At 57.7% G+C, this 56,700-nt stretch carries 55 protein-coding genes (1 of these 55 only partly in view); 35 read left to right on the plus strand and 20 right to left on the minus strand.

Going from position 1 to position 56,700, the window contains the following annotated elements; all coding sequences use genetic code 11:
• Positions 1 to 189: 189 nt before the first annotated feature.
• From sucC to VO84_RS10760, 5 genes are all read left to right on the plus strand, one after another.
• Positions 190 to 1,371: an ADP-forming succinate--CoA ligase subunit beta gene (gene sucC, locus VO84_RS10740; protein WP_058187612.1), complete on the plus strand. Its 1,182-nt coding sequence runs from the start codon at positions 190 to 192 to the stop codon at positions 1,369 to 1,371.
• Positions 1,371 to 2,243, plus strand: coding sequence for a succinate--CoA ligase subunit alpha (gene sucD, locus VO84_RS10745; RefSeq protein WP_058187613.1), 873 nt, complete (start codon positions 1,371 to 1,373; stop codon positions 2,241 to 2,243). The genes sucC and sucD overlap by 1 nt, the downstream gene beginning before the upstream one ends.
• A 205-nt stretch (positions 2,244 to 2,448) precedes the next feature.
• Complete coding sequence (locus VO84_RS10750; protein ID WP_058187614.1) at positions 2,449 to 3,639, plus strand: peptidase associated/transthyretin-like domain-containing protein; 1,191 nt, start codon at positions 2,449 to 2,451, stop codon at positions 3,637 to 3,639.
• Positions 3,640 to 3,782: 143 nt separating this feature from the next.
• The gene (locus VO84_RS10755) at positions 3,783 to 4,784 is read left to right on the plus strand and encodes a transaldolase (protein ID WP_058188718.1); all 1,002 of its coding nucleotides are present in this window, start codon (positions 3,783 to 3,785) and stop codon (positions 4,782 to 4,784) included.
• A gap of 282 nt (positions 4,785 to 5,066) precedes the next feature.
• Complete coding sequence (locus VO84_RS10760) at positions 5,067 to 5,633, plus strand: hypothetical protein (protein WP_058187615.1); 567 nt, start codon at positions 5,067 to 5,069, stop codon at positions 5,631 to 5,633.
• 2 nt (positions 5,634 to 5,635) lie between these two features.
• Here VO84_RS10760 and VO84_RS10765 read toward each other — a convergent pair whose 3' ends face one another.
• From VO84_RS10765 to VO84_RS10780, 4 genes are all read right to left on the minus strand, one after another.
• The gene (locus VO84_RS10765; protein WP_058187616.1) at positions 5,636 to 5,914 is read right to left on the minus strand and encodes a type II toxin-antitoxin system RelE/ParE family toxin; all 279 of its coding nucleotides are present in this window, start codon (positions 5,912 to 5,914) and stop codon (positions 5,636 to 5,638) included.
• Positions 5,914 to 6,138, minus strand: coding sequence for a hypothetical protein (locus VO84_RS10770; RefSeq protein ID WP_058187617.1), 225 nt, complete (start codon positions 6,136 to 6,138; stop codon positions 5,914 to 5,916). The genes VO84_RS10765 and VO84_RS10770 overlap by 1 nt, the downstream gene beginning before the upstream one ends.
• An 82-nt stretch (positions 6,139 to 6,220) precedes the next feature.
• The gene (locus VO84_RS10775) at positions 6,221 to 6,601 is read right to left on the minus strand and encodes a VOC family protein (RefSeq protein WP_058187618.1); all 381 of its coding nucleotides are present in this window, start codon (positions 6,599 to 6,601) and stop codon (positions 6,221 to 6,223) included.
• Positions 6,602 to 6,809: 208 nt separating this feature from the next.
• Entirely contained in the window at positions 6,810 to 7,961 is a 1,152-nt protein-coding gene (locus VO84_RS10780) for a right-handed parallel beta-helix repeat-containing protein (RefSeq protein WP_058187619.1), read from the minus strand.
• Positions 7,962 to 8,204: 243 nt separating this feature from the next.
• Between VO84_RS10780 and VO84_RS10785 the strand changes: the two genes are divergently transcribed.
• Together VO84_RS10785 and VO84_RS10790 are read left to right on the plus strand one after the other, a co-directional pair.
• Positions 8,205 to 10,088: an AAA family ATPase gene (locus VO84_RS10785; RefSeq protein WP_058187620.1), complete on the plus strand. Its 1,884-nt coding sequence runs from the start codon at positions 8,205 to 8,207 to the stop codon at positions 10,086 to 10,088.
• 76 nt (positions 10,089 to 10,164) lie between these two features.
• Positions 10,165 to 10,554 (plus strand): hypothetical protein, encoded by a 390-nt coding sequence (locus tag VO84_RS10790; RefSeq protein WP_058187621.1) that lies wholly within the window; start codon positions 10,165 to 10,167, stop codon positions 10,552 to 10,554.
• Positions 10,555 to 10,650: 96 nt separating this feature from the next.
• Here the strand turns inward: VO84_RS10790 and hslU are convergent, their stop codons facing one another.
• The 4 genes from hslU to VO84_RS10810 form a co-directional block, all read right to left on the minus strand.
• Positions 10,651 to 12,156, minus strand: a complete 1,506-nt coding sequence (hslU, locus tag VO84_RS10795) for an ATP-dependent protease ATPase subunit HslU (RefSeq protein WP_058187622.1) — start codon at positions 12,154 to 12,156, stop codon at positions 10,651 to 10,653.
• 25 nt (positions 12,157 to 12,181) lie between these two features.
• Positions 12,182 to 12,598 (minus strand): DUF3052 family protein, encoded by a 417-nt coding sequence (locus tag VO84_RS10800; protein ID WP_058187623.1) that lies wholly within the window; start codon positions 12,596 to 12,598, stop codon positions 12,182 to 12,184.
• A 35-nt stretch (positions 12,599 to 12,633) separates the two neighbouring features.
• On the minus strand, positions 12,634 to 13,197 hold the full coding sequence (gene hslV / locus VO84_RS10805) for an ATP-dependent protease subunit HslV (RefSeq protein WP_082661896.1): 564 nt from the start codon (positions 13,195 to 13,197) through the stop codon (positions 12,634 to 12,636).
• 212 nt (positions 13,198 to 13,409) lie between these two features.
• Positions 13,410 to 15,014 (minus strand): B12-binding domain-containing radical SAM protein, encoded by a 1,605-nt coding sequence (locus VO84_RS10810; RefSeq protein ID WP_082661897.1) that lies wholly within the window; start codon positions 15,012 to 15,014, stop codon positions 13,410 to 13,412.
• Between the two features lie 396 nt (positions 15,015 to 15,410).
• On the opposite strand from VO84_RS10810, the gene VO84_RS10815 reads away from it, so the two are divergent.
• From VO84_RS10815 to VO84_RS10850, 8 genes are all read left to right on the plus strand, one after another.
• A complete protein-coding gene (locus tag VO84_RS10815; protein ID WP_058187624.1) occupies positions 15,411 to 16,862 on the plus strand; it encodes a serine hydrolase in 1,452 nt (483 codons plus the stop codon).
• Between the two features lie 85 nt (positions 16,863 to 16,947).
• Positions 16,948 to 18,039 (plus strand): NADH:flavin oxidoreductase/NADH oxidase, encoded by a 1,092-nt coding sequence (locus VO84_RS10820; protein ID WP_058187625.1) that lies wholly within the window; start codon positions 16,948 to 16,950, stop codon positions 18,037 to 18,039.
• Between the two features lie 118 nt (positions 18,040 to 18,157).
• The gene (locus VO84_RS10825; protein WP_157439826.1) at positions 18,158 to 18,643 is read left to right on the plus strand and encodes a DUF3592 domain-containing protein; all 486 of its coding nucleotides are present in this window, start codon (positions 18,158 to 18,160) and stop codon (positions 18,641 to 18,643) included.
• Between the two features lie 108 nt (positions 18,644 to 18,751).
• On the plus strand, positions 18,752 to 19,720 hold the full coding sequence (locus VO84_RS10830) for a cation diffusion facilitator family transporter (protein WP_058187626.1): 969 nt from the start codon (positions 18,752 to 18,754) through the stop codon (positions 19,718 to 19,720).
• A 33-nt stretch (positions 19,721 to 19,753) separates the two neighbouring features.
• The gene (locus VO84_RS10835) at positions 19,754 to 20,422 is read left to right on the plus strand and encodes a class I SAM-dependent methyltransferase (protein WP_197413982.1); all 669 of its coding nucleotides are present in this window, start codon (positions 19,754 to 19,756) and stop codon (positions 20,420 to 20,422) included.
• Positions 20,423 to 20,432: 10 nt separating this feature from the next.
• Positions 20,433 to 21,608 carry an alanine transaminase gene (alaC, locus tag VO84_RS10840; protein ID WP_058187627.1) on the plus strand — a complete coding sequence of 392 codons (1,176 nt, stop codon included), beginning with the start codon at positions 20,433 to 20,435 and terminating at the stop codon, positions 21,606 to 21,608.
• A 315-nt stretch (positions 21,609 to 21,923) separates the two neighbouring features.
• Positions 21,924 to 22,502 (plus strand): PadR family transcriptional regulator, encoded by a 579-nt coding sequence (locus VO84_RS10845; protein WP_197413983.1) that lies wholly within the window; start codon positions 21,924 to 21,926, stop codon positions 22,500 to 22,502.
• A gap of 5 nt (positions 22,503 to 22,507) precedes the next feature.
• Positions 22,508 to 23,533: a hypothetical protein gene (locus VO84_RS10850; protein WP_157439827.1), complete on the plus strand. Its 1,026-nt coding sequence runs from the start codon at positions 22,508 to 22,510 to the stop codon at positions 23,531 to 23,533.
• Here VO84_RS10850 and VO84_RS10855 read toward each other — a convergent pair.
• Complete coding sequence (locus tag VO84_RS10855; RefSeq protein WP_058187630.1) at positions 23,530 to 24,339, minus strand: YqjF family protein; 810 nt, start codon at positions 24,337 to 24,339, stop codon at positions 23,530 to 23,532. The genes VO84_RS10850 and VO84_RS10855 overlap by 4 nt on opposite strands.
• Positions 24,340 to 24,430: 91 nt before the next feature.
• On the opposite strand from VO84_RS10855, the gene VO84_RS10860 reads away from it, so the two are divergent.
• Positions 24,431 to 25,960 (plus strand): FAD-dependent thymidylate synthase, encoded by a 1,530-nt coding sequence (locus VO84_RS10860; RefSeq protein ID WP_058187631.1) that lies wholly within the window; start codon positions 24,431 to 24,433, stop codon positions 25,958 to 25,960.
• Between the two features lie 37 nt (positions 25,961 to 25,997).
• Here the strand turns inward: VO84_RS10860 and VO84_RS10865 are convergent, their stop codons facing one another.
• From VO84_RS10865 to VO84_RS10875, 3 genes are all read right to left on the minus strand, one after another.
• Positions 25,998 to 26,672 (minus strand): PadR family transcriptional regulator, encoded by a 675-nt coding sequence (locus VO84_RS10865; protein WP_058187632.1) that lies wholly within the window; start codon positions 26,670 to 26,672, stop codon positions 25,998 to 26,000.
• Positions 26,673 to 26,794: 122 nt separating this feature from the next.
• A complete protein-coding gene (locus VO84_RS10870; protein ID WP_058187633.1) occupies positions 26,795 to 27,517 on the minus strand; it encodes a hypothetical protein in 723 nt (240 codons plus the stop codon).
• Positions 27,518 to 27,669: 152 nt separating this feature from the next.
• Positions 27,670 to 29,022: an MFS transporter gene (locus VO84_RS10875; protein WP_058187634.1), complete on the minus strand. Its 1,353-nt coding sequence runs from the start codon at positions 29,020 to 29,022 to the stop codon at positions 27,670 to 27,672.
• A gap of 169 nt (positions 29,023 to 29,191) precedes the next feature.
• Here VO84_RS10875 and ndk point away from each other — a divergent pair, with 169 nt between their 5' ends.
• Both ndk and VO84_RS10885 read left to right on the plus strand, forming a co-directional pair.
• A complete protein-coding gene (gene ndk, locus VO84_RS10880) occupies positions 29,192 to 29,608 on the plus strand; it encodes a nucleoside-diphosphate kinase (protein ID WP_058187635.1) in 417 nt (138 codons plus the stop codon).
• Between the two features lie 61 nt (positions 29,609 to 29,669).
• Positions 29,670 to 30,467, plus strand: a complete 798-nt coding sequence (locus tag VO84_RS10885; RefSeq protein ID WP_058187636.1) for a COG4705 family protein — start codon at positions 29,670 to 29,672, stop codon at positions 30,465 to 30,467.
• A gap of 396 nt (positions 30,468 to 30,863) precedes the next feature.
• Here the strand turns inward: VO84_RS10885 and VO84_RS10890 are convergent, their stop codons facing one another.
• The gene (locus VO84_RS10890; protein ID WP_058187637.1) at positions 30,864 to 31,196 is read right to left on the minus strand and encodes a hypothetical protein; all 333 of its coding nucleotides are present in this window, start codon (positions 31,194 to 31,196) and stop codon (positions 30,864 to 30,866) included.
• 14 nt (positions 31,197 to 31,210) lie between these two features.
• Positions 31,211 to 32,803, minus strand: a complete 1,593-nt coding sequence (locus VO84_RS10895) for a DHA2 family efflux MFS transporter permease subunit (RefSeq protein ID WP_058187638.1) — start codon at positions 32,801 to 32,803, stop codon at positions 31,211 to 31,213.
• A gap of 724 nt (positions 32,804 to 33,527) precedes the next feature.
• On the opposite strand from VO84_RS10895, the gene VO84_RS22820 reads away from it, so the two are divergent.
• The 6 genes from VO84_RS22820 to VO84_RS10925 all read left to right on the plus strand — a co-directional run bounded on the left by VO84_RS22820 (position 33,528) and on the right by VO84_RS10925 (position 40,998).
• Positions 33,528 to 33,671 carry a hypothetical protein gene (locus VO84_RS22820; protein WP_197413984.1) on the plus strand — a complete coding sequence of 48 codons (144 nt, stop codon included), beginning with the start codon at positions 33,528 to 33,530 and terminating at the stop codon, positions 33,669 to 33,671.
• Positions 33,672 to 33,869: 198 nt separating this feature from the next.
• On the plus strand, positions 33,870 to 34,541 hold the full coding sequence (locus tag VO84_RS10905; RefSeq protein ID WP_157439828.1) for a TetR/AcrR family transcriptional regulator: 672 nt from the start codon (positions 33,870 to 33,872) through the stop codon (positions 34,539 to 34,541).
• Between the two features lie 421 nt (positions 34,542 to 34,962).
• Complete coding sequence (locus VO84_RS10910; RefSeq protein WP_058187641.1) at positions 34,963 to 35,307, plus strand: hypothetical protein; 345 nt, start codon at positions 34,963 to 34,965, stop codon at positions 35,305 to 35,307.
• A gap of 96 nt (positions 35,308 to 35,403) precedes the next feature.
• On the plus strand, positions 35,404 to 36,420 hold the full coding sequence (locus VO84_RS10915; protein WP_058187642.1) for a radical SAM protein: 1,017 nt from the start codon (positions 35,404 to 35,406) through the stop codon (positions 36,418 to 36,420).
• Between the two features lie 126 nt (positions 36,421 to 36,546).
• Entirely contained in the window at positions 36,547 to 38,706 is a 2,160-nt protein-coding gene (locus VO84_RS10920; RefSeq protein WP_058187643.1) for a DUF2961 domain-containing protein, read from the plus strand.
• 309 nt (positions 38,707 to 39,015) lie between these two features.
• A complete protein-coding gene (locus tag VO84_RS10925) occupies positions 39,016 to 40,998 on the plus strand; it encodes a glycosyltransferase family 39 protein (RefSeq protein ID WP_058187644.1) in 1,983 nt (660 codons plus the stop codon).
• Between the two features lie 50 nt (positions 40,999 to 41,048).
• Here the strand turns inward: VO84_RS10925 and VO84_RS10930 are convergent, their stop codons facing one another.
• Positions 41,049 to 41,897, minus strand: coding sequence for a hypothetical protein (locus VO84_RS10930; RefSeq protein ID WP_058187645.1), 849 nt, complete (start codon positions 41,895 to 41,897; stop codon positions 41,049 to 41,051).
• 257 nt (positions 41,898 to 42,154) lie between these two features.
• Here VO84_RS10930 and VO84_RS10935 point away from each other — a divergent pair, with 257 nt between their 5' ends.
• The 6 genes from VO84_RS10935 to VO84_RS10960 all read left to right on the plus strand — a co-directional run bounded on the left by VO84_RS10935 (position 42,155) and on the right by VO84_RS10960 (position 48,370).
• Positions 42,155 to 43,558 carry a DUF1254 domain-containing protein gene (locus VO84_RS10935; RefSeq protein ID WP_197413985.1) on the plus strand — a complete coding sequence of 468 codons (1,404 nt, stop codon included), beginning with the start codon at positions 42,155 to 42,157 and terminating at the stop codon, positions 43,556 to 43,558.
• Positions 43,559 to 43,612: 54 nt separating this feature from the next.
• Entirely contained in the window at positions 43,613 to 45,049 is a 1,437-nt protein-coding gene (locus tag VO84_RS10940; protein ID WP_197413986.1) for a DUF1254 domain-containing protein, read from the plus strand.
• Between the two features lie 115 nt (positions 45,050 to 45,164).
• A complete protein-coding gene (locus VO84_RS10945; RefSeq protein ID WP_157439829.1) occupies positions 45,165 to 45,755 on the plus strand; it encodes a Jag family protein in 591 nt (196 codons plus the stop codon).
• Between the two features lie 28 nt (positions 45,756 to 45,783).
• Positions 45,784 to 46,908, plus strand: a complete 1,125-nt coding sequence (locus VO84_RS10950) for a nucleoside hydrolase (RefSeq protein ID WP_058187647.1) — start codon at positions 45,784 to 45,786, stop codon at positions 46,906 to 46,908.
• Between the two features lie 121 nt (positions 46,909 to 47,029).
• Entirely contained in the window at positions 47,030 to 47,863 is an 834-nt protein-coding gene (locus VO84_RS10955; protein WP_058187648.1) for a hypothetical protein, read from the plus strand.
• Positions 47,864 to 47,959: 96 nt separating this feature from the next.
• Positions 47,960 to 48,370 carry a VOC family protein gene (locus tag VO84_RS10960; protein ID WP_197413987.1) on the plus strand — a complete coding sequence of 137 codons (411 nt, stop codon included), beginning with the start codon at positions 47,960 to 47,962 and terminating at the stop codon, positions 48,368 to 48,370.
• Positions 48,371 to 48,437: 67 nt separating this feature from the next.
• On the opposite strand, the gene dnaA is transcribed toward VO84_RS10960, so the two are convergent.
• A complete protein-coding gene (gene dnaA, locus VO84_RS10965; RefSeq protein WP_058187650.1) occupies positions 48,438 to 49,898 on the minus strand; it encodes a chromosomal replication initiator protein DnaA in 1,461 nt (486 codons plus the stop codon).
• 561 nt (positions 49,899 to 50,459) lie between these two features.
• Here dnaA and rpmH point away from each other — a divergent pair.
• The 4 genes from rpmH to yidC all read left to right on the plus strand — a co-directional run bounded on the left by rpmH (position 50,460) and on the right by yidC (position 53,337).
• Complete coding sequence (gene rpmH / locus VO84_RS10970) at positions 50,460 to 50,615, plus strand: 50S ribosomal protein L34 (protein WP_058187651.1); 156 nt, start codon at positions 50,460 to 50,462, stop codon at positions 50,613 to 50,615.
• A 64-nt stretch (positions 50,616 to 50,679) separates the two neighbouring features.
• Positions 50,680 to 51,123: a ribonuclease P protein component gene (rnpA, locus tag VO84_RS10975; protein WP_082661900.1), complete on the plus strand. Its 444-nt coding sequence runs from the start codon at positions 50,680 to 50,682 to the stop codon at positions 51,121 to 51,123.
• Positions 51,120 to 51,380, plus strand: a complete 261-nt coding sequence (gene yidD, locus VO84_RS10980; RefSeq protein WP_058187652.1) for a membrane protein insertion efficiency factor YidD — start codon at positions 51,120 to 51,122, stop codon at positions 51,378 to 51,380. The genes rnpA and yidD overlap by 4 nt, the downstream gene beginning before the upstream one ends.
• Positions 51,381 to 51,426: 46 nt before the next feature.
• Positions 51,427 to 53,337 carry a membrane protein insertase YidC gene (gene yidC / locus VO84_RS10985; protein WP_058187653.1) on the plus strand — a complete coding sequence of 637 codons (1,911 nt, stop codon included), beginning with the start codon at positions 51,427 to 51,429 and terminating at the stop codon, positions 53,335 to 53,337.
• Between the two features lie 55 nt (positions 53,338 to 53,392).
• On the opposite strand, the gene VO84_RS10990 is transcribed toward yidC, so the two are convergent.
• Positions 53,393 to 54,295, minus strand: coding sequence for a TIGR01777 family oxidoreductase (locus VO84_RS10990; protein WP_058187654.1), 903 nt, complete (start codon positions 54,293 to 54,295; stop codon positions 53,393 to 53,395).
• 120 nt (positions 54,296 to 54,415) lie between these two features.
• Here VO84_RS10990 and VO84_RS10995 point away from each other — a divergent pair, with 120 nt between their 5' ends.
• Positions 54,416 to 55,138 (plus strand): helix-turn-helix domain-containing protein, encoded by a 723-nt coding sequence (locus tag VO84_RS10995; protein WP_331458406.1) that lies wholly within the window; start codon positions 54,416 to 54,418, stop codon positions 55,136 to 55,138.
• Here the strand turns inward: VO84_RS10995 and VO84_RS11000 are convergent.
• From VO84_RS11000 to VO84_RS11010, 3 genes are all read right to left on the minus strand, one after another.
• Positions 55,135 to 55,797 carry a 5' nucleotidase, NT5C type gene (locus tag VO84_RS11000; RefSeq protein ID WP_231737884.1) on the minus strand — a complete coding sequence of 221 codons (663 nt, stop codon included), beginning with the start codon at positions 55,795 to 55,797 and terminating at the stop codon, positions 55,135 to 55,137. The two genes, VO84_RS10995 and VO84_RS11000, sit on opposite strands and share 4 nt — an antisense overlap.
• Positions 55,798 to 55,885: 88 nt before the next feature.
• On the minus strand, positions 55,886 to 56,212 hold the full coding sequence (locus tag VO84_RS11005) for a hypothetical protein (RefSeq protein ID WP_058187655.1): 327 nt from the start codon (positions 56,210 to 56,212) through the stop codon (positions 55,886 to 55,888).
• Positions 56,209 to 56,700: the 3' portion of an RNA polymerase sigma factor gene (locus tag VO84_RS11010; RefSeq protein WP_058187656.1), read on the minus strand. The gene runs 72 nt beyond the window's last position; only the last 492 of its 564 coding nucleotides appear in the window; its start codon lies off the right edge, out of view — the gene reads right to left on this strand; the stop codon is at positions 56,209 to 56,211. The genes VO84_RS11005 and VO84_RS11010 overlap by 4 nt, the downstream gene beginning before the upstream one ends.

The raw sequence follows: 56,700 nt of genomic DNA on the forward strand, positions 1-56,700 counted from the left end.
AGGGATTCGCCGTCCTCGGCCAGCGGCTTTAACAGTTCTTTCACAAGGCTCATATCTCTCATTATGGTAACTGGAGCGCCTGTGTGCGCTTCATCACGCCCGCGCGGATTGCCGCTGCTTGGTAGCGGACGATAGTATGACCTTGCCGCTCACACTCTAATCTCAGCGGCAGTGGCGGTTCCCAAAGACATGAAGATTCACGAATATCAGGCGAAGGAAATTCTCGCGAAATATGGCGTGCCCGTACCCAGGGGCGAAGTGGCGAATACGCCGGAAGAGGCTTCTGCGGTGGCGCGGAAGCTGTTTGCCGAAGGCGCAAGCGGCGTGGTGGTGAAGGCGCAGATTCATGCCGGAGGCCGCGGTAAGGGCGGCGGCGTGAAGGTAGCCAGGACCCGCGAAGATGCCGATGAGCATGTGAAGAACATTCTCGGCATGCAGCTGATCACGCACCAGACGGGTCCGCAGGGGCAGAAGGTGCAGCGGCTGCTGGTTGAAGAGACGGCGGCGATTGACCGCGAGCTCTATCTCGGCATTGTGCTGGATCGCGCGGCGGGCAAGCTGACCTTTATGGCGTCGCAGGCCGGCGGCATGGAAATTGAAGAAGTGGCCGCGAAGGATCCGACCGCGATTTATAAGGAAGCGATTGATCCGGCGGTGGGCTTTGGCGCGTGGCAGGCGAGAAAGCTGGCCTTTGCGCTGGGGCTGAAACCGACGCAGATCAACCAGGCCGTGGGCTTCTTTCAGTCGCTCTACAAGGCGTTTATCGAGACGGATTCGTCGCTGCTGGAGATTAACCCCTTCATCACGACGAAAGACGATAAGCTCTTTGCGCTGGACGCGAAGATGAACTTCGACGACAACGCGCTCTTCCGTCATCCGGAGATCAAGGCGCTGCGCGATGTGGCCGAAGAAGATCCGCTGGAAGTGGAAGCGAGCAAGTACGCACTGAATTACATCAAGCTCGATGGCTCAATTGCCTGCATGGTGAACGGCGCGGGCCTGGCCATGGCGACGATGGACATTATTCAGTACGCGGGTGGTAGCCCGGCGAACTTCCTCGATGTAGGCGGCGGTGCCACGCAGGAACAGATTGAGCACGCATTTGAGATCCTGCTTTCCGACGCGAATGTGAAGGCGATCTTCATCAACATCTTCGGCGGCATTCTGCGCGTAGACCGGTTGGCTACGGGCGTAGTGGCAGCGGCGAAGAACCTGAACGTGAAGGTGCCGATTGTGCTGCGGCTTGAAGGAACGAACGTGGAAGAGGGACGGAAGATTCTTCAGGAATCCGGTCTGAACTTCCAGGTGGGCGCAACGATGAAGGATGCTGCGGATCTTGTGGTTGCTGCGGCGAAGGGAGTGGCAGCCTAATGGCAGTCTTAGTTAACAACGATACTCGTCTCATTGTTCAAGGTATTACCGGCAAGGAAGGCACTTTCCACGCCAAGGGCTGCGCCGAGTACGGCACCAAGGTTGTGGGTGGTGTGACGCCGGGTAAGGGCGGATCGACGCATGAGGGCTGGCCAGTCTTTAATACCGTGGCAGACGCGGTGAAGGATACGGGCGCGAATGCGACGATGATTTTTGTGCCGCCGCCATTTGCGGCAGACGCGATTCTCGAAGCCGAGGACGCAGGCATTCCGCTGATCGTGTGCATCACGGAAGGCATTCCGACGCTGGACATGGTGAAGGTGTGGGCCAAGATCAAGCACTCCAAGTCGCGGCTGATCGGGCCCAACTGCCCCGGCGTAATTTCACCGGGCATGGCGAAGATCGGCATCATGCCGGGACGCATTCACAAGCAGGGATCGGTGGGAATCGTGTCGAAGTCAGGCACACTGACCTATGAGGCTGTGCACCAGCTTACGCAGCGGGGTATCGGGCAGTCGACGGCCATTGGCATTGGCGGCGATCCGATTATCGGCACCACGCATATCGATGCGCTCAAGCTGCTGAATGACGATCCGGATACGGAAGCGATCATCATGATTGGCGAGATTGGCGGATCGGCTGAGATCGATGCCGCCGCATGGGTCAAGGCCAACGTGAAGAAGCCTGTGGTGGGCTTCATCGCCGGGCAGACTGCTCCTCCGGGCCGCCGCATGGGCCATGCCGGTGCGATTATCTCCGGCGGCGAAGGCACCGCAGCCAGCAAGATGGAAGCGATGCGCGAGGCCGGGATTCATGTTGTGGTTTCGCCGGCGGAGATGGGCGAGACGCTGGCGAAAGCGATTGGCAAGTAAAGGCGGCTTTTAGCTGTCAGCTAAAAACAAAGGCCCACCGACGAGGTGGGCCTTTGTACTTGACGGTGCCGGGTGTGGGTGCCCCATCCATCGAGCGCACTCTGCTCGATGGGTGGGACAGCACTCCCGCCCGCTCTCCCATTGTCGAGCAGAAAGCTAGGAGCCGGATGCTGACTTATACTTGTGTTCGATTTCGGAGGCGGTGATGAGAGCTGGCCTTACATGCCTCATAGTGCTTGCGCTTTGTTCTGCTCCAGCCTTCGGCCAGCGAGCGGCTGGCGGCGGCACGGTTACGGGACACGTATTCTACGCGGACACCAATGCACCGGCACGGATGGTAACTGTTGCGTTGCAGTCGACGGAGTCCGTGGATGCTCTGCAATCCCAAAAATCCGGGCAGGTAGCCAGCTACACACAGAACGTGCAGACGCTGCTCGATGGAAGCTTCTTGCTCCGGAACGTTGTGCCCGGCACATACTACGTCACCGCTTCGACGCCGGGCTATATCTCTCCGCTGAGCAGGCTGCTACAGGCACGAAATGATCCTGTTGTGGATGATGCAACGAAAGCGAAACTGGCCGCGCTGGTTCCACACGTCACGGTACAGGCCAATGTGCCTGCATCAGTAAACGTGACATTGGAGCGGGGCGCAGCCGTAAGCGGAACCATCCTGTATGACGATGGCAGCCCAGCAAGCGGCTTGCGTGTGAGCCTGCTTGTACGTCGAAAAGATGCATGGGTTGAAGTTCCTTCTGCGTCTAATCAGCAGTGGACAACGGCTGCAGCAACCGATGATCGCGGCAATTACCGCATTACCGGACTTTCGGAGCAGCAGTACATCCTCAAGGTGGATTTACACCTGACAAGCTCATGGCTGATGACAGATGGTCATGGAGGTTCTGGTATATCCAGTCAAGACGTCTATTCCATCCCCGTCTATTCCGGCAACAAATTGCGGACAAAGGATGCCAAGCCGCTTGATCTGAAGCAAGGCGAGGAGCGGACGGACGAGGACATTCAGATTCCGATCAGTCAGCTGCATTCGGTGCGAGGCATCGTTACCGCGGCGAGCGATGGGCATGTCTTAAATGGGGGCCAGGTGTCACTGCTCTATCCAGACGACAAATCGAAGGTGAGTGAAACAACGATTACCAGAGACGCGGAATTTGATTTCACTTTTGTTCCGGAGGGCGATTATCTGCTGCATGTGGATCGAGCTTCTGATGCCGAATACAAGGAGACTCCAAATTCTCCGGGTAGCGTTCCTCCTACGCGTACTGAAAGCCACGCATTGCGAAGCTATGGGACGGCTGAGGTTCCGATTCACGTGAGCAACGATATGACCAATGTCGTGGTGGCCGTGCCGGATCGGCAGAAAGCCACCTCCGGCAATTAGTTTGGGGCTCTTGCGAATGGTATGTAACCTGGTCTTTACTTCCGGCATCCAATCCGGCGTACACTGAAATGGAACGCGCCGGGCGCGGCGTTTTTCCGAATTTAACCCTTTTTGCCGCGCCGGAAGCTCCCTTGGAGGAATTCATGCCACAGAATCTATTGGAACAGTTGCGGAAGTACACCGTGGTGGTTGCTGATACCGGCGATATCGAAGCGATGGAGCAGTTCAAGCCCACGGATGCGACAACGAACCCCTCGCTGATTACCGCTGCCGCGCAGATGCCGCAGTATCAGCCCATTGTGGACGAGGTGCTGAAGCAGGCTCGCGACGAGAAGGGCGAGTCGGCTACGGATACCGATGTTGCCAACCTGGCCTTTCAGCGGCTTGCTGTATCTTTCGGCAAGCGGATTCTGAAGATCGTTCCAGGCCGCGTGTCAACGGAAGTGGACGCACGGCTCTCGTATGACACCGATAAGACGATTGAGCAGGCGCACGCGATCATCAAGCAATACGATGAGGCGGGCATTGGCCGCGATCACGTGCTGATCAAGATTGCATCGACGTGGGAGGGCATTCGCGCTGCTGAGGTGTTGGAGAAGGAAGGCATCCACTGCAACCTGACGCTGCTCTTCGGCATTCACCAGGCTGTGGCCTGCGCTGATGCGGGTGTGACGCTGGTTTCGCCGTTCGTGGGCCGCATTCTGGACTGGTACAAGAAGGACACCGGCAAGGATTATCAGGGCGCCGACGACCCGGGCGTGCAGTCCGTGACGAAGATTTACAACTACTACAAGAAGTTCGGCTACAAGACGCAGGTGATGGGCGCGAGCTTCCGCAACATTGGCGAAATTACGGAGCTGGCGGGCAGCGACCTGCTTACCATCTCGCCGAAGCTGCTGGAAGAGTTGGAAAAGACCGAAGCCGACCTGCCGCGCAAGCTCGATCCGGAAGCGGCGAAGAAGCTCGACATCGAGAAGATTCACATCGACAAGGAGACCTTCGAGAAGATGCATGCCGAGGACCGCATGGCCCACGACAAGCTGAAGGAAGGCATCGAAGGCTTCTCGGCGGCGCTGGTGAACCTGGAGAAGCTACTGGCGGATCGACTTGCCAAGCTGGAGCAGCGGGAACCGGCTTCTGTGTAAGATTGCGCAAAATCGCATGATCGAAGGGCAGCCTTTGCGGCTGCCCTTTTTGTTGGTTCGGAAACGGAATCTGTGCGCAAAGCACTTATCAATACGGTTCCTATTGTCGGGAAACTTCCGGATCTTCTCTTGACCCTGACAACTTTTCCGATATGATCCGTGTCAAATCTCGGTAAACGTGGTGTGAATTTGACGCCACGCAGGAAAGTGGCTGGAAGCCCCGGCTGCTCCCGGTAGGTTTCAAACCGGCGCCTTCGCACCTTTCCGATAGGAGGCGTCGTCATGCGGTCTGAACCGAATCCAGCGTCGCAGTCGGACTCTCGGCAAAACTCTCATCCCCTCACAGCGTTCTTTCAACAGGCGGTCCGCAACAGCTATGAGGGACGGCTTGGCCTGCATGATCCAGAAGTAACGGACTATGTGGCGCGGCTGTTGTGCGACTTTTCGCGCTCCGACAAGCTGTATGAGCTGCGTGATACGTTTGGCCGGCCTGTGGCTGAGCTGGAGCAGATGATGGCTGCGGCCGATCCGGTGCATGGTTCCGCGTCCAGCTTCGATACCGAGCGGCGTGTCCGCAAACATATTGGCGATTACGCGCTCTTTGTGGCGGGCATGTATCCGGAGTCTTCGCGGCAGCACAGGCGCTATCGCGCCAGCTTTCCGGATCTGGTTCATGCGGGCAAGGAGAGCTACTACATTGTGAGCCAGTTCAATCTTTTCGAGTATGAGAAGGAAGCCGCGCTCTTTGGGAGGCTTTCAGATTGGTTCGAGCGCTGCATCCTGGGCCTGACGCTGGTGCGCGAGGAACTGGGCAATCGAAGGAAGATGCTGCCGCCGGCAGTGCAGTAATTTCACGGCCAGTCTTGAGCACCATGGAAGATGCGTGAGATCTCAACCGCATCCTGCTTGACCTGGTAGACGGCGATGTACGGCAAAGGAGTGAAGGTAAGTTCACGCCGCCCTTCCATGCGGCGGCTGGCTCTTCCAAGGTAGGGGAAGTCTTTCAGGCGGGCGCATTCGTGATAGATAGTTTGGGCAACACGGCGAGCCGCTTCGGGACTGTCCCGTTCAATCCATTCGCAGATGCGTTCTAAATCCTCGGCTGCGGGTACAGACCAGCGAACTTGCATCAGGGCTGCAAGAACCGTTCCAGGCGCTGGCCCATCTGCTCGTGGGTTAGATACTCGCCGCGCTTGAGCGCTTCTTCGCCGCGTGTCACCTCGTTAACGAAGCGGTTTTCTTCGTCGAAGTACCGGGCCACAACCTGCCGTACCAATTCGTCCGGCTCACGGCCCTGCTCAGCCGCGGTTTGCGCCAGCTTCGCTTCCTGCTCGGGTGTGAAGTGTACTTCCATGAGACTTAGGGTACGAGAAAACCTTGCGCGCGACAAGGTTACCTCATACCCCGATTCCCATTTTGCCTGATTGGTTTCTGTCTTATTCCGACCAGATTGCTAATACATTTCCCACGCCGTCCGCGAAGTGAAATCTGCGTCCGCCGGGGAAGTCGAAGGTGGGAACGACGATTGTGCCGCCGCCAGCGAGGATGGCGGCTTCGGTGGCAGCGAGATCGGTGGAGTAGATCACGATCAGCGGCGTCGTTGCTGGAGTTGGGGCGCGGGGTTCGGCTTTATAGAAACCGCCATCGAGGCCTGCGGCGCTTGCGCTGAAGCTGGCGTATTCCGGGCCGTAGTCTGTGAAGCTCCAGCCGAAGACGGAGGCGTAAAACTTCTTTGCTGCGGCGATATCCGTTGCGGCGAATTCGATGTAATTGATGGCGTGGTGGCGATTCGCTGGCTGACTACCTGGCTGACTCATGGCGCATTCTCCTTGTGGTTGAAGTGGCGTGATAGAAAAGGCGCACCTTTCCCGATGCGCTTCCGATACGCCTCCATCCACACCCGCTCAGAAGCCGGAGAGTGCAGGTAGAGCCTGCTGGTTCGGGCTGCAGCGCAGGCTTCCGAGGTACGAGAAAAACGTAGCACAGGGGCCACGTACGCGCAATGAAAGCTCTCAGCGCGGGACCTTATCGCGGCACGAGAAGTTTGCCCGGATTATCGCCAACGACTACGCCTTCCTGCTGGCCGCCGAGGTCTAGAAAAAGCTGGCGTAATGCGCCTTCATGGAGCACGTTGTCGCGGAGGATGCAGTTCTCAAGGCCCTGATAGATGATTCCGAAGGATGGAGACCACAGGCCCTTGTTGCCATCGTCGCGACCGGCCCAGATAGTGTTGCCGGTGAAGGTGACGCCCTTTGCGTTCTCGATCAGCACCTGGGCCGAGTCATGCGAATTGGGGTCAGCATTCTTTCCACTGCGCTTGATGAGATTTCCTGTGATATTGATCTGGGCTGGTCCCCAATTTGATTTGTGAATTGCTATGCCGATGGTTCCGGCGCGATCAAAGAAGTTGTTGTTGATCTGATAACCATCGCCGCCAACAATGACGAAGTTTTCTTTTGCGTTCCACTCAATGCGGTTTCCGATGAAGGTGACCGAGGCATTCTCACGCCGCGCGGCAAAGCCTGAGCCCTGGTTGCCGCTGAACCAGTTGTCGAGAATGAAGGCGTCCCATCCGCGCATGTTCATGCCATCGCCGTGGTTGTATGCCAGCTCACAGTGCCGCACGCTGAAGCACCAGACGCAGTCGAGCCTCATTCCGTCGCCGGAGAAGCGCGCGACCTGGCAGCGCTCGATGCGGAAGCCGTCCTCGTGCTCACCCCATTTGGAGCGGTTGGTATAGATGCCGTGAATGCCTGAGCCGAGAAAGCCGCCATCGAGCGCAAGCCCGTCGAGGGTGGCTCCGCGGGCCTCGGTCAGGTTGAGCAGGCAGCTGGAGTCGGTACCGGTGAGCTTGAGTACTGAGCCGCCGCCATTTGAGTAATTCCACGCGGGGATGCCGATCAGCGCTGTGCCGGAGCGGACGTGGAGCTCGCGCGTGAGATAGGTTCCGGGCGGCAAAAAGACGCCGCCGCTCAGAGGCGCTGCTGCATCGAGCGCCTTTTGAAGCGCAAGTGTATTGTCGGTCTTGCCGTCGCCCACTGCGCCAAAGGCATGCGCATCGAGCAAACTGCCTTGAGCGGCTGAAGATTGCGCCTGCAAACTGCCCTGGCTTAACAGAAACGATGCGCCACCGAGCATGGCGGCACGCGCTGCATCCCGCCGGTTGAAATCCTGCATTTAGACCCCCGAAGACTGCACTACAAACTATATCGAAGAGTGCCTCGACCTTTGCCGCAAGATGCTTCGTGTTCGAAATAGAACAATATTGTTCGCAATCGAACACATCTTTTACGCGACCAACTAATTTATTAAGCGTCCAAGATGGAAAATAGAAGAGAAAGACCGGATGCAGCGCGTGCTGCGTATGGCAAGTGAGTTGCTGGGGAGAGTAGGTCGCAATATGCGGAGGGGTGCGGCTCAATGAAGCAATTTGAGTCATTTGGTCTGGATGAGCATAACGAGTGTCTGTGGCAGAACGGCGCACAGATCACACTGCCTCCCAGGGCCTTCGCGGTGCTGCGTTACCTGGTCGAAAATCCGGGGCGGCTGGTCAGCCACGATGAGCTGTTGGATAAGCTCTGGCCGGATACCTATGTGCAACCGCAGATTTTGCGAACCTATGTGCTGGAACTGCGCAAGCTGCTGTGCGACGATGCCCGGCAACCGCGATTCATCCGTTCCCTGCCTAAGCGCGGATACGTCTTTCTTGCAGCAGTGACGGAGAATGGCAATGGCAGGCCCATCATTGCCGCTGCTGTGGGGACGCCGAAGAACGGTGCAGCTGCCGCCGCTGATCATCTGGTTGCCTCGCAACAGCTGGTTGGCCGCGAGAAGGAACTGACCGCGCTGCGCAATTGTGTGGAGCGGCTGATTGGTAAGACGCGGCAGATGGTACTGATCAGCGGGGACGTGGGCATGGGCAAGACCATGCTCATCGACGCGTTTGCAAGCGAGTGCGCGGCTTCCGGGAAAATTGCGGTGGCGCGAGGACAGTGCGTGCAGGGAATTGGCGCGCGCGAGCAGTATTACCCCGTGCTCGAAGCCCTGGCGCATCTGTGCGCCTCAGCGGATGGGGCGCGAGTGTGCAGAGTGCTGGCGAGGGTTGCGCCGGCGTGGCTGCCAGGTTTTGCGCGGGAAGGCGTTGCTCGCAACGAGACAGGGCGCACGGATAATGGGCGCACGTATACAGGAACCGCAAGCGAGCTATGCGCGGCGCTTGAAGAACTGGCTGCTGAAAAGCCTTTGGTCTTGATACTGGAGAACATTCACTGGGCCGACGATGCGACGCTCGACGCGATCTCCGCTTTAGCGCAGAGGCGTATGCCTGCGAAGCTCATGATTGTGGCAACGATTGGTTCGCATGAGACTGGAGCCAGGCATCCCGTTGGGCGCTTGAGGCAGAGTCTGAGTATGCAGCGGCTGTGCACGGAGCTTGCGCTGTCTCCACTGACGAAGGCACATACAGTGGAACTGCTGCGCCGAAAGCTCGGGGAGAGTGCGCTGCCGAGTAGTCTTGACGCATTTGTGCACCAGCATGCAGAAGGCAATCCGCTCTTCGCGCTGGCCATTCTTGACCATCTGATTGCGGAGCGTTTTCTTGTGCGAGCCGGGTCTGGACCGGAGGCACGCTGGGAACTCCGTGCACCACTGGTGCAATCAGAGACCGGCGTTCCCACAGAGCTGGCGCAGATGATGGAAGTGGAGATTGCGCGGTTATCTGCAGCAGAACAACGACTACTGGAAGCGGCAAGCCTGATCAGCGTTGCGTTTCCGGCGTGGGCCGTTGCAGCGGCGCTTGAAGAGGATATTGCTGCAACGGAAGACGCATGCGATGATCTTGCGCGCCGTGTTTCCTTTATTCGCCGCGCGGGGCATGACGAGCTTCCTGACGGAACGCGCTCAGCTTTTTATGTATTTGCACATGGGCTGTATCGCGAGGTGCTTTATCAGAGGCAGCCTGCGGCGCGGCGCGCTCGCCGGCATACGCGCGTGGCAGAACGGCTGAGCAGGATATTTGCCGGACGTGAGTTTGACGTGGCGCATGAAATAACAATGCACTTTGAGGCCGCTGGAGAGTGGCTCCGCGCGATTGAAACTCTGCGTGCCGCGGCTCATGCTGCGCGAGAGAACAGAGTCTCGGCAGGAGAGCTGCTTTCACGCGCGCTGGGCATTGCTGAAAATCTGAAAAACGGAGAGCGGGAAGCGACGACGGGTGAGATTCGTGCGGCGCTCGAGAGCCTGAACGATGAAGTGCAAACTGCATCGCAGAAAAGAACGCGCCGAATACCCATCACGAAAACTTGACGTTTTCTCGACGGGAACTTAACACCTTTGTTTTTCAGGGTTGCTAGTGTGAGCAACGTAGCAGGAGGACAAACCTATGCGGATCACACTTCGTTCCCTCGTTCTGACGCTGGCTGTACTGGCGCCCGTCGCTTTCACCGCGCAAACCGCCTCGGCCGCAGCGAATGTTCGCGTGCCGTTCACTTTCAACGTCGACGGCAAGACACTACCGGCAGGGACATACTCCGTAGTGCGTGATCTGAACGGCAGTTTCGTTAAGTTGATCTCGTCAGACAGCAAATTTGTAGGCCAGTGGCTTCTCCAGTCAGGCGATGCAAAGCCGACCGATACAGCGATTACGCTGCGCTTCGACGAAGGCGATGGCGCGTACGCGCTGCGTTCCATCCAGTACAACGCGACGATCACGAAACGCCTCGATAAGAATGTATCTGAAGTTCGCGCCATACACATCGTGCATGGCCGATAAGGTTGTCGGCGGCCACGCGAGCGGCCGCAGACAATGACGTAGCCAGAAAACATCCTCGGGAAGGCGGACCTCCAACTGCCTTCCCTTTTTTTTGCGCTAGAGAATGTAGCGGCTCAGATCCTGATCCTTCACAATACTTGCCACCATCTGCCTTACATATGTGTCGGTGATGTGAAAGACCTTCTCCGGGCCGGACGCGGTCATGCGCTCCTCATAAGGCAGATCGGTGCTAGCTTCACTCTTGATAGTCGCAGTGAGCGCCTGGGCCTGCTCGTCATTCTGTGCGCGGCGCGCCACGTCAGGAGCGAGGAAGCTGACGTCCTCGAGCACGCGCTCCATGATGGTGCTCAGTCTTCGCGCACCGATGTTCTCGGTTGTCTCATTGACCTTGAAGGCGAACTGGGCCATTTCGCGCAGTGCTTCGGGAGAAAACTCAAGCCGCACGCCCTCGGTTTCAAGCAGAGCAGAGTACTGCCTGGTCAGTGAGGCCTTGGGCTCGGTGAGGATGCGGAGGAAGTCTTCCACGGTGAGCGATTGCAGTTCTACGCGGATGGGAAAGCGACCCTGCAGTTCTGGAATCAGGTCGCTGGGCTTTGCCACATGGAATGCGCCGGCTGCGATGAAGAGAATGTGATCCGTGCGGACCATGCCGTAGCGGGTGTTCACCGTAGTGCCTTCCACAATGGGCAGGATGTCGCGCTGCACGCCTTCACGCGAGACATCGGGGCCATGGCCGCCCTCGCGACCGGCAATCTTATCAATTTCGTCAAGGAATACGATGCCGCTGGATTCGACGCGCTCGACTGCGGCGCGCGTGACCTGATCCATATCGATGAGGCGGCTCTCTTCTTCCTGTACAAGGTAGTCGAAGGCGTCGGTGACCTTCATCTTGCGCTTGCGTGAACCGCCGCCGCCGAAGATATTCGGCAGCATGTCCTTGAGGTTCATCTCCATTTCCTCAAGGTTCTGGCTGGAGATGATGCCGAACTGCGGCGTGTTGCGCTCGCGCACATCCACTTCCACGGTGCGGTCGTCGATCTTGCCTTCGCGGAACTGCTGGCGAAGTTTTTCCCGCGAACGCTGATGCGAGTCTGTTCCAGGCAGAGTCAGTTGGCCCTCCTGGCCCTGCGGCGGCACGGGCGGAGGCGGCAGAAGCAGATCGAGCAGGCGTTCTTCAGCGTTCATCTCTGCCTTGTCTTCGACTTCTTCCAGGCGTTCTTCGCGCACCATGTCGATGGCGATTTCGACGAGATCGCGGACGATAGATTCGACGTCGCGGCCCACGTAGCCGACTTCTGTAAACTTCGAGGCTTCCACCTTGAGGAACGGTGAATTGGTCAGCTTCGCGAGACGGCGCGCAATCTCGGTTTTGCCCACGCCCGTTGGCCCAATCATGATGATGTTCTTGGGCATGATGTCGTCGGCGATATCCGGCGGCAGCTTCTGCCGGCGCTGACGATTTCGCAACGCGATGGCGACTGCGCGCTTGGCGGCCTTCTGGCCTACGACATGCTTGTCGAGCTCGGCGACGATTTCGCGCGGAGTGAGTTCGTCTAGCGCGAGCTCGGTTTCTTCAGCGGATGCGGGAAGATAAATAGCCATTCGGTTCCTCAGCGTTCAATTCGCGTCATTTCTTCGCGGTTGGAGCAAAAGCCGCGCGAAGTTCCTTGCGAATTACAAATTTTAATCCGGACCAGGTCTCGTCAATCGCGCAGACTTTGATATCTACAAGAGGTGTTTGGAGCACACGGTCACGTATCAGGATGTCTGTCAGATCAGTCTTGATGCCGGAGGTCTTCTTGGGCCACGCAATCCAGATCATGCCATCGGCTTTGATTGCTTTCAGGAGCGGGTCAAGATCGGCATTGAGCTCAGCGGCGGACTGTACGAAGAACAGCACTACATCAAGGTTCTTGCGGGGTCGTGTGCTGGCGTAGTCTTTCAGCTCCTCCGGAAGATTGGCAGGGGCATTTTGCAGAAGCACACGGTGATCCGCCTGAATGCCAAGTTTCCGTAAGAGCGGCGTACCGGAATACCCTGCCATGTTGCTCCTGCTGAAGCTCAAACCAGCCAGTCAGCTTACTTCAATTCCTCAATCGTGATGCGGTCGTTTGTGTAGATGCAGATATCGCCAGCGATCTTCATGGCCCTTTGTGCGATTTCGAGTGCCGAGAGCTCAGTGTTCTCAAGAAGGGCGCGCGCTGCCGCTGTGGCGTAGCTGCCGCCGGAGCCGATTGCCGCGATGGGCTCATCCGGATCGATTACGTCTCCCGAACCGGAGAGGATGAAGGTCTGGCTCTTGTCGGCAACGACGAGTAACGCTTCGAGATTGCGCAGCATTTTGTCCGTGCGCCAGTCCTTGGCCAGCTCCACGGCGGCCCGGTGCAGCTGGCCGGAGAACTGCTCAAGCTTGGACTCAAAGCGCGTGAAGAGATTGAAGGCGTCTGCGGTGGAACCGGCAAATCCAGCCAGAATCTTGTCCTGATAGAGGCGGCGAATCTTGCGCGCTGAGTGCTTCAGCACGTGGTCGCCAAGCGTGACCTGCCCGTCGGCGGCCATGATGACCTGGCCATTGCGGCGGACGCAGATTACGGTGGTGGATCGGATGCGGGGACGGTTCGGCGTAGCGGAATTCGTGCTCAATCTAAGAAAAACCTCCCAAAGTTCACGTCCGGCAAGGGAGGAACCCCAACTGAAGATGCAGAAATGAGTATATAGCACCGTATGCGGGCGTTTTGGCGCGTATTGTTCGGGGAACGCGCCAATTCGAGTCCGCAGAGCAGAGAGTTCAAAGGTAGAGACAATGCTGAGACAGGCGCCGAATTGGCGACAATCTGCTCGAAGCCACAGTCAAGTCAATCCTTGGCAATGACGACCAGCGAGTCCGGCCCATTGTGGAGTCTGCCGCTCTTCGTGTTCCAACTGCCGAGCATTGTAGATGCAAGTGGAAGTTCCCATGCCGGTGAAACAAGTTCCGGCATGGGTTTTGCCTGGAACAGCTTCCTGCACTGTCCGGCGGTCCACCGCGCCCATGCCTTGGATTTTTTCCGGCGGGCACTATCGGTCGAGAGACCCGTCCCCGCATACATCATCCGGTAGAGCCTGGAGAGAAACATGAACGCGAGCCGCGCGCGCAAATTCGGCGTACAGGCGGACCGCTCCCAGATTGCGCCCCAGTTATAGAACCTGTCCCAGACCTTCTGCGTCCGCACGCGAATCTCCTCGGAACTCATCGTAGGATGCGGCGTAAACATCTTGGGCCGAACCTCGGTGGGAATCAGCCAGTAGCGCGTGATGGGAACATCTCCTACCATCGCAGGGTCCTTCGCCTGTTCCTTTTCCCAACGACCAAAGTCCACTGTGCCGGGAAACGGAGTCATCATCACGAACTGTGCAAACGTAACACCCGCCCGGAGTGCCATCTCCACCGTAGCGTCAAAGGTCGCCGGCTTGTCCGTAGGAAGCCCGAAGATGAATGAGCCTAATACGTGCACGCCATGCTGCTTGAAGGTTTGCAGACGCCTAGCCAGCGCTTCGCCGGAGAAGTTGAAGTCCTTGAAGACCGCCTTGAGTCCCTCCGGCGTCACTGCTTCTACGCCCACCAGCGCGCCCTTGATGTTGGCCTTGCGCATCGCATCCAAGTACTCGATATCTTCGCCCGCTTCCATAGTGATCTGCGTGAAAAAGACCATGTCCTTCGGCAGCTTGGCCAACTCCCTCATCAGCTCAAACCGCTCTTCGCGAATCGCAGTCAACTCGCCAAGCTTGGCCAGATTGTTCTGCTCGCGAGCGAGCCGCAGATCCGTCAGGCTCACCGGATAAAAATTGTCGTCCGCCAGCGCAATGTACCGAAAACCAATCCGCCGCAACTGGACAATCTCATCGATCACGCCCTGGTACGGTCGCTGCCGAGGCTGTTGTCCATCGGTTCGCCATACGCTGCAGAACGAGCAGTGCTTCGGGCATCCGCGAATGGTTTGGACGGAAGCCCACATATATTTGTCTGTAGCCATGAGGTCCCATCGCGCCGCCAGAAACTGGCTGCCGCCGATGCGCCCGCCTTCATAAATCTTGCCGGGCTTGCCCGCCATGCAATCGGCCACAACCTTGCTCCAGGCAAGATCGCCGTCGCCCTTGACAACGGCGTGCGCCTCGCCGCGTTCCAGCGCTTCTTCAGGAAACAGCGTGGCATGAATCCCTCCATAGACAACCCACGCGCCGCGGCTGCGCGCCATGCGGCCTACCGCGTAACCGCGTAAAGCGTTGCCAGTGTGCACGCTGATGCCGACGATGTCGCCGGCCTGGATGCTCTCCGGCACAATCTGCTCCAGCGATTCATCTACGAGGATGGGGTCACCTGCTGATTGCGGCGTGGCGGCAGCAAGCACAAAGAGCCATCGCGGAGTGATGACGGCAGTACCAAAAGAATTGTCGCTGGGATTGACCAGGTGCACGCTCATTGAATCCTACTTTCCTCGTGCGAGTGGAGTGGATTCAGAGAGTGTCTTCACAAGAGGCGAATCGTTGGCCCAACTGCGCGCGGGCACGATCGCGGGTCATAAAACTCGCTGCCTGACTTCCGGGTTCATCATACGTACAGTGCTCTGGAGCCGGTGTGCAGTATTGAACAGCATTGAAGACGGGATAGTGCTAGATCGCCTTGAGCGGGGGAATCTATCTATCCTACTGTGGTAACCGAAATGGGCCAGTGGCCCATCCATATTTTGTCTTTTCTGCCCCGTCACAAACCGGGGTGCTCATCCTTGGTCCAGTTTGCGAACGTGGGATGGCACGCGCAGGCTTTTCACTATTACGACGCAGAGGCAGGCTATATAGTGGAGGCCCGTGAGGTACTAATGCGCTTCGTAATCTCTGCGCTTCTTCTGCTCGTGCTATCGAGCAGCGTTACCGCTCAAAAAACGCCCACTCTCCACCTGTCGGACTACGTTGGCACCTACACCGACTCCCCTGGACATACTCTTGAGATTGTGGCCGGCAACGAGCTGTTCGCCGTTCTGGATGAAGCCAAGTATGTGCTGCGGCCTTCAGGTGGGGACTCGGGTGTAGATCAGTTCAAAACCATCACCGGCCAAACGGTCACCTTCCCTCGAGATGCAAGCGGCAAGGTCACAGGTTACAAAGAGGACGGTGAGTTCCATCCGCGCGTCTCAGCCGCGGTTACACCCGAATCCGCCGCGCTCGCCATGCCGCTCCCCAACGGGCAGAATTCTCCTTCGGATTACCGCTATCATCCGCCTGCCGATCTGCACGACGGAATTGCTGTTGGAGACATTGCGCACTCTAGCCTCGGGGCCTCAACGGCAGATGCCATTGTGCGCGGCATCCTCGACGGCACTTACAAAGACGTTCACAGCGTCCTGCTCTATCAGCACGGAAAGCTGGTCATGGAGGAGTACTTCTACGGCTATAGCGTGCAGCGTCCGCATCAGCTCCGGTCGGCAACCAAATCGGTTGTGAGCGCGCTTGCAGGCATCGCCATCGACAAAGGCTCTCTCACTGGAGCCAGCCAGCAGGTGCTGCCGCAGATGAGCTACGCAAGCTATGCCAATCCTGACCCACGCAAAGCAGCAATGACGCTCGATAACTTCCTCTCCATGAGCCCGGGCCTGGACTGTAATGACCATAGCTCCACTTCTCCGGGACGTGAGATGGTGATCGATAACGCTCCCGACTGGGTCAAGGCGACACTCGATCTTCCACTGATTAACGATCCTGGAGCGAAGGGATACTACTGCTCCGGTGGCGTCTCTGTTGTGGGGCGGATGGTGGAAAATACCGTTCACATGCGGCTCCCGGAGTTTGCACAGGCAAATCTGTTTGGTCCGCTTGGTATTGCACGCACAGACTGGGTCTGGAATTACGACCTAACGAATGCCGACAAAGAATACTCCCAGATCCACCTGCGTCCGCGCGACATGCTCAAGCTCGGCATTCTTTTCGCGGACGGCGGCAGCTGGCACGGGCATCCGGTAGTCGCTGCTTCTTGGGTGCGCGCAAGCCTTGCAGAACACAGCCATGTGGACAACGTTAGCTATGGCTATTTCTGGTGGCGTCCCTGGTTGAATGTGGAAACGCCAAGCGGTTCGCAACACGTAGACGTAGTTGCTGCCCAGGGAAACGGCGGACAAAAGATTTACCTGGTGCCGCAGTACGATCTGGTCGCGGTTTTCACCGGAGGCGGTTACAACGCGGACTCAACTCCTCCAAATACCATCATGGCGCGAATCGTTCTGCCTGTATTGATGGCCGCTCAAAGCGGGGCGAATTCTGCATCCCCGACGAAATAACCATGCCATGCTTTGAGTACACGCAAACCGGATCGCGTGTGCTTCTCTGCTTCTTCCGCCACTCTTCCGCATCCAAACAGGTGACATGGCTACAGATCATCTTTTCTCTCCGCTCATCCTTCGCAGCCTGACTCTTTCACACCGCATCGCGGTTTCGCCCATGTGCGAGTACTCGAGCACGGACGGGTTTGCCAATGACTGGCACTTTGTACACCTGGGCAGCCGAGCCGTTGGAGGCGCGTCGTTGGTGTTGACAGAGGCTTCAGCTGTGAGTCCCGAGGGGCGCATTACGCTTGGCGACCTGGGCATTTACAAGGATGAGCACGTTGCGAGCCTGAAGCACATCACGGATTTTCTGCATGAGCATGGCGCCAAAGCCGGGATACAGATTGCGCACGCAGGCCGCAAGGCCAGCATGGCTGTGCCGTGGGATACGCCGGAGCGGCTGATTCCCGTGTCCGAGGGCGGCTGGCAGCCTGTTGCGCCCTCTGCCATTGCGTTTTCAGACCACTATGGCACGCCGACAGAGCTGGACCGCGTGGGCATGGAGAAGATCGTCGCGGACTTTACTGCGGCTACGCATCGCGCTGCCGCAGCTGGGTTTGACGTGGTGGAGGTACATGCGGCGCATGGCTATCTGCTCCATGAATTTCTTTCACCGCTCAGCAATCACCGCACGGATGAATACGGCGGCAGCTTTGAGAATCGCGTTCGATTTCCGCTTGAGATTGTGCGAGCTGTCCGTGCCAATTGGCCTGCTGAGTTGCCCATTTTCGTGCGTATCTCTGCTACGGACTGGGCCCCGGAATCGCTCGGACCCTCGTGGGATCTTGAGCAGTCGGTTGAATTTGCAAAGCTGTTGAAACAGGAGGGCGTTGATCTTGTGGATGTTTCGACCGGCGGCAATCACCCGGCACAGCAGATTCCCGTGGGTCCCGGTTATCAGGTGCATCACTCTGAAACTATTCGCCGCGAAGCGGGAGTTCCAACCGCTTCGGTGGGCATGATTACCGAACCAGCGCAGGCCGATCAGATCGTCCGCACGGGACAGGCCGATCTGGTGCTGCTGGCGCGAGAGCTGCTGCGCAATCCCTACTGGCCGCTGCACGCGGCGGGGGTCCTGCGCCAGGAGATTGCGTGGCCGGTGCAGTATGTGCGGGCGCGGCGCTCGCATTGAGCCGGTAGACGAGTGATTTCGGAAGTTTCAGATTCAACTAACCGCCTGCCCACATACAGCCGGATTCCATCTGAGCTATGCTTGAATCGGGGTTAGCTATCGACGACTCCCCGCCCCGATGAACTTTGAAGACCAGAAAGTCTGGGAATTTGCCGCCGGAGCCGCCCTTGTGGCGGGCGTGGCGGCCTTTGGCGCATGGCTTTTCTTCCGTAAGCAGCCCACCGCCGATGAGATCGAGCTCGCCCGGCGCACCTTTCTTACGCAATCCGGGCGCATTGTGGACGGCACCCTGTTGGATGTGCGCCAGATGGAAGACGAGAGCGGTCGAACCATTACGCTGCTTCTCTATGACTATCGGATCGGCGGTGTGGACTACGAATGTTCTCAGGACATCAGCCAGATGCAGGGTACGGTGAACGCGGAACTGGTGCGCGCCGGTTATCCCTGCAGTGTGCGCTACCAGCCCGGCAACCCGCAGAACACCATTGTGGTGGCGGAAAACTGGTCGGGTTTGCGGTCGAATATTCCGTTCATTGTTCCCCATGACGAGCCGGAGATTGAGGGCGCGGGCCAGGAAGGTATGCAGGTGAACCACGGCCAGTAGGGTGGTGGTTCGCGCTTTGTAATTCGTGGTTGGTTTTGCGTGCTCTCGATGCAGGTCCGCTTCAAGCATTTCTAATCACTCATCACGAACACTGTTTACACTATTTCTATGCACATGCATGCTGCGCCGCCGGGCCCGAGTCAGTCCGCGAGCACAGGCAAGATCCAATCCGTGCTCCGTATCTCGCTCATTGCCACGCTGGTCTATGTGGCGGTGACCTTTGTTGCCGGTCTACGCGCGCACTCGCTGGCGCTGCTCTCAGAGGCTGGGCACAATGTCTCCGATTTTCTCGCGCTCCTGCTCAGCTTTGCAGCTGTTTACTTCCAATCGCGTCCCGCGGACGATCAGCGCACCTTTGGTTACCAGCGGGCGGGCGTGCTGGCTGCATTTTTGAATGCAGGCACTCTGGTGGTCATCTCGCTGTGGATTGGCGTTGAGGCTGTCCACCGTCTCTCCGCGCCAGTGGCTGTGCAGCCACGGCTGATGATGATAGTGGCTGCGGCGGGTGTGCTGATGAACGGCGTGATCGCCGCGCTGTTGTGGGGAGTGGCCCGTGACGTCAACCTGCGTTCAGCTTTTATACACATGGCGGGCGACACGCTTTCGACAGCGGCGGTGATTGTGGGCGGCGCAGGCATTCTCTTTACCGGCCAGAACTGGATCGATCCGGTGCTTTCGCTGATCATTGCTGCGCTGATCTTGTGGTCTTCGGTGGGCATCGTGCGGGAGACACTGAATATTCTGCTTGAAGGCACGCCGCGTGGTGTCAATTTAATAGAAATTCGCACCGAGATGGAGGCCGTTTCTGGCGTGCTCAACGTGCACGATCTGCACTGCTGGAACATCGGCTCGCAGTCACGGGCGCTGGCCTGCCATGTGACGATTGAGGATATTCCGCCGTCGGCGAGCGCGGCAATTCTGCGCCAGGTCAACCACATTCTTAAGGAACACTTCGACATTTGCCACTCGACGATTCAGTTTGAAGACCGCAATTGCGAAGTGGTGCATGGCTGCGTGGTGCCACCGGAGGAGATGGTCGGCGCTTCGGGCGAGCATGGCCATCATCACCATCACTAGCGGTTATTAAGTACGGTGCCCGGAGGGATGAAGTTGGCAGAAACTCTTGCGAATGATCCGTTCGGTGGCCGGCGGCCGACCAGCCATGAACAGATGACGGGTGTGTCGTGGGATGCCTCCTACGTTGGCGGTCCTGCGCCCTGGGAGATTGGCCGCCCGCAGCCGGCATTCCTGCGTGTCGCGTCAGATGGGGGATTCGCCGGAGCGGTGCTGGACGCAGGATGTGGGACGGGCGAAAATACTCTTCTTGTTGCTTCACTGGGGCTGCCAGTGATCGGAGTGGATGTTTCTGAGACCGCACTAGCGATGGCTCGCGGGAAGGCTCGCGGTCGCGGACTTCAGGTCGAATTCGCCATAGCTGACGTGTTCCATCTGCAAGACCTGGGACGCAAATTCCAGACGGTGCTGGACTGTGGGTTGTTCCACACCTTCAACAGCGAGGAGCGACCGGGATATGTGGCGAGTCTGGCGGCGGTGACCGAGGCCGGTGCAACTCTTTACATACTGTGCTTCAGTGATGAGGGTCCTAATACTGGACCGCACCCTGTTCGCCAGGAAGATCTGAGAGCAGCCTTCCATTCCGACAGCGGTTGGGATGTCGTTAGTATCAAACCGGACCGTGTTCTGACACGATTCCATGATGACAATGGGGCACCCGCATGGTTCGCGACAATCACGCGAACCCAGGCAAACGAATTGTAAACTGGTCTTTATGGAAGAGTTCAGTCGTATTCAGCGTCTGCCGCCGTATGTTTTCAACATTACCGGCGAGATGAAGATCTCCGCGCGCCGCCGCGGCGAGGACATCATCGACTTCGGCATGGGCAACCCAGACGGCGCGACTCCGAAGCACATTGTGGACAAGATGATTGAATCGGCGCGGAAGCCGGTCACGCATCGCTATTCGGTCTCGAAGGGGCTGCCGCGCCTGCGCCGTGCCATCTGTAACTGGTACAAGACGCGCTACGACGTGGACCTGAATCCTGATACTGAGGCCATTGTTACTATCGGCTCCAAGGAAGGCATTTCGCACCTTTGCCTGGCTATTCTCGACTCGCGCGACACCGTGCTGGTGCCGAACCCGAGCTATCCGATCCATATTTACGGTCCAGTGATTGCCGGCGCGCATGTGGTGAGCGTGCCGATTATGGACCGGGAGCAGTTTTTAGCGGATCTAGAGTCGATCATTCCACGGATGACCCCGCGGCCCAAGGCGCTTATCGTTAACTTCCCATCGAACCCGACGACTGAAACTGTGGAACTGCCATTTCTGGCGAGGTTAGTGGAGCTGGCTCGCCAGTATGGTTTCCATCTCATCCATGATCTTGCTTATGCAGACATTGCTTTTGATGGTTACAAGCCGCCCAGCGTACTTCAGGTTCCCGGTGCGAAGGATGTTGCGGTTGAGTTCTTCACTCTCTCGAAGAGCTACAACATGCCCGGCTGGCGCGTGGGCTTCATGGTGGGTAATCCGGTGCTGGTGAATGCGCTGGGCAGGCTCAAAAGTTATTTCGACTATGGAACTTTCACGCCGATCCAGGTGGCGTCGATCCTTGCGCTCGAAGGGCCGCAGGAGTGTGTCGCCGAAATCTGCGGAACCTACCGTAAGCGCCGCGACGTGCTGGTGGAAGGGCTGAACAAGCTCGGCTGGCCGGTGGCAAGCCCGAAGGCAACGATGTTCGTCTGGGCTAAAATCCCCGAACATTACAAGTCGCTTGGTTCGCTTGAGTTTTCGAAGAAGCTGCTCATTGATGCGAAGGTTGCTGTCAGTCCGGGGATTGGCTTCGGAGAGTATGGCGATACTCACGTGCGGTTCTCGCTGATTGAGAACGAGGAACGGACCCGGCAGGCGCTGCGCGGGATTAAGCATATGTTTGCGAAGGGGTAGTGTTGACTATCCGCTGTAATCCATAGAAATGAAAATCGCAAAGCCTGGTCAAGAATGGCCGGTTGATATTTATTTTGATGGTCTGATCGCCCAAAATCAGGCTGCGCCGACTATTAGCGGTGCCCAATCCCTCCGATTTGACCACGCATGTCAGTTCACAGGTGTAGTGTGCGCGTCCGCAGGCAGACGGCATGACTACATTGGCATTTCACCTAACAATTTTCAGATCTCTTAAATAGTTATTATGATATAGTTCATTTGAACTATATGAAAAAAGAAGCAAAAATTCGGGAAATCGGAATCTGGGAAATTGCGGTGCTATCACTCCTGCGGCAGAGCCCGATGCACCCGTACCTGATGCGCCGGCTGCTGCGTGAGCGGCATACGGATGAGGTGCTGGAGCTTAAGCCGGGATCGCTCTACCACGCGATTGGACGCCTTGAGCGTGCCAACCTGATTGCGGCGGAGACGAGGGGACGCGAAGGAAAACGGCCAGAGCGGACTGTCTACCGGATTACGCCGGCAGGCGAAGAACGGTTACTGGAAATGCTGCGGCAGATCCTGGCTGTACCACGACACGAGGCAAGTGAGTTTATGGCGGCGATGAGCTTTCTGGTGCACGTGGCACCGAAGGAAGCGCGGGCGTTGCTGGAAGCGCGATGCGGCGTGCTGAAAAGAGAGATCGATGAGCGTGAATCCGCCGTGGCGTTGGTGCGCGATCGGGTGGCGAGGATTCACCTGGTGGAGAGCGAATATCTGCTGGCGGTGCAGCGGGCAGAGCTCGACTGGACGCGCGAGCTGGCAAAGCAGATTGAAACGGGCGAGCTGAATTGGGATGTCGAAGAGATTCTGCGCGAAGCTGCGCGTGAGGCCAGCGAAGGCCCGAAGGAGTAATGGGAATGGAAAACGAGAGGATGGAAGCGCAGCGGACGACATTGCGTTTCAGAGGGCCGATCTGGACACTGATGCTGTTGGCGCCGGTGATTGGGGAAGTTCTGATTGGCTCTACCCGGCTGAGTATTTTGTTTGTGTTGATTCCCGAGGTGCTGGTATGGGGCGGCGGGGCGTTATTGTGCCGGGAGCTTGCGCGGCTGTGGCAGGCAGGCTGGGTGAGCCTTGCAGTGCTGGGAGTGGCGCTGGCGGTGGCGGAAGAGTTTGTGATTCAGCAAACTTCGATTGCGCCGCTGCCGTTTCCGGGAGTGAATGCGGCGTATGGGCGCTGGGGCGGAGTGAACTGGGTTTACTTTCTCTTCATGCTGGGATATGAAGCGGTGTGGGTGGTGCTGACGCCGGTGAGCGTAACGGAGTTTCTGTTTCCAAAACGGGCTGGTGTGCCGTGGCTGCGGGTGCGTGGGGCGATTGCTTGCGGAGTCGGGCTTCTTCTGGGCAGTCGGGCGGCGTGGTATGGGTGGACGCAGGTGGCGAGACCCAGGCTGGGGGCTCCTTCGTATCATCCACCGATGGCGTTGCTGGAGGCCGGGATAGCGGCGATTGCTGTGCTGATTGGGCTGGCATGGCTAACCCGGGGGATGGGTAAAGAGAAGACGGACCGGAGGATTGCGCCGGCATGGGCGGTAGGAGGGATGGCGGCAATTGCAAGCGCGGCGTGGCTTGAGTTGCTGGGGCAGAACTTTCAGGCGCATCCGCCGTTGAGCGCGGCGCAGGCTGTAGGTTCCGAGATTGCTCTGGCGGTGGTGACGTTTGCGCTCTTCGCGGTATGGGCTGGGTCGACCAGGTGGAGCGTAAGGCACGCATGGGCGGCGTGCCTTGGGGCAATCCTGGCGATAGCGGCGGTGTCTTCCACGAGCAGAGCAGGGTATTCTACGGCGGATTTTGTCTTCAAGAATGTTGTGGATGTGCTGGCGCTTATCGGCCTTGCGTGGCTTGGCGCGCGGGTGTGGAAGCGGCAGAAGAATGCAAGCTAGGTAGACGGAACGGCGGCGGCCGCAATGCGATGCGCGCCGCGGCTGGGTTGCATGCGCTCGAGCTGCCAGATATAGAGAGCCATGCGGCGGGAGTAGTGCAGTACGGGCGGCCCGGAAGGCAGGTTTATGCCGAGGGATGCGGGCAGGTCGTTGCGCTCGATCTCGGCTTCGGCTTCTTCAAGCGGCCAGGGGACGTGGTGGATGCTGGCGCGCGCCGGCTGGCCTTCGCGGTCGCGGGTGAATAGGCAGTAACGCTCAGTGAGGAAAAATTCGAGAGAGCCGGGGCGTGTGTCGGCAAGCTTGTGGGAGGGCCCGAGGCCACGGTAGCGGGCCTTGAAGACAATGGGCTTGCCGGTGAAGCGGCGGCGGCAGTAAAAGGCGAACTCGCGCTCGGAGCGCTGCTGGTGGCGCATCTCCGCCCAGTGACAGGGAAGGCGATAGAGCAGGCGTGCGGCGGCTGCGCCGAGGAGGTTATTGGCGTCGATGGAGAGGAAATAGACGCCTGGCATGCCGTTCTGCGGGTCGCGGACGTAAGTGCGGAGGTTGATCTCAGGAAAATGGCGTGCGCCGGGAATGGAGGGCAGACCGCGCAGGCGGATGCGGTCCATCCAGAAGGGGACGACGCCGAGCCAGGCGCTGCCCTGAAAAGTGTCGATCTGCATGCCGTCTGGGATGAGCGGGGCGAGTGCGGCGGGCGGCAGAGGCCAGTGAGCGAACAGGAGATCATTGAGCCGTTGTGTCATGGCCCAGCGACCCGAAGGCAGGGGCCGGGGCTTGTTCGAAGTGCGTATCTGAAATTGACGCATGACCCGGTGCTCCACGGAACCAACGGGAGGTATTCATTCGAGAAATCCTCTGTTGATTCCTGTGAAGTATTCTGGTCCTGAGCCTACGTTTATGTCCAGTGAATCTTTGTTATCCGCGGGCGTGGTGAGTCAAGCCCAGAACCAGACCGACGTGTATGCCGTGCACGGGGCCGACCCGGAAGTGCTGGCGTATGCGATGGCGAAGTACTCGCGCTCGGCGCTTTCGATGAAAGAGTCGCTTAAAGAGATCAGCTCGCAGCGGGCCGAGCAGTTTCTGAACACCTTTTATTTTCAATACGGTCACAGGTCGATTGCGGATCTGGCACATATCGCATTTGCGATCGAGCGGCTGAGCCTGCTGGCGGCGATTGTGCTGGTGGATGAGCAGAGATGGGATGGGCAGGAGCGGTCGACGCGCTATCAGAACTTTCTGAAGTCGGGCTGGTATTTGCCTGATTTTGGCGAGGATTCCACGGCGCGGCAGCTGTATGCGGAAACGGTTGACGGACTGTTTGTTGCGTATGAGCGGACGACGACGGCGGTGCAGGATGCTTTGCGTGAGCGCGTGGAGCGGCCAGATGAGATGAAGCCAGATGCGTATGAGCGAACGCTGAAGGCTCGGGCGTTTGATGTGGCGCGATATTTGCTGCCGCTGGCTACGAATACCTCTCTCGGCCAGATTGTGAATGCGCGGACGCTGGAGACGCAGGTTTCGCGGCTGCTTTCGAGCCCCCTTGCCGAGGTGCGGGAGCTTGGGCAGAAGCTGAAGGATGCGGCTGCGGGCGCGGCGTGGAATCCGAACTCGAATGTAAGTGCGGATGAGCGCGAGGTGCGCGTGGCGCCGACACTGGTGAAATATGCTGAGGCGAGTTCGTATCAGATTGAGACGAAGAAGGAGTTGGCCGCTGCTGCGGCTTCTATTTTGAGTGGTGTGTCGATTGCGGATGCGCCGGTTGTCGACCTGGTGGAGCGGACGGAGACGCTGGAAGTGGAGCTTGCGGCTACGTTGCTTTACTCGGCGAGTCATTATCCGTACCGGCAGGTGCGGGATGTGGTTGCTGCCCTTCCGGGCTCTCGCGTTTTGGAGATCATTGAGTTAGGTCTGAAGCATCGCGGTAGGCATGATGAGGCGCTGCGGGCGTTTCACTCAGGGGCGGCTTTACGGTTTGATGTGCTGATGGACATTGGCGGTTTCCGCGATATGCACCGGCACAGGCGTGTGACGCAGATCATGCAGGATTTCACGGCGCGGCATGGGTATGATGTGCCGGAGACGGGCGACGCAGCGGGGCTGGCTGAGGCCGGCATTGTGGGTGAGTACAGGGCTGCGGTGGAGCGCGCGTTTACTGCGAGCGGACGGATTGCGGCGGGGAAGGCTCCTGAGGCTGCGCAATCAGCTAAGTATCTGTTGCCGCTGGCTACGCGAGTGCGGTGCCTCTTCAAGATGGACTTTGCTGAGGCGCAATATATTTCTGAGCTGCGGTCAGGTCCGGCGGGACACTTCAGTTATCGGCGCGTGGCGTGGGAGATGTATGTTGCGCTTGAGCGGCAGCATCCGGCACTGGCGAAGTACATTCGCGTTACGGACTTTACGCAGCCCATCGATCTGCTAAAGCGATAGGCCGCGTTTTCTGAGTTTGTGGTGAAGCGACAGGCTGTCACAGCTCGTCGATTTCTTTTGCCGCTCTGTGAACGATTTCGGAAAGCTTTTGAATCTGCTCCGATGTGACGTTGCCGCGAGCAAGGCGTGCCCAGATGGCTCCGCGCAGGTTCATGAAGGCTTTCATCATTTCGGGTGAGCGGCCGCGCTTGAACTCCTCGCCTGCTTCCTCCAGGCGCATGAACAGCTCGCCGATTCGCTGCTTGTGAGCTTCGAGGAACTCAAGTCCCTGCTGGGTGACGGAGTAGACCTTCTTGCTGCCGTCAGATGTGGCTGCTGAAATCAGGCCTTCTTCTTCCAGCATGGTGAGTGTGGGGTAAATGACTCCGGCGCTGGGTGTGTAGCCTCCTTCAAGACGCTGCTCCATGGTCTTCATGAGCTGGTAGCCGTAGCTGGGCTCTTCCGAGAGCAGTTTGAGGATGACCAGCTTGATATCGCCCGCGTCGAATAGGCGTTCGCGACCTCCCCGGCCAAAGCCGCGACGGCCAAAACGAGGGCCGTCGAAGCCGGGACCGCCGAAACCGCGTCCTCCGAAGTCATCTGAGCCGGATCCTGTGCCGAACCCAGGACCGGGTCTGCGTCCGTGACGCTCTTCGCGACCCTCCCTGCAGTGTCCATGTCCTCCAAAATGCCAATGATGTGCTTTAAATGCTTGAAACAAATCCTCTTTCATCGAGATCTCCTTTCGATATAGCTAAAGATATATCTTAAAAATGTAGTTGTCAATATGTTTTGAGATATATCTTTTATTACATGAAAAATATTATAAGCAATAAAGTCGCGGATTCGATGCGGTTATTGGGCCTGAATCGTTGTGGCTTTGTCGTTTGAGAATGTGACGGCGGTTTTCTTTCCGTTCACGTCATAGGTGACGGTGCGGTTGCCCTTGTCCTGGCTGGTGACGGTGATGTTCATGCCGAGGGCGAGGCTTGTCTGCAGCTCGTTCATGCCTGGTTTTGATTGATGTGCGGCAATGGCATCCCAGGTGTCCTTAGGCCAGTGCGAGTAGATGGTATGCGGGTCGTCATAGAAGAAGAGAATGTCGTCGAAGTATTGTTCTTGCTGGCCTTGCATGGCGCCGACAGCGACGGCATACTCGTTGGAATCGCCTGGGAGGGAGAATAGGAGCAGGGCTTGATGGTCGCCGTGCGGGACTTTATTGGAGACGGTGGCGGGGGCGACTGCTTTGATGGCTTTCTTTACGTCGAGACGCTGAGCGGGTGGGAGCAGGGCGATCTGCTTTGTGAAGTTCACGTGGCCCCCGGGGGCGGCGTAGTACGGCAGGGCATATCCGTCGCGCATCCAGACGGATTTGCCCGCGAGCTCGGCGACATCGTCAAAGTGGGCAGGGAACTCCTGGCGGTCGATGGCGATCTCATCCGCGGTGAGGTGTTCTTCGGGAGGCTTGTTGGTAGCTGTCGCATCTTTGGCGCGATTGTGGAAGACGACGGCGAGATAGATTCCGCCGAGGAGCAGGGTGATGACGATGGGGATGAGGACAGCCTTCCAGTTCTTCATAGACGCTCCGCGCGGTTACAGAGTTGAGATGACAGGTTACAGAATAGTGGTTGGCCGGTGAAGCGGAGAACAGCATACCTCAGCGGCTAAAGCCCCGGCCTACCTATTGCTGTCCATCCATGTCCAAGGACTACGTTCGTCCGCATGCTGGCCTATGGTTCAGCGATTTGGGGTTCTGTTTCCGTAGGAGCCTGAGCGCGGAGCTTTTCGGCGCTTAGCTCATCGACCTGCCGAAGACTGGGAAAGAAAGCGGCCCAGAGGCCGGCTACGCAGAGTGAGCCGATGCCGCCGATGACGGTGGCGCGGACGGCTCCCCACCACTGAGCGGTCACGCCGCTCTCGAATTCGCCGAACTCGTTAGATGCGCCGAGGAAGAGGGAATTTACGGCGGAGACGCGGCCACGCATCTCGGGGGGCGTGGCGAGCTGGAGAAGCGATCCGCGGACGATGACAGAGATCATGTCCGCCGCACCGCTTATGGCTAACGCCACAAGCGAAAGCCAGAGCGAACGCGAGAGACCGAAGATGATGGTGACGATGCCGAACACGGCGACTGCGATGAAGAGCCGGCGGCCGGCGTGGCGCTTGAGCGGGAAGCGCGCGAGGAGGAGCGATGTGATCATGGCTCCGACAGCGGGCGCGGCACGGAGCATGCCGAGGCCGCGCGGGCCGGTGTGGAGGATTTCCTGCGCGAAGATGGGCATGAGCGCAACGGCTCCGCCGAGGAGGACGACGAAGAGATCGAGAGAAAACGCGCCGAGCAGCAGCGGCATGCTGCGCACGTACTGGAAGCCGGCGAAGACGACCTTAAGTGAAGCGGCGCGGTGCTCCATGCGGCCGGGACGCACATGGAGATTGGCGATGAGGGTGATGAACCAGATCTGGGCCAGAAGAGTGAATAGATAGACGATGCCTGCGCCGGTGAACTCATGCGTGAGGCCCGGATGGTGCGGAAGCAGATGCGCGAGAGGAAGCGTGAAGAGCAATCCGCCGACGGCGGGTCCTGCGGTGTTGGCAAACTGGAAGATGGCTCCGCCCCAGGTGATGGCGTTTACCAGCTGCCCTTCCGGTACTAGATGCGGGATCAGCGCGGAGCTGGCGGGTCCGGAAAAGGCGCGGCCACTGCCGATGGTAAAGAGCACTGCGTAGATGGGCCATACGGAGTGCACGCCGGCAAGCGTAATGGCGAGAAGAGTGGCGCTGCAGAGCAGCTGCAAGCAATAGCAGATGAGAATGACTTTGCGGCGGTCGAAGCGGTCTGCGACGTGGCCAGCTGGCAGAAGGAAAACGATTGCCGGCAAGAAGAGCGCGAGGCCGGTGTAGCCGAGATCGAGTGCGCGGTGCGTCATGGCATAGACATGCCATGCGACGGCGACCGATTGCGCCTCCGCGCCGAGGATGCCTGCAACGCGCGCCAGTTGATACAGGCGGAAGTCGCGAGATGCGAAGGCTTCGAGACCACGTCTAGGAGTCCGGCTTGGGGGAAGCTGGGATTCGGAGGCCATCTGTTATTAGGGTAAGGGACGAATGACGAGGGACGAAGGACGAAAAGGCGCGACCAAGGGAACGAGGGACCAATAGAGGAAGGTACAAGGAAGAGGGACAAGGGACAAAGCTATCTGGTCTGGGCAAGTACAATGGAAACGGATTCTTACGAACGAGGAGTTTACAGCAGTGTCACAACGTACCTTCAGCATCATCAAGCCGGACGCGGTCCGCAAGGGCCATACCGGCGGAATTCTGGCCGAGATTGAAAAGGCCGGATTCAAGATTGCGGCCATCAAGAGGCAGTCCATTTCAAAGGACCAGGCCAAGGGCTTTTACCACGTGCACAGCGCGCGTCCGTTCTTTGACGGTTTGACGACCTTCATGTCGTCGGGGCCGATTGTGCTCCTGGTGCTTGAGAAGGAGAACGCGATTGCGGATCTTCGCAAGCTGATGGGCGCAACGAATCCTGCGAACGCGGAAGAGGGAACGATCCGCAAGAAGTTTGCCAGCTCAATTGAAGAGAACGCGATCCACGGCTCGGATGCCGAGGATACGGCGGCCTTTGAGATTGGCTACTGGTTTGCAGGGTACGAGCTGCTTTAAGGTTTTCTTTAGAGAACCCGTCTATTCTGGCATTGCAATGCAAGCGAGTGCAGGAGGACGGATGTCTGCAGAGACACGCAATACGGGTGCGGCTACCGAGTTCAGCAAGGTGGCCGCTGTCACCTTTACTTTCTGGATCATCAAGATTCTCTGCACCACGCTGGGTGAAGCCGGCGGCGATGCGGTCACCATGGGCGATGCCGCGCTGAAATTCAGCGGCGTGGGCTATGTATGGGGCACGGCGATCTTTGCCGTGCTCTTTCTGGTTTTGGTGGCGGCGCAGATCCTGGCGAAGAAATTTCATCCGCTGCTTTACTGGGCGACCATCATTGCGACTACTACCGTGGGTACTACACTTGCAGACCTGGCGGATCGCGATGGGGGGCTAGGCTATCTGTGGGGATCGGCGCTGTTGATGGCGCTGCTGCTTGCTTCGCTTGGCGTCTGGTACAAGGTGGCGGGCACGATCTCAGTGGGATCGGTGAGCACGCCGCGTGCGGAGTTTTTCTACTGGCTTACGATCATGTTTTCGCAAACGCTGGGCACGGCGCTGGGCGACTGGGCTTCGGATTCGATGAACCTGGGCTATTTGGGCTCAGTGTATGTCTTTGGCGGAGCGCTGGTGCTGGTGGCGGTGCTCTATTTCGTGACTAAGATTTCGCGGACCGGGCTCTTCTGGGCGGCTTTTATTCTGACGCGGCCGCTGGGCGCGGTTTCAGGTGATCTTTTCGACAAGCCGGTAGCCAAGGGCGGCTTTGCCATGAGCCGCTTTGAGCTTTCAGGTGTACTGCTGGCGCTGATTGCGATCTGCGTGCTGGTGTTTCCGCACCGGGCGGCGGCGCGGGAAGAGGCGCATTGAAAGACCTTTTCGCATTGGCGCTACCGGGTAAAGGTACAAAAGTTAAAAATTTTTACTGACGCGGCGGAAAATACGAAGGCCCTGTCTTTGTGGACCGGGCCTTTTTGACTTCAAGATGAGTGTGGCACAAATGGCGGTAATTTTACGCAAACTATTTTGAAGGAATTTCAGCACAAAAGGACAATGGACGAAGGTAATGGGTCGTGGGCCGGATTGAATCTCAGGAGGGAATTCGTCATTCCTGGTTGGCGGTGATCCGCCCGGAACTTTACCAAGGCTTCGAAGATTGCTTCCGATAGGCCGACTTTCTATTACCGATCCAATTCAGCCGCTGCCAACTTGACCCAATAGACTTCATGCTCGAATCGGCTGGCCAATTTGTGCGATTTCTGGCCGTCACAGGTTTGGCGGGCGCTCAATGACTCTGGCCGCCACGCAATCGGCGGCCACGATTGAAACATGGCGCCAATTAAGGACAGTTTTGTCTAAGGGCCAATCCATCGTCTCTATCTCTTTAATCCAATCGTAGGCGGCCCTCCTCGCTTCCTCTGGGCCGTACCTTCGTACGACTGCTATGTAGAAGGCTGCTAGCTCCCTCTCCGCTGTCATCAGGAGATCGGCAACTAATCCAGCAGGTGCTTGCTGAGTTGCAACAATTGGGTTCCTCTCTTCCTCGCACATGGGAATCTGCCTCCTGGCTGGAAATGCTTCAATCAACGCCGTCTTCATCACAGAGCGCTTCGCTAGTGCATAGCTTCTCCTTTAGGTGCTCCCTGGCCGGGTTTGTTCTTACTGAGAATGAAAGCGCATGCCACCATGTCGATCGCCATCCAACAGAGCAAGCGATAGATGTCCTGATAGGCCATCGCAGCCGCTTGCTGATTGAGCTGTTGATAAATGGCAGCTCGTGCCATGTTGTCGGGTCCCGGACCTCCGCCGGTACCACCGAAGTAAGCAGTAAGCGCGTTGACCTGGTTGATAAAGGCGGGGTTGCCGGGCTGCATAGCCTCCTGCAGGCGTGCCTGATGGACGAGAGAACGATTGGTGACGATTGCTCCAGTGATCGCGATGAAGATGCTGCCGCCTACGTTGCGAACAAAGTTGATGATCCCGGAGACCTGATTGCTCGCCTCTTTCGGAAGTCCAACATATGCCGCGGTGGTGATGGCAATGAAGGCGAAAGGAATCGCGAACATCTGAAGAATTCGCAGCCACGCGGCAAAACCAAAGGTCATGGTGAGCGTGAAGTGAGTGGATGTGTAATAGAACGCGCCGGCGAAGCAAGCGAAGCCAAACGCAGCCATATTTCTCGCCGGAAACCTGCCCGTAGCTATTCCTCCAAGAGGCATAACGACGAGCAGGGCAAGTCCTCCGCCTGCGAGTGCCTCTCCGGCACGGGTTGCCGTGTAACCCATCAGCTGTTGCAGGAACTGCGGCTCGAGTACGGTTGCAGCATTCAGGACGCCGCCAACCAGAATCATGAGAAAACAGCAGATGGCGAAGTTCTTGTACTTGAATAGCCGCAGATTCATGATGGGATTCTTAGCCCGCCACTGCCACCAGATCAGGCCAGTCATACCCGCGACGAACAGGAAGCAGGAGATGCGGATGAAAGTGGAGGCGAACCAATCGTTCTCTTCGCCTTTGTCGAGCATAATCTGCATGCCTCCCATGGCGACTGTCAGCAATCCGAGCCCAATATAGTCGAGCCTTCTGAGGTTGGCGCGATCTGCTTTGATCCAGGGCGGATCTTGGACCAGGCGGCTAACCAGGAAGAACGCAAGGATGCCGACGGGTAGATTGATATAGAAGATCCATCGCCAGGAGTAGTTGTCGGTGATCCAACCGCCGATTGTCGGCCCAAGGGATGGCGCAAGCACTGCTACAAGACCGTAAAGCGCGAAGGCCTGACCACGGTTCTTTTCTTCGAAGGAGTCGGCCATGATGGCCTGCGCCATAGGCTGGAGGCCGCCACCTCCGACGCCCTGAAGCACACGCGCAATGAGCAAGATCGGAAGCGTCGGGGCGATACCGCAAAGAAAACTTGCCGCAGTGAAGATGGTGATGCATAGCAGAAAGAAGTTTTTGCGGCCGATGACGCTGGACGCCCAGGCACCAACCGGCAGAATGATCGCGTTGGAGACCAGATAGCTGGTGAGAACCCAGGTTCCCTGATCGGTGCTGGCTCCAAGATCACCAGCAATGTGTGGAAGGGCGACATTGGCAATGGAGGTATCGAGAACCTCCATGAAGGCAGCGAGGGCAACTGTCGCCGCGATCAGCCAGGGATTGACACTAGGCTTCCATCGCCCGCTGCTCACGACTTCATCCGACATCCATTTTCCTTTCCGGCAGGGTGAGCGTCGTCAGATCATTACTCGAGCCCAATCAACCGCCGTCACCTCTGACACTCTCCGAATCGTTCCGTCCAACGCTTCTTTCGTAAAGCAGAGCATCGGTTCTTAATTTAATATACAAATTGTATCTGAAATCGTAATGTATGTGTAATAGAGATTTGCGAAAGGATCCCATGATGGCTGACACAGGTATAGACCGGATATTGGCGATCAAAGTCACATCCCCGATTCAAGGTTACGAGCGCGGTGCCGGGAGTCTTCATGAAAATGTAGGGCCCCTGGGCCGCGAGCGCACTTTAAGTGTCGGACAGGGTATGAAGAAGAAAGGAGGAGAAGAGCAAAAAGGCGCTCAGCCCGCAACAATTGCTGCTGTCGAGCAATGGATATGTTTCGTGTTAGGGGTGGCCTGTATGGCCTTCGGAATGTGGGGTATTTGTATGAGGCCTGAACAGACTGCTCTTCCCTCATACATTGCATGGCTGGGATCGCGATATGTTCCGATGCTGCAGGTGACGGCAGTCGTTTGCGTCGGCTTGGGCGTGATGCTGATACGCCGGAGTTGATTGCCTCTCTGACTGCCTTTCGATTTTCAGCGGCTTGAGGATTACTGCGATCTTCTCGCAAGGGCCGGTATGTCATCGTGATATGTTTCCCCGCTCGCCGGACGGTTCTGGTCTCCACGTGTAACGACTAAGGAGCCATCATGAAACCAAAAATGAAAGACGACCTGGAAGATATCCCCATGGCATACATATGGTATGTCGTGATCGCAATCTTAGCGATCGTGGCCATTGTGGTGGTTGTGGTCGCTCGATTGATTCAGAGGCTTGAAGGCTTACGGATCTAACGATCAGATCCATCGCAGGTTGCGTCGATTCGAGGCGTGTAACTTTCGATATTACCTTCGCGTTAGTGGCTTCGGCAGATAAGCTATCCTCGTATCAGGATGCAGAGTGTTCATTGTGTTCAGAATTATTTTGCACTTCTTGGACCTTGACACTCGCGCCATCTGCGAGCATGCTTGGCGTTTCTCATTGGAAGGTCAGTGAATCGCCGCAGCAACGATCAGGAGGAGCCAAGGATTCAAATGCCCGTGAACGGCACAAAGCCACGAAAACGACTCACCCGAGAGGAAAGCAGGGCACAGACTCGTGCCACATTGATTGCCGTAGGCCGAAGGCACTTTCTGCGTTACGGGCTTGGCGGCGCCGTGGCGGAGAAGATCGCGGAAGATGCCGGCTATTCTCGGGGCGCTCTGTATTCAAACTTCGATGGCAAGGAAGAGCTGTTCGTCGCCGTAATCCATGAGGAACAGGCGCGCCACCTGAACTTCTTTCGGTCTCTGCTGAAGGATGAGCCTTCAGGGAAGAATCGGTCGAGAAAATTACGAGACGCCATTGCCGACTTAATGACAGACCATGATTGGATCGTGCTTCGCGCTGAATTCGAGGTCGGAGCTCTTCGAAGTGAACGTATCCGGCAGAGTTTTGTTGAAGTGCATCGGCAGCAGCTTCGCGACGGAAGTGAGCTTGTCAGGGATCTCTTGCGATCTCCTGAAGTCACTTCGAAATTGAAGCCGGATGATTTCATCACGGTTATCATCAATCTCGCTCATGGTCTGGCAGTCACCCAGAGAATCCTCGGCGCAGAACTTTCTCAGAAGAGCACGCGTAGCCTGGTTCAATCGCTGTTTGATCATTTGCTATTGTCCGAATAAAGATGCTGGCCGCAAAAAATGCTTTGAACTGCCATTGCCGGGACCGGATACTAACCGATCCCTACGATCGAGTTCCCCCGCGATTTGACCCTCGAAGCGTGTGTGCTTTTCAAATGACGACTTCAGGTCAATGCGCTCATCGAGCGCGACCTGGGCAGCTCGGACCCAATAGATAACGAGATGTGCTTATCGGAAGTAGTGCCTGTCAGTTGTTTCGGGTTCAAGCGGTGCTATCTTAACTTAAACAATCTAAAGTTTTTATGTTCGCTAATCAGCATTCCGAACGGTGGCTGCAATCTGTTCCAGGCGACAAAAGACTGAGTGCAACGTCTAAGCACATCGTTACATCTAACGACACGTGTTCGAGTACCTAGTCACAATGCGGCGTCTAAAACTCTCGCATGGAGATCCATGGCAGCGTGTGGCTCAAACATCCCTCCTGCTCTTATTGGTTGTGATTGCCATCAGTCCGATCACACAGAATGTCTGGGCGGGTGACGATTTCTTTCATGGGCAGGACACCGAAACGACGCTCGTTCTTGGACTGACTCTGGCGTCGATGCTGCTCCTGCGAATGCAGCGCGGCAGAATCGATATAGACGAGACGCTTAAGCATGTCAGGGATTTTCTTTCCTCAATCTTCGGAGCCTGGCTGCTCGGGTATCTCACGGGGCTCAGCCACTATTCTTCGGAGCCAGTTGCAATTCCGCATAGCCGCGGCCGGCCAGGCAAACATACTGGATACGAGCTTCCGCTGCTTATCTGATTTCTTCCCAGGCGACTACGGGTCTTCTTGCGGGTCTTGTATAGGCCTTCCGTTTCCCTTTTTCGGCTGCGCAAAGGCGCGGCATTTAGGAAGAATATGAAAACCACAGAAGTCCTCGCAGCATGGCGAGGAATCCTCGCGGGCCGCGCTCCTTCGATCTCGATTGAGATCACGAAGGAATGCCCGCTGCGCTGCCCAGGCTGTTACGCATTCGACGACGCCCATCTTGGCGGCGGCACGACATTGCGTGAACTTTCCGACTTTAAAGGCGATGAGCTGGTGAATCGGGTTCTGGCTCTTGTCGATCGTCATAAACCGCTTCATGTGTCACTGGTCGGTGGCGATCCACTGGTTCGCTACCGCGAGGTGGAGCAGCTTCTGCCAGAGATGGAGCGTCGCGGAGTTCACACCCAGATTGTGACGAGCGCATTCCGCATCATTCCAGCGGAGTGGCAGAAGTATAAATATTTGAGCGTAGTGATCTCAGTGGACGGCCTGCCCGCTGAACACGACGTGAGGCGCAAGCCTGCGACGTATGAACGCATCCTGAAGAACATTCAGGGGGCGAAGGTCACCATCCATTGCACCGTGACGTCGCAGATTGCTGACCGGCCCGGTTACCTGGATGAATTCCTCGGCTTCTGGTCTGGTGTCCCCGAGGTGAAGAAAGTCTGGTTCAGCCTTTTCACTCCTCAGCGAGGTGCTACCGACGTAGAGATCCTGTCTGCGGATCAGCGGACCGCGGTGATGAACGATCTCTATGTTCTGAGGCGGAAGTACCCTTTCCTGGACATGCCAGAAGCTGTGATTGCGGAGATTAAACAGCCTCCGCGGAATCCTGAAGAATGTATCTTTGCCCGGACCACGGCGACATTCTCCGCAGACTTGAAGACCGCCATAAGCCCCTGCCAGTTTGGCGGAGACCCGGACTGCTCCCAGTGTGGCTGTATCGCATCGATGGGACTGGCGGCTGTCGGGCATCACCGGGTTGTGGGGCCGCTTACTGCGGGTCATATCTTCATGGGCTCAGCAAAGATCGGGGCGATGTGGAATCGATTTATGAGGAGACCAGAGCCCTTGCCGGAGCCGGCTTCACCGTTCCACATTATTTGAACTTTAGCAATGACGAGTCATGCGCGCGGCGAAGAACCGCGCGCATGATTTTTTGAACGTGAAGATCTGAATTCGTACTCCTAGTTTTATGCGGGATAGAATGGGTGCCGAAGATGAGAGGTCTCTTTGGCGAAGATTCTTTGTGCGGTGGCTTTGTGGCTTGTGGCTGCGTCGCTGATGGCGCAGGAGGCTCCTCAAATCCCCGTGGGGCCGGACAGCTACACCATGTGGGAGCGGTGGCCCTACCAGAGGATTGGCGCACGGGCTTACATGCGCAGCACCTATGACCGCAAGGGCGGCAACGAGGCGGCGGATGCGAGCCATTTCTTATACCAGTTGAGCGATGAGGAGAATGTGACGCTGGATGTTGTTGGGCCAGGCGTCCTGTACTTTGTGCGCTACAACCACTGGCACGGGAGTCCGTGGCACTACACGGTGGATGGGACGGATCATCTTGTGACGGAGACGAGTACGGCTGATCCGCTGCACCCGGCGCAGGGTGCGGTGTGGGAGCCGAAGGCGTTGTTTCCGCAGCCGCTGGCGGTGACCTGGGATACGACGAAGGGCGCGGACTTGAGCTGGGTTCCGATTGGGTTTGAGAAGACGCTGCGGATGGCGTATACGCGCACACATTATGGGACGGGGTATTACATCTACGACAAGTATGTGGGCGGTGCGCGGTTGTCGCGGCCTATCGAGAGCTTTGATTGGAAGACTGGGCCGGATTCGAAGGTGCTGGAACTGATTGCGCGGTCGGGCGAGGACAGGACTGTCAGTGTGGGACGTGAGGAGAGTGGAGTGGTGGAGGTTCCCTCGTCTGGGGCGGTGCCGGTGTGGAGTGCGAACAGGACGCGGGGGATGGTGCGATTGGTGGAGTTTTCGGTGCCTAAGGATGAGGCGTTGGCATTCTCCAACGTGGGGTTGCGGGTGACGTGGGATGGACGGAAGGATGCGTCGATTGATGCTCCGATGACGTTGTTTTATGGGGCTGGATTGTTTTACAACCGTGAAAACAAAGAGTATCTGGTGAAGGCCTTTCCCATCGTGGTGAAGTATGTGGGCGATCGCGTGGTGATGCAGTGCTTCTTTCCGATGCCGTTCTTTAAATCGGCGCGGATGGAGCTGGTGGGGAACGGGGCTGCGGCGTTCAAGGATGTGCGATGGAAGGTGAGGGTGGCTGCGTTTACGGATGCGGCAAACCAGGTGGGGTACTTTCATGCGACGCATCAGGATTTTGTGAAGCAGGTTGCGGGGCAGGACATGGTGTTGTTGGATACGAAGACTGCGGAGGGTGGAGGCGACTGGACGGGATTGTTTGTGGGGACTTCGTTTACCTTCTCCGACAATGCCGCGCTGGAGACGCTGGAGGGTGATCCGCGATTTTTCTTTGATGATGCCGAGACTCCGCAGGCGCAGGGGACGGGGACCGAGGAGTGGGGCGGCGGTGGGGATTACTGGGGCGGCCTGAATATGACGCTGCCGTTTGCGGGGCATCCGGTGGGTGCGCGAAATGCGAAGGCGGCAGTGAGCGCGGAGGACAAGGTGGAGTCGGCGTACAGGTTCTTGCTGGCGGATGCAATGCCGTTCGGGAAGAATGCGCGGATTCAACTGGAGCATGGGGGCGAGGACGAGTCGAACGAGCACTACGAGACAGTGACGTACTGGTATGGTCTGCCGGGAGCTTCGGTCGTGAAGACGGATGCGCTGCACGTGGGTGATGCTGCGAGCGAGAGGGAGCACAAGTATGTTTCGCCGGAGGCATCGGCTCCGTACTCGGTGACGTCGCGGTTTGAGCTGGGAGTGGATAAGACGCGGAGTGGCGAGGCGACCTATGCGGCGACGACCGATACGGGGCGAAAGACGAAGGGGACATCGGAGTTCACGGTGAAGATTGATCCAAGGAATTTAGGGGTGATGCTGCGGCGGAAGCTGGATTATTCATTTCCGAACCAGAAGGCGGAGGTGTGGGTGATGGATCGAGACGGGGCGTGGAAGCTGGCGGGGGTTTGGTACACGGCGGGATCGAACACGGTGGTCTACTCGAACCCGAAGGATGAACTGGGGGCGAATGAGCATCAGGTGCAGATATCGAACCGGCAGTTTCGGGATGATGAGTTTCTGATTGCGAGGGAGTTGACGGAGGGGCGGAAATCGATCCGGGTGCGTGTGAAGTTTGTGCCGGTGGAAGTGCCGCTGTTTCCGGGGCGGCCGATGGATGAGCTGGAGTGGAGTGAGATGCGATATACGGCATATTGCTTCGTGATGCCGAGGTTCAAAGAGCGTTGAAGCTTAACCGGAGGCGGCGATCATCCCGAAAATGCTCCACTGCTGCGAAGATAGCTTGCGGTAAGACGACTTATGAGGATTAATCGCTCGATGAGCGCCTGGCGATTTATTATTCGTTCAGCATAAGTATCGGTAAAGTGAAGCGCCTGTTTCGTTTCTCAATCGTGCATGACAATTCAGCCAAGGGCTTGGGAATTCGTCCGAAAAAGGTCCTTCGTGGAATTCCCTATCATGAGGCGCGAATCATTGTGCATTGCGTTTTCATCGGCTACTGCATTAAACCCGTAAATCTGTAGAGGCGGACGGTGGATGAATAGATTGAAAATGCCCGTCTGGGCGATTGCAGGCGGATTGATCCTCTTGCAGATGATCCTGGTTGCGATCATCGTTCATGGCGAGTCGCTCACCTTCGATGAGGGCGACCATATTTTTGCCGGCTACATGATGTGGCATAGCGGCGACTACGGTCTGAATCCCGAGCATCCGCCGCTGGTGAAACTGTTGGCGACACTGCCCCTGCTGCAGGAGAAGCTTTGGGCGCCTCCGCTGCAAGGGCGAATGTTCAAGGCAGAGGCGTACCGGGATGGCCGTGATTTTATGGAGCGTAATGATGGCCCAAGTCATAGCCTGCTCTTCCGCATGCGCCTGGCAGCGGGTGTCTTTGCCGTGGGCCTCTCGGTATTTGTATTTCTGACTGGAAGCGAGTTCTTTGGCGGGTCCGCTGGTTTGCTGGCTTTGCTATTGGTGGTCTTCGAGCCGAATGTGTTGGCCAACAGTGCCCTGGTCACGACCGATATGGGCGTCACTTGCTTCTTTCTGGCCACAATTTATTGCTTCTACCGTTACGCAAGGCAGCCATCTGTGATTCGTCTATTGCTGACCGGCTTAGCCGCCGGACTCGCGCTGTCGGCGAAGCACAGCGGGATTTTGCTGGCTCCGATGCTGCTGGGATTGGCGCTGGTAGAGATCTCCTGTGCCGAGCGGGGACGGCGCAAGCGGATGGCTGGAACACTGTTTGGCGGATTTGCAGCCATCGCGGTCCTGGCGGTTACGGTGCTCTGGGCTTTCTACGGTTTTCGCTATGCAGCCAGACCGGCAGGGCTGGTTATGAACCCGACGCTGAGCGAATACGCTGCACCTCTCACGGGGATGAACAGTTGGGTGATAGGACATCTGGCCAACTGGCGGTTGCTGCCGGAATCCTACCTGATGGGGATGACTGACATCCACTATGCAGCGCAGCAGTATCCCATCTTCCTTCTTGGACACGATTATGCTCATGGCGTGTGGTGGTACTTTCCCGTCGCGCTGTCCATCAAGACCACTCTGGGTTTGATTGGCCTGGTGGTTCTGGCAGGTATTGCGCTGATCAGCAGGCGGCTCAGGCAGAGAAGAGAATTGGCGTACCTGGTTGTGTCTGGTGCTATCTATCTGATTGTGGCGATCCTCAGCGGTATGAACATCGGCACTCGTCATGTTCTGTTCTTGTATCCACTGGCTGCGTTGCTTGCAGCAGCGGGTCTGACAGCGCTCGCGCAGCATAGCCGACGCTGGATCTGGATTGGTGGAGGATTGGTGGCGTGTCATGTTGTCTCTGCCCTGGTTGTGTTTCCGGCAGAGATGGCGTATGGCAACGAAGCCTGGGGTGGAACGGCGAACACGCATAAATACCTGAGCGACTCCAGCGTGGATTGGGCGCAGCAACTGCCGCATATCAAGCAATGGGTAGATGCTCATCCTGGCGAGGAGTGCTGGTTGGCCTATTCCGCTTATCCTGAACTTCGTCCGCAAGCCTACGGCATTCCCTGTCACCCGCTCCCCACGGCCCATACCGGATGGGAGAGCCTGCCGGTCGACGTGCCAGAAACCATCCATGGCAACATCCTGTTAAGCGCAGACGATCTGGAAGCCTGCGATTGGCCCAGCGACCAGTTGAATGTCTTCGAGCGATTTCGGTGGATGCCGATGGCGGAGCAGATCGATCACAGTGTATTTGTGTATCGTGGCGATTTCGATGTGCATGAAGCGGCGGCGTTGGGAGCAGTCCAAAAGTCGGGAATCATGCTGACGGAGAATAAACCCGCAGAGGCTTTGGTTGCGGCAAAGAAAGCTGTTGCTTGGCAGCCGGAGAATTTGCTGGCGCTGACGGCCCTGGGAGACGCCCAGACGGCATCGGGCGACAAAAACAGTGCGCGAGCCGCTTATGAATTGGCGCTGGCGGCGGCGCACCGATTGGAAGCCGACGCCCAGCCGCTGTATGTGCCGGATTTAGAGCAGAAGCTGCATCCATAACATCGGTTCCTTGAATCCAGCGTCTTTTGAGTTTGCTGTAGAAGCTGTCTCTACGGTTTCTGGTCGGTTTTTTCTGATTGGGGCTGCTTGGGGCCAAAGAGAAACTGGATTCCGGCGTAGGCGATCCAGTTGGGCTGGCTGTTGGTGCGCGTGACGGTTTGAAGCGAGCGGCCGCCCATGAAGAGTAGCCGGATGTGGTCCTCTTTATCCAGACTGTAGCGGCCACCGATGTCGCCGGTGAATGAGCGTTGCTTGGGCGCGCCGTTGATGCGGTTGGCATCCTGCAGATCGTAGACTTCGCCGTAAAGCTCGAAGTGGCTGTTGAATTCGCGGCCGATGATGAGCCCACGTCCCCAGCGATCCGGTATGTGCCGATTGCCGAACCAACGGCCTACTTCGCCGTTGAAGCTGATCGGTCCGGCCCTGGCTGTGAACTCGACCGGCAGGTAATACTGTGGCCCGGTCTCTACGATGCCGCGGCGCACGGCGCTGGTTGGGTTATTGATGGAGACCTGCGGATAGGTGCCGAGCGAGAACAGCATGTTTTCGTCGCTCTCCGGTTCGCCTTTTGTGTGGTACTCGTAGGGGCGCCACTTGATGCCGAGCAGGGACTCGCCGAGGCCTGCGCGCGTGGTGTTGTTCTGGTCCGTTGCGGCGGCCAGGGGTAGCTCGTACTTGAGCTGGATGCGGTCTCCCCAGCCATAGTTCATGTCGATGTCCGGCAACTGGTAATAAGACTGGCCGGGATTGTGCTGCCCAAGCCAGCCGAGGTTGATCTCCCACTGCTTATTGCCGGGCGTGCCGGGGTCATCCGTGATGAATGGTGGTCCGCCCTGCGCTCGGGCGAGGGCTGCGGCTAAGAGAATGATGACGGTAAAAAAACGAAAAAAAGTTTGCATGACAGAGGGTGCGGTTCTGTAGAAAAGTAGCTCTTTGAATTAGACGGTACCATTCTTAACTTAAGAGAATCTGAAGCCGGCTTTCGTAACGGCTCAGTGCGAATCCATCGATTCAATCCGACAAACCCGACTAGTAGTTCTCACAGTAGACGACAAACCACCCGCTGCTCTATCTATGAGTACGTCGGCCCGTTGTCGCTCATCGAGCCGAAGACTGTGTTTTGCAGAGAGGCAGAGGTGTTCCGATGAAGCGGCAAATGCTTTCTGTGCTTTTTGTCTCAGTGATGCTGAGTTTCGGATGCAAACAGCCATCGGAATCATCCCAAAACACAGGCAGCCAGGCTCTCTCCGCCTCAGACGCGCGCTCGATTGCTAAGGATGCATACATTTATGGCGTTCCAATGGTCGCTCAGTACAAGACCATGTATGCGTTCTCGATTGACAAGAGTAATCCGCAGTATCAGGGCCCGTTCGACTCCATTCTGAATATTGCGCGGGTTTTCACCCCGGCTGATACAGCTTTTGTCACTCCAAACTCCGACACGCCTTATTCGTTCGCAGGCCTGGATCTACGGGCAGAGCCGGCGGTTATCACAATTCCAAAGATGGAGAAGAACCGCTACTTCGTCTTTCAGTTGATGGATCTTTACACCTTTAACTTTGCTTACATTGGCAGCCGCTCAACAGGCAATGATGGTGGTGTCTACCTCATTGCAGGGCCGGGCTGGAATGGCGATGCTCCCAAGGGCATTTCAAAGATGTTTCATGCGGAGACACAGTTTGTCAGCGTGGTTGGACGAACACAGTTGTTTAACCCTGCCGATCTGCCGAACGTGAAGAGGATTCAGGCAGGATACAAAGTTCAACCGCTGCATGAATTTCTCCGCACTGACGCACCTCCTGCTGCCCCGGCGCCCGACTGGCCGAAGCCAATCTCAGCGGCAGAGCAGACATCGCCGGCTTTCTTCAATCAGATGGCTTTCCTGCTGCAATTCGCCGAGCCGCCGCATGCGAGCGAAGTGGACCTGCGCAATCAGTTTGCAAAGATCGGGATTGTTCCTGGTAAGCCCTTTGATCCTTCGTCGCTCTCGCCCGATGTGCAGGCTGCACTTAAGGCTGGTATCGATGGCGGGCAAAAAGCGATCGACGGGAAGCGCGCCTCCATGGGCGGCAAGACCGACACGCTGTTCGGGGCACGCGAGTATCTGAAGAACGACTACCTTGCGCGCGCTACAGGCACGCAGATGGGCATCGGCGCCAATTCACGCGACGAGGCTCTTTATCCGATTCTCGACAAAGACTCCGATGGACAGGTTCTGGATGGCAGCAAGCATAACTACACACTGCATTTTGCCAAAGGACAGATGCCGCCGGTGAACGCCTTCTGGTCGTTGACGATGTATAACCTGCCGAGTCAGTTGCTGGTGAAGAATCCCCTGAACCGGTACCTGATCAATTCGCCGATGCTGCCTCAACTGAAGACCGATGCCGATGGCGGCCTGACGATCTACATCCAGGCAGACACACCCGGCAAGGATAAGGAGCCGAATTGGCTGCCCGCCCCCAAAGCGCTGTTCATGTTGACCATGCGTTACTACTGGCCAAAACCGGAACTGCTGAATGACGAGTGGAAGTCTCCGCCAGTGCAAAGAGTGAATTAACGCGGATTGAGACACGTGCACGCGATGAACGCATGAGTCTCGAGGAGGACGTTTTTGAAACAGCCGACGATTGTTATATCGAAGTGCTTGTTTGTAAGCCTGATCGTAATTGCGGTATCTATTACCGGCTGCAACAACACAAGCAAACCAGCCGACTCCGGGCTATCCGCTGCTGATGCGCGGGCCATCGCCAAAGAAGCATTTATCTATGGCTTTCCGATGGCCGCAAATTATCAGACGATGTACAAGCAGGCCATCGATAAGAAGAGTCCCGACTATCGCGGCGACTTCAACATCGTCAGCAGCTCCAAATCTGTCGCGACTCCGGAAGATAAGTTTGTCGTTACTCCCAACTCCGATACTCCCTATTCCTACCTTTGGATGGACCTGCGGACCGAGCCTGTTGTCGTTACCATGCCGAAGATAGAGGCGAACCGCTACTACACAACGCAGTTTGTCGATCTCTATACCTATAACTTTGCCTATCTCGGCACGCGCGCGTTTGGCAACGATGGCGGGACCTTCATGATCGCCGGTCCGGGCTGGAATGGCGCTACGCCCGCGGGCGTCAAAGCCGTTATTCAGACCGAAACGCAATTTGCATACGCCCTCTTGCGCACTCAGCTATTCAATGCGGCTGATTTGCCCAAGGTGAACAAAATCCAGTCCGGTTATCATGCAGAGCCGCTGAGCGCGTTCCTTCACCAGGCCGCGCCACCTGCTCCTGCCGCCATCAACTGGCTTCAGCCGGCGGACATTGCCACACCTTCGTATGCCATTTTTCCCGTTGTTAACTTCCTCTTTCAGTTCTGCCCGCCGAATCCATCTGAAAAAGATCTTCTCGCACGCTTCGCAAAACTCAACATCGGTCCAGGACAGACCTTCGACTTCAGCAAGTTTTCACCGGAGATTCAGCAGGCCATCAATGACGGCATCAAGGATTCCAATGCTGATCTTGACACGATCATGAAGAGGATCAATACCGATCAGATATCCAGCGGAGAGATGTTCGGCGCGCGGGATTTTCTCAAGGACAACTATCTTTATCGGTACGCCGGAGCCAAGCTAGGCCTTTACGGAAACTCAAAGCAGGACGCACTCTACTTTGGTTACTTTGTGGACGCCAGCCATCAGCCGCTGGATGCCTCGAAATCCAGCTATGAGCTGCACTTTGCCAAAGGTGACCTGCCGCCGACAAAAGCCTTCTGGTCGCTGACGATGTACGACGGCAAGACACAGCTACTTGTGGCGAATCCGTTGAAACGCTATCTGCTGAACTCGACTACGCTGAAGTCCTACAAGTATGGCGCGGATGGCTCGCTTACGCTTTATATTTCGCACACGAATCCGGGTGCGGCGAAAGAACCCAACTGGCTCCCTGCGCCTGACGGTCCATTCTATGGCGTCTTCCGCGTCTATCTTCCCGGCGACGCGGTCCTTGACGGGAGCTGGAAGAAACCGCTGATGCAACCGGTGGGGAACAATCCGTAGTTTGCCCCGAAGCGACGAGTCCAGCGCGTGGAATTTAAGATCTAACTCCAGGTTTCGGCCCGACCCGCTAACCCCGGCTGCGGTTACCCGGTTCGGTCTGCGATACTAAGACGTTATGCCGATTGATGATCTGCAACAGGCTGCCCAAAAAATTGCCGAACTGCTCTCCAACATGAACAAACTTGGAGGATTCCGGCTGAAGTACCGCATCTCGGCGGGCGATCCGCAAGAGGAAGACACAGCTGCACTCAACGTGGAGTTGGCCGGACCGGACACTCCGCTGCTGACGCAGCACAACGGCGAGCTGCTGAGGGCGTTTGAGACGATTGCGGCGCAGGTGCTGCGGCTGGATCAGCGCGAGCAGAGCCAGATCAGCTTTGACGCGGGCAACTTCAAGGCGCTGCGCGAGGCGGAGCTGAAGATGGCCGCGGAGACGGCGGCGGCGAAGGTGATCGAGTCGGGCGTGCCGTTTGCTTTTCCGCCGATGAACAGCCGCGAGCGGCGGGTGCTGCATATGGTGCTGCGCGAGATTGAGGGCGTGGAGACGGCGAGCAACGGCGAAGGACGCGACCGCTTTTTGGCGGTGTATCCGGAAGGCAAGACGCATCTGCCGGTGGCTGCGCAGGCAAAGCCGCGGTTTGGTGGCGGTGGTGGTGGCGACCGCGGTGGCCGTGGCGGACGCGACGGTCGTTCGGGACGGCGCTAAGCCTGCGCTTGTGACACAATAACGCTCAATGAAGACAAAGATTTTTGCTGTGCTGCTTTTGGCGGCGGCGGCGGCGGCGAGCGTGTCTCTATGTCTCGCGCAAGGGAGCGCGTCGAAGCGGCTGGTGTTGATCGATCAGGATGGTTCGGGGCCGGGCGGCTCCAACCAGATGGCGATGCTGGCGCTGCTGCAGGCGCCGAATGTGCAGGTGTTGGGCATCACCATGGTGACCGGCAATGCGTGGCGCGATGAAGAGACGCTGCATACGTTGAGAATGCTGGAGCTGACAGAGCATAGCGATGTGCCGGTGGCGAAGGGTGCAGTGTTTCCGCTGGTGCGGAGCCAGGAAGAGACGCGGCTCTCAGCCGCGCTGTACGGCAAGGAGACGTGGCTGGGCGCCTGGGGACAGGGGCCGACAACGCTCGAAGAACATGGCGGCGCGGTGACGCCGGTGACTTCGACGGATTTAAAAGAGCATGAGCCTTATGTGATTCCGGCGATGGCGGAGGGACGGCCTGTGATCAAGCCGATTGAAGAAGATGCCGCGCATTTTCTGATTCGGCAGGTGAGGGCGCATCCGCACCAGGTGACGATCTATGCGGCGGGGCCGCTGACGAATATTGCGCTGGCGATTTCTATTGATCCGGAGTTTGCCGCGCTGACCCAAGGGCTGGTGGTGATGGGCGGAAGTTTGAATCCGCAGACCGATGACCCGGAGTTTGCGACGAGCCCGAGGCATGAGTTCAATTTCTGGTTTGATCCTGAGGCGACGCATATTGTGCTGCGGGCTGCGTGGCCACGTGTGGATGTGACGACGGTGGATGTATCGATCAAGGCGCCGTTTACGCAGGAGATGCTGGCGGAGATTGCGAAGTCGCAGTCGCCTACGGCGCGGTACATTGCGGCGTGGAGCCAGGATCGCTACTACCTTTGGGATGAGCTGGCGGCGTGCGCGTGGCTCGATCCTTCTCTGATTACGAAGGAGACGGCGGTGTACATGGATATTGATCTAAGTCATGGGCCGAGCTATGGCGATACGCTCACCTGGACCGAGAAATTGAAGCCGGCGCCGCAGGTGCGGCTTGTGCATGCGCAGTTGGATGTGGACTTGCCGCGGTTTCAGAAGATGTTTGTGGAATTGATGAAGCGGTAGGCTATAGTGCCTTCAGCGAGATTGGCCAGCGGAATTGTGTTTATGTGCATCTAACATCATGCGGATGTTTATAGTTATCTCGCCTTTCATTTTAGAAATAGATCAAGCAGGAGGATGGATTATGGTTTCTTCGCGCAGAGTTGCGCTTGCAGCCGGTGTTTTGGCTCTTGGGTTTCTGGCCGGATGCTCTTCCAAGGAACAGAAGGCTCTTGATCAGGCCAAGCAGCAGGCCGCATCGACGGGGCAGCCGCAGCAGGTGGTTTCCGTGGACAACAACGGAACCACGACGACGACCGTAGTGCAGCCCCCTGCGACTGGGCAGAAGCAGCAGGCGATTACAACGACGACTGCGCCTGCGACGGAGGGTCAGCCGAAGCCTGCAAGCTCCGATCCGAAGGTGTCGGCTGTGCCGCAGCCTCCGCCAGCTCCGGTGCCGGTGAATGTGACCATTCCGGCAGGGACTGAGCTGAAGATTCGCATTGATCAGCGCATCAGCGTGAAAACATCACGCCCGGGAGAGGGCTTCAGCGGCGAGATTGTGCAGCCGGTGATGGCGAGCGATGGGAGCGCGCTGATTCCCAAGGGCGCGCGGGTGAAAGGCGTGGTGGATGCGTCGCACCGGAGGGGGCATTTCAAGGGCCGGTCGATTCTTGAGCTGCGGCTGACGTCTCTTGAATTGAATGGGCAGGAGTATCCGCTGAAGACGGCGGACCTGCAGCGCACGAAGAAGGGCAAGGGCAAGCGGTCGACCGCGTTTATTGCTGGTGGATCGGGCCTGGGAATGCTGGTTGGTGGCGTGGCCACGGGCGGAGTTGGCCTGCTCGTCGGCGGACTGGTGGGTGGCGGTGCGGGCACGGCTGTGGCGGGGCTCACGGGCAATCGCGATATCGATATTCCCGCAGAGGCTGTGGTGCAGTTCCGGCTGGCTGACGATCTGGTGGTACAGACGCAGTAATCGCGGCGGCGCTCGCTGCTTTTTGTTCGCATGCGGATGCGAGCTAATTTTCACTTGCAAATTGCACTTGTTGTCTGGAAAGTTGCTTTGGAGCAAATGATGACGAATGAAAGTATTCTCGGCAAAAGCAAGCTGGTGGCCTTTGCCGCCACCACGGATTTTGCAAGGGCTCGCGCATTTTATGAAGGCGTGCTGGGATTGAGCCTGGTTGAAGACGAATCCCCTTTTGCGCTGATCTTTGATGCCAGGGGCACCATGCTGCGTGTGACGAATGTCGGCAAGCACACTCCTGCGGACTTCACCGTGCTGGGCTGGGATGTGGAGAGCATTGATACTACCGCCCAGAAGCTTGCGGATGCGGGTATTCCGCTGCTGCGTTTTCCGGGCGTCAATGACGTGACTCCAAGTGCGATCTGGAACGCTCCGAGCGGTGCGCGTGTTGCGTGGTTCCATGACCCGGATTGCAATGTGCTGAGCGTGACGGAGTTTGCACAAACGGCAGAGTAAAGAAATTCTGCGCAGACAGCGAGGGCCGCGCATCGCGCGGCCCTTTTGCTTTGATTATGTTGCCAGCTTATCCGTTCAGCTGTTCCTGGAGCTTGTTGAGGGTGCGGTTGAGGTCCTTGTCCTTGCGGTTCTGCTCATCGATCTTGGAGATGGAGTGCATGACCGTGGTGTGGTGCTTGTTGCCGAATTGACGGCCGATCTCCGGCAGGCTGGCTTCAGTCATCTGCTTGGCCAAGAACATGGCGATCTGGCGGGGCACGACGACATTGCGCGAGTTGTTTTTCTGCTTGAGGTCAGCGACGCGCATGCCGAAGTGCTCGGCTACGGCGCGTTGAATGGCCTCGAGCGTGACCTTGCGTACCTGCATGTCAATGAACTGCTTGAGGCACTGCTGCGCTGCGGCCAGCGTGATGTCGATGTGATTGACCTGGCACCATGCGCCGAGGCGAACCAGTGCGCCTTCGAGCTCGCGCACGTTGGTGCGGACGTTTGAGGCAATGAAGAGCGCGACATCGGTGGGCAGCGTGACCTGCTCGGACTCGGCCTTCTTCTGCAGGATGGCGACCTTGGTTTCGAGATCGGGCGGCTGAATGTCGGCGATGAGGCCCCACTCGAAGCGCGAGCGCAGGCGCTCTTCGATTTCGGCTAGCTCCTTGGGCGGGCGGTCCGAGGTGATGACGACCTGCTTGTTGCTCTCATGCAGAGCGTTGAAGGTGTGGAAGAACTCCTCCTGCACGCGCTCCTTCTGCGCGATGAACTGGATGTCATCGATGAGCAGCACGTCGACGCCGCGGAAACGGTCGCGGAAGCCGATCATGCGGTCGTTGCGGATGGAGTTGATCATTTCATTAAGGAACTTTTCCGCGGTGACATAGCAGAGGTTGGAGGTGGGCTGACGCTTCTTGATCTCGTGGCCGATGGCCTGCATGAGGTGCGTTTTACCCATGCCGGAGCAGCCGTAGAGGAAGAGCGGGTTGTAGGCCTTGCCGGGGCGCTCCGCAGCGGCAAGCGAAGCCGCGCGAGCGAACTGGTTGCCGCTGCCGGTCACGAAGTTATCGAAGGTATAGCGCTGGTTGAGCTGCGCTGCTGTCGAGAAATCGAAGCGCTGCTGCTCAGGCGAGCGATGGTCCTGTGCCCGAGAGTCCTGTCCGCGATGATCTGCCGTGCGCTGTGCTGCGCCGTTGGGCGCGGGCGGCGCAGTGGGAGCATGGGCGGCCAGCGGTCCAAAGCCGCCATCCCTGCGCTGGGGCGGGATGGAAGGATCGTCCTCGACGGTGACGAAACAGACGTTGTCAAACTCAAGCGAGTTGACGTCAATCGCTTCCTGAATCACATCGCCATACTTGTCGCCGATGTGCTGAAATTCCGGCGAGGGAACGCGCACGTAAAGGGTGCGGCCTGCGGAGTGGCTGTAGCGGGTGGGCTTGAGCCAGGTCTCGAAAGAATTGCGAGCCAGTTTTTTTTCAAGCGCCCCGAGAATCTGGAGCCATGGATTGGGTGTCGTTGCCGGAGACATTGCAAATGCCATCTAAAAAATCCTTGCCGGCGTCCGCGCAGAATGACTACTTCAAACTGATTTTTGGCAATAAAACTATTTCGCCGGGAGCACAAGGCTTCCCGCCGTGTCTTAACTCAAAGCCACTGATCAGTGTTTGTATGCCCCGGTAAATATAACTGGCAGGGACATGAAGTTCATCGTTCGGGGGACGCGATTAACTTTTCCTGAACGGGTCCGATAGTAGCACATTTAGACATGGTTGCAATGTCTCATTTACATAACTTTCGTGCTGTGGCCGCCTGTTGCACCAATGATGGTGAAAGAGAAATTTTTCTTTATAGATTTGCAATCGTATCGGTGAATTTTATTTGCAGTCGCATGTAAAAAAGTGAAACAGATTTTGGACTGGTTCGGCTGATTCGCTTGGAGGACACTGAGGGCAATTGGGGTTGCCTCGCCTAACAAGGTTAAAGCTGTGTGACTGGGTTGGCGGCAAAGACGGTTTGGGCTGGATTTCGAACCCAACTTTCGATATACTCAATACTTGCCATTACGGCTAGATTTTTCCCAAGGAAACAGGAGCGCATTTCGATGCCCAAGCGCACATTTCAACCCAACCGTCATCGCCGAGTCAAGAAGCACGGCTTCCGCGCGCGCATGAAGACCAAGAGCGGCGCTGCTGTTCTGAATCGCCGCCGTGCCGCTGGCCGCAAGCGCGTCGCCGTGAGCGCCGGCTTCCGCGACTAGTTTCATGCAGGGCCGGTGCACCGCTTCGCACCGGCCTGAAAACCCTCCGGCAGTGCTGAATACAATGACAACTCAGCCGCGGCCCGAGCCGAAACGCTCTCTTACGGGAGTGCGTCTGCGCAAACACGCCGATTATCAGAAGGCGTATGCGGCTGCGAGCCGCAAGCGGCAGTCGGCCTCGATGAGCTGGTTTCTCGCTCCGCGCGTGGTGGAGACAGCTGGTGCGGGCTCGGGTCCGCGCGTGGGCCTGACCGCAGGCAAGGTGCTGGGCAAGGCGCATGACCGCAACCGCATCAAGCGGCGCATGCGTGAGGCGCTCCGGCGGCATGTGGAGCTGCTCCCTGCGAGTGCTGACCTGATCCTTCATCCGCGCCGCAGCGTGCTTACGATAGATTTTGCGAAACTTGAGGCCGAGATTGTGCGTATTCTCGTTCAGGCTCAAGAGGAGCTGACCCGTAAGGGGCCAAGCTCGCAGGCTGATCCGAAGCCGAGTCTGAAGCAACAATGACGCGCATACTGCTTGCAGTAATCGGTTTTTACAAGCGCTGGCTTTCGCCCGCGCTGCACTCGCTGGGTATTGGGGGGTGCAAGTTTCGGCCTACCTGCTCGGAGTACGCGGCAGAGGCGATTACGCTGCATGGCGCGACGCGCGGCACGGTGCTGGCTGCAAGCCGGCTCCTGCGCTGCCATCCTTTCAGCCCTGGCGGATTCGACCCGGTTCCGCTGCCTCAGACTCATCCGCATCTCCACGAACCTTTACCATAAGAAGAAGCGGCCTGAAGCCGCGCTTTGAAACTACAGGACGTATCCTTTGCCCGAATTTCAGAATCCCAATCTTCAATCGCAGGGCGGCGCCGGCGGCAGTGGTGGCGGCGGCGGCGATCTGCGTTCGATGCTTGCCATAGGTAGCCTCGGCGTTGCCGTCTTCTTTGGCTATCAGATTTTCTTTAACAAGCCCAAGCCGGAGACGCAGCAGCCCGCACAGACGCAGCAGCAGTCACAGCAGGGCGCAAACAATGTGCAGACGCAGAGTGCTGCTCCAAGTGCGAGCCCGGCTGCCGGTTCCGCACAGCCCGCAGGAGCCGCGCCTGGCATTACCGCCGGAGCTGAGAGCGAGACGACGGTTCAGAATGCGAATTACAAGATCGTATTCACGAATCGCGGCGCGCAGGTGAAGCACTGGTATCTGCTGGACAAGCATTACCAGGACAGCGACGGACACCAGCTTGACCTGGTGCAGAAAGAAGCCTCGGATAAATTCGGCAAGCCGCTTTCGCTGTACACCTACGATTCGTCCCTGACGAGCCAGCTGAATTCGGCGCTGTATCAGGTGACGAACTCGACCGGGGGCACGGGCGTGCTGACCGCGCCGGGAGCGCTGACCTTTCATTACGAGCAAAACGGCCTCGATGTCATCAAGACCTTCAACTTTGATTCGAGCTATGTGATTCACGCGGAGTTTCAGGTACGGCGCAATGGGCAGCCCGTGCTGTCGCTTCTTACGTGGCCCGCGGGTCTGGGCGACATGGAGGAGTTCGGACCGAAGCCGCCGGATCGTGGCGGAGTGCCGATTTCGGCGGCCTCGCAGATCACCTACTCGGTGGATGGCAAGACGGATTCGATGAGCGCTGTTGGCGGCGGGTTCCTCTTCTGGGCGAAGCCGGAGGTAAGCGGCGGCGGAACGCTGACGCAGCCATTTGAGTTTGCCGCGTTGAGCGATCTCTACTTTGCCGCGGCGTTTCTGCCGGATGTGCCGGCGCGGACGACGATGGTGACGCTGCACAACACAATCGATATACTTTCCGATCCATCGAACCCCAACAGCGGGAAGAAGCCGGCTCATGTGGTTGGCCTGGCGGTGGGCGATACGAGCGGCTACACCTCGCTGCGGCTCTATGCGGGTCCGAAGCAGACGGACCTGGTTTCCGGTGTCCGCGCAATGGCTCCGGATGGCAAGCTGACTGGCCCGACGCTGCATTCGCTGATTCAGTACGGATGGCTGACGATTATCGCGACGCCGCTCTTCTGGGCGCTGAGATTTCTGAATGAGCACGGCATTCCCAACTGGGGATGGGACATTATCATCCTGACGGCGATCTTTAACCTCATCATGCTGCCTACGCGTATCGGCATGATGAAGTCTTCGCTGAAGATGCAGCGGATTCAACCGCGCGTGGACGCCATCAAGCGCAAGTACGCGAACCTCAAAGCCACGGACCCGAAGCGCGCCGAGATGAACCAGGAGATGATGGCGCTCTACAAGACAGAGAACATCAACATGTACGGCAGCTGCCTGCCGCTGTTGATCCAGATGCCGTTGTTTTTTGCGTACTTCCGCGTGCTGCAGAATGCGGTTGAGCTGCGCCAGGCGCACTGGGGCTGGCTGACGGACCTGTCCACGCCGGACCCGCTGCACATTCTGCCGATCGTGATTATCGTGACCATGCTTGTCACGCAGCTCATTTCACCCGCTCCGGGCATGGACCCCGCGCAGCGACGGATGATGGCGATCATGATGCCGTTGATCTTCGGATTCACGCTGTGGCATTACCCCTCCGGCCTTGCGCTTTACTGGTGCACGGGCAACCTTATCAACTTCATCATCCAGATATCGATCAATAATTCGTCGATAGGCAAAGAACTGCAGGTCATTGCAGCCAAACGCGCTGCGAAGCGGAATGCCGGTGGCGGAAACGGAAAGACGATTCAGGGGCGGCGATAGCTCTGTTGATCTGTTGAGAATGAAAGGGACACGGTTCAGCCGTGTCCCTTTTTGTTTAGTCCAGCGCAGCGCGCAGTGCTTCGTTGATTGTGGAATCGCGGAAGGTGAAGCCAGCGTCGAGAAGGCGCTTGGGAACCACGCGTGCACTGGCGAGCAAAGCTTCATCGGCCATTTCTCCCATGGCGAGATGCAGTGCGAAAGCGGGAGCGCGAAGAATCGCTGGACGGTGCACGGCGTGGCCGAGTGCGCGGGCGAATCCGGTACTTGTGACCGCGTTCGGCGCCACGAGATTGATCGGGCCGGAGAGATTTTCCTCGCTCAGGAGGAAGCGCACTGCGGCTACCCAGTCCGGGAGAGCGATCCAGCTCATCCACTGGCGGCCACTGCCGAGTGGACCGCCGAGGCCGAGGCGGAAGATGGGTAACATCTGGGCGAGTGCACCGCCCTCGCGTCCAATCACAACGCCCGAACGCAAGTGCACAACGCGAATGCCGGCTTGTTCCGCCGGTGCTGCGGCTTCCTCCCAGGCGCGGCAGAGATCGGCGAGGAACCCTTTGCCGGGCGCGGAAGATTCGTCGAGCACTTCATCTCCGCGGTCGCCATAGATGCCGGTGGCAGAGCCGACGATCAGCACCTTTGGCGGATTGGCCAGAGAGGCGAGTGTCTGCGCCAACGTCCGCGTGGTGGTCACGCGGCTCTCGACAAGCTCGCGTTTGTAGGCGGCTGTCCAGCGTTTGCCGGCGAGATTCGCACCGGCAAGATGGATGGCGGCTGTCAGGCCTTCGAGAGCGTTTGTCTCAGGAAACGCAGACGCCGATTCCGGATGCCACTCGACTTCCTTATGACTTTCTGGTTGACGGCGGACGAGTTGCAACGTCTCGAAGTGAGGGGCGAGGGAGCGGCGCAGTGCCGTACCTAACATGCCCGATGCGCCACCTAAGATGATTCGACCTGCCATTGAGTTGCCTTCTAGCTGCAACTAAGCCTTCTATTTGCAGCGGCTCCGCAGCCTTAAGTAGCATAAGAATAACTTTTATCCGGGAAACAAATCCCGGCACGCACGCTTCAGGAGATGGCAATGCCCGGCATGGAAGCTGCACGTAGATTAGATGCAGGCCCGGAGCAGACTGCTCCGATTGGTGAAGAAACCGCCGAGCGGTTCATAGAGGAAAAGCATATCGGCGAGCGTATCAAGCGCCTGCGGCTCAGGAAATCGATGGGACTGGTGGAGCTGGGCAGGCAGGCCGGCCTCTCGGCCAGCTTTCTCTCGCAGCTTGAGACCGGGCGGGTGGTTCCCACGCTCCGTAATCTGTCGCGGATTGCGATGGTCTTCTCAAAAGACCTGGCGTACTTCTTTGAAAATGAGCCGCAGCCGCTCTTTCGCGTGCACCGCAAGCGGGAGCGCGTGCGTCTGCCGCAAACCGGCGCGGATCATCCGGCATATTTTTTTGAGAGCCTGGGATTTATGGTGCCGGACCGGCAGATGGACCCTTACTTCGCTCAGTTTCTACCCGTGGGGGATGAGGCTGCACGGGAAGAGGCGATCCGGACGCATGTGCATCCGGGCTGCGAGTTTCTCTACGTTCTGGATGGGCGGCTGGAGCTGCGGCAGGGAGAGAATCGCGCCACGCTGGAGCCGGGCGATGCGGTGTATTTCGACTCCGGCTCGCCGCACTCGTATGTATGTGTGAGTGAGAAGCCTGCAAGCGCGGTGATTGTGGCAATGCACCAGACGGCGATCGCGCATGCCAAGCCGGTTGTGACACCGGCTGTGCCAAAGGCTCCGCATCCGATGCGTTAGTCTTTTACGGCTTCAAAGAACTCCGCGACTTCCTGCCAGTTGTTCACTCGGGTAAAGCCCGTGACGGCGAGATTGTGCGGCGCGGAGAAGAGAATGCCGTGGCCTTCAAAGCGCTGCAGGTTTCGCGGCAGATCATCGATAAGGTAGTCGGCGCGGAGGATGTTCTTGTTGCCGCAGAAGACGTAATGCGTGGGCGGAATAAACGAGAAGTGACGCTGCAGCCAATGGTATTTCGCCGCGAAGGAGTTGGGCACGGACATGGCTGCGGTGGCGATGAAGACCTCAAAGCGCTGAACCAGGCTGCGGAGCACCTCCTGGGAGCCGGATATCAGGGGTAGGTCGGCAAAAAAGTCCTCGGCATCCAGAAAGGCGCGGAGCTGTTCCTGGCGGTCCATGGGAGTAACCTCCCAGAGATTTTTTCCGGTCAGATCTTCAGTTGTGAGCTCTTCGTCAAATTCATGGTTATAGCGGCGGAGATGCTCGGCGAGCGTATCGGCCATCACTTCGTCCATATCGACACAGATGCGGCGCACGGCGGGATCCTTGAGGGTGAAGTCGTCCTCCCAAAAGATTAGCAGCGCTTGAGAAGAAATTGCGCCCGTTGTCCGATAGATAGAATCGAATCCCGCTAGTTTCGGAATGTGTTTATGGTCAGGCAATTCCCCCCCCACGAACTCCGTGATCCCTGTCTTTGCTCTGCATAAACAAGGGCGGGCCTCAGCGGCCCGCCCTTCGTCTGCGATGAACTCAGCGCGAACGGGTGTTGGCAAGAGCCCGAAGAATCGTGCGGGTATTTTTGTTGCTGACCTGACGAAGATACATCGTGAGAGCAAACATCAGGACAAGGAAGAAGAGGTCAACGCGCAGCATGGAATGTAGCAGTCCACCCAGCGTCTCCAGCGGAAACATATGCAGGTGCATCCAGACAAAGACAACGACGGCCAAAATGGCAAGCACGCCGACGATCACGCGCGAGAAGCGTTCAGACCGATCCGCGTCTGCCAGTGCTCGCTGGACGAAGGCGATTTCCGCGTTGGTGTTTTCGGAGTTGGGTTGCAGAGGTTCGGGGCTCATGCTGGTTTCCTTTCAGAGGTAAGATGTTTGCGAAGGCTGGTGACTCCGTAATGGAGGCGCGACTTGATGGTGCCGACCGGAATGTCCAGGATGGCGGCACATTCTTCCAGGGAAAGGCCGTGCTGGTAATGGAGTAGCAGCACCGCTCGGCTGGCCGGTGTGACCCGGTCGAGAAGGTTTACGAAGACCTCGTCGGGTAGCTCGCCGGGACTCGGATCCAGCGAGATGAGCCGTTCCGGTGGCACATCCTCGAGAGGCTGCCAGCGGCTATCGCGCCTGAGATGGGAAAAGGCAATGCGCGAGGCGATGCGGAAGCTCCACGGACGAAAAACGGCGGGCTCGCGCAGGAATGGGAGCTTTCGGAAGATCTGGATTGAGGTCTCCTGCAGAATGTCGTCCGCGAGAGTGACGCCGGCCAGACGGATGATGTAGCGGCGCAGCGGCGTGTAGATGTCATGGAGGAGTTGTTCTAAAGCGGTCCGGTCGCC

It is taken from the genome of Occallatibacter gabretensis (assembly GCF_001449115.1).
Classification (GTDB): domain Bacteria; phylum Acidobacteriota; class Terriglobia; order Terriglobales; family Acidobacteriaceae; genus Telmatobacter; species Telmatobacter gabretensis.

Excerpts from the sequence above, each read along its gene's own strand:
- sucC (WP_058187612.1), top strand. The coding sequence starts at position 190 with ATGAAGATTCACGAATATCAGGCGAAGGAAATTCTCGCGAAATATGGC.
- sucD (WP_058187613.1), top strand. The coding sequence starts at position 1,371 with ATGGCAGTCTTAGTTAACAACGATACTCGTCTCATTGTTCAAGGTATT.
- VO84_RS10750 (WP_058187614.1), top strand. The coding sequence starts at position 2,449 with ATGAGAGCTGGCCTTACATGCCTCATAGTGCTTGCGCTTTGTTCTGCT.
- VO84_RS10755 (WP_058188718.1), top strand. The coding sequence starts at position 3,783 with ATGCCACAGAATCTATTGGAACAGTTGCGGAAGTACACCGTGGTGGTT.
- VO84_RS10760 (WP_058187615.1), top strand. The coding sequence starts at position 5,067 with ATGCGGTCTGAACCGAATCCAGCGTCGCAGTCGGACTCTCGGCAAAAC.
- VO84_RS10765 (WP_058187616.1), bottom strand. The coding sequence starts at position 5,914 with ATGCAAGTTCGCTGGTCTGTACCCGCAGCCGAGGATTTAGAACGCATC.
- VO84_RS10770 (WP_058187617.1), bottom strand. The coding sequence starts at position 6,138 with ATGGAAGTACACTTCACACCCGAGCAGGAAGCGAAGCTGGCGCAAACC.
- VO84_RS10775 (WP_058187618.1), bottom strand. The coding sequence starts at position 6,601 with ATGAGTCAGCCAGGTAGTCAGCCAGCGAATCGCCACCACGCCATCAAT.
- VO84_RS10780 (WP_058187619.1), bottom strand. The coding sequence starts at position 7,961 with ATGCAGGATTTCAACCGGCGGGATGCAGCGCGTGCCGCCATGCTCGGT.
- VO84_RS10785 (WP_058187620.1), top strand. The coding sequence starts at position 8,205 with ATGAAGCAATTTGAGTCATTTGGTCTGGATGAGCATAACGAGTGTCTG.
- VO84_RS10790 (WP_058187621.1), top strand. The coding sequence starts at position 10,165 with ATGCGGATCACACTTCGTTCCCTCGTTCTGACGCTGGCTGTACTGGCG.
- hslU (WP_058187622.1), bottom strand. The coding sequence starts at position 12,156 with ATGGCTATTTATCTTCCCGCATCCGCTGAAGAAACCGAGCTCGCGCTA.
- VO84_RS10800 (WP_058187623.1), bottom strand. The coding sequence starts at position 12,598 with ATGGCAGGGTATTCCGGTACGCCGCTCTTACGGAAACTTGGCATTCAG.
- VO84_RS10810 (WP_082661897.1), bottom strand. The coding sequence starts at position 15,014 with ATGAGCGTGCACCTGGTCAATCCCAGCGACAATTCTTTTGGTACTGCC.
- VO84_RS10815 (WP_058187624.1), top strand. The coding sequence starts at position 15,411 with ATGCGCTTCGTAATCTCTGCGCTTCTTCTGCTCGTGCTATCGAGCAGC.
- VO84_RS10820 (WP_058187625.1), top strand. The coding sequence starts at position 16,948 with ATGGCTACAGATCATCTTTTCTCTCCGCTCATCCTTCGCAGCCTGACT.
- VO84_RS10825 (WP_157439826.1), top strand. The coding sequence starts at position 18,158 with ATGAACTTTGAAGACCAGAAAGTCTGGGAATTTGCCGCCGGAGCCGCC.
- VO84_RS10830 (WP_058187626.1), top strand. The coding sequence starts at position 18,752 with ATGCACATGCATGCTGCGCCGCCGGGCCCGAGTCAGTCCGCGAGCACA.
- alaC (WP_058187627.1), top strand. The coding sequence starts at position 20,433 with ATGGAAGAGTTCAGTCGTATTCAGCGTCTGCCGCCGTATGTTTTCAAC.
- VO84_RS10850 (WP_157439827.1), top strand. The coding sequence starts at position 22,508 with ATGGAAAACGAGAGGATGGAAGCGCAGCGGACGACATTGCGTTTCAGA.
- VO84_RS10855 (WP_058187630.1), bottom strand. The coding sequence starts at position 24,339 with ATGCGTCAATTTCAGATACGCACTTCGAACAAGCCCCGGCCCCTGCCT.
- VO84_RS10860 (WP_058187631.1), top strand. The coding sequence starts at position 24,431 with ATGTCCAGTGAATCTTTGTTATCCGCGGGCGTGGTGAGTCAAGCCCAG.
- VO84_RS10865 (WP_058187632.1), bottom strand. The coding sequence starts at position 26,672 with ATGAAAGAGGATTTGTTTCAAGCATTTAAAGCACATCATTGGCATTTT.
- VO84_RS10870 (WP_058187633.1), bottom strand. The coding sequence starts at position 27,517 with ATGAAGAACTGGAAGGCTGTCCTCATCCCCATCGTCATCACCCTGCTC.
- VO84_RS10875 (WP_058187634.1), bottom strand. The coding sequence starts at position 29,022 with ATGGCCTCCGAATCCCAGCTTCCCCCAAGCCGGACTCCTAGACGTGGT.
- VO84_RS10885 (WP_058187636.1), top strand. The coding sequence starts at position 29,670 with ATGTCTGCAGAGACACGCAATACGGGTGCGGCTACCGAGTTCAGCAAG.
- VO84_RS10890 (WP_058187637.1), bottom strand. The coding sequence starts at position 31,196 with ATGAAGACGGCGTTGATTGAAGCATTTCCAGCCAGGAGGCAGATTCCC.
- VO84_RS10895 (WP_058187638.1), bottom strand. The coding sequence starts at position 32,803 with ATGTCGGATGAAGTCGTGAGCAGCGGGCGATGGAAGCCTAGTGTCAAT.
- VO84_RS22820 (WP_197413984.1), top strand. The coding sequence starts at position 33,528 with ATGAAACCAAAAATGAAAGACGACCTGGAAGATATCCCCATGGCATAC.
- VO84_RS10915 (WP_058187642.1), top strand. The coding sequence starts at position 35,404 with ATGAAAACCACAGAAGTCCTCGCAGCATGGCGAGGAATCCTCGCGGGC.
- VO84_RS10925 (WP_058187644.1), top strand. The coding sequence starts at position 39,016 with ATGAATAGATTGAAAATGCCCGTCTGGGCGATTGCAGGCGGATTGATC.
- VO84_RS10930 (WP_058187645.1), bottom strand. The coding sequence starts at position 41,897 with ATGCAAACTTTTTTTCGTTTTTTTACCGTCATCATTCTCTTAGCCGCA.
- VO84_RS10935 (WP_197413985.1), top strand. The coding sequence starts at position 42,155 with ATGCTTTCTGTGCTTTTTGTCTCAGTGATGCTGAGTTTCGGATGCAAA.
- VO84_RS10945 (WP_157439829.1), top strand. The coding sequence starts at position 45,165 with ATGCCGATTGATGATCTGCAACAGGCTGCCCAAAAAATTGCCGAACTG.
- VO84_RS10950 (WP_058187647.1), top strand. The coding sequence starts at position 45,784 with ATGAAGACAAAGATTTTTGCTGTGCTGCTTTTGGCGGCGGCGGCGGCG.
- VO84_RS10955 (WP_058187648.1), top strand. The coding sequence starts at position 47,030 with ATGGTTTCTTCGCGCAGAGTTGCGCTTGCAGCCGGTGTTTTGGCTCTT.
- VO84_RS10960 (WP_197413987.1), top strand. The coding sequence starts at position 47,960 with ATGATGACGAATGAAAGTATTCTCGGCAAAAGCAAGCTGGTGGCCTTT.
- dnaA (WP_058187650.1), bottom strand. The coding sequence starts at position 49,898 with ATGGCATTTGCAATGTCTCCGGCAACGACACCCAATCCATGGCTCCAG.
- rpmH (WP_058187651.1), top strand. The coding sequence starts at position 50,460 with ATGCCCAAGCGCACATTTCAACCCAACCGTCATCGCCGAGTCAAGAAG.
- rnpA (WP_082661900.1), top strand. The coding sequence starts at position 50,680 with ATGACAACTCAGCCGCGGCCCGAGCCGAAACGCTCTCTTACGGGAGTG.
- yidD (WP_058187652.1), top strand. The coding sequence starts at position 51,120 with ATGACGCGCATACTGCTTGCAGTAATCGGTTTTTACAAGCGCTGGCTT.
- VO84_RS10990 (WP_058187654.1), bottom strand. The coding sequence starts at position 54,295 with ATGGCAGGTCGAATCATCTTAGGTGGCGCATCGGGCATGTTAGGTACG.
- VO84_RS10995 (WP_331458406.1), top strand. The coding sequence starts at position 54,416 with ATGCCCGGCATGGAAGCTGCACGTAGATTAGATGCAGGCCCGGAGCAG.
- VO84_RS11005 (WP_058187655.1), bottom strand. The coding sequence starts at position 56,212 with ATGAGCCCCGAACCTCTGCAACCCAACTCCGAAAACACCAACGCGGAA.